Origin of the sequence: Ancylobacter terrae, assembly GCF_045108345.1 — a bacterium.
Classification (GTDB): domain Bacteria; phylum Pseudomonadota; class Alphaproteobacteria; order Rhizobiales; family Xanthobacteraceae; genus Ancylobacter.
Map to the genome: position 1 here is coordinate 337,212 of NZ_JBJGXH010000002.1, position 54,992 is coordinate 392,203.

Here is a 54,992-nt window from a genome sequence, read left to right on the forward strand (position 1 = left end):
GCCGCGATCGCCGTCTTCAGCCGTGTCCGCTGGAACTCCTCGCAGCCGAGCGAGACCAGCAGCACGGCGCCGACATTGGGATGGATGGCGATGGCCGTCATCACCCGTTCGGCGTAGTCGCTCGGATAGCAGCCGGGAAAGCCGATGAGTTGCACGCCGTCCGTCTGGTGGGGCGCCGCGATCATGCGGGCGACGTGGTGGGCACACTCCACCAGATAGGCGACCAGCACATAGTTGCGGATGCCCTTGCGCCCGTCCGGGCGGAGAAAGCCACGCATGCCCCCGGCCAACGGGGGCGCGGACGGTGCGGCATGGCTATTCATAGTGGTCCTCGTCATTGTTCAGGTAGCGGCTCGCGACATTGTGGACGTGAACGAGGTGCCCCCGCGCGATCGGCCTCCGCGTGATCGCCACGGGCATGCCGAAGCGCACGATGTCCTGCCCCTCGGCGATGTCGTCGAGAGCGACCTTGTGGCCCTGCGGAACGTCCTCCTGCGCCCGCAGCGATACCCCCGACAGCGTCGCGGCGATCTCGCCGGCGCGGATGTCGCGCAGCGCGACGCCGACATTGTCGCCGGACGCCAGGACGATGAGGTTCGCCGACACGGCCATCCGCGTTCCTCACTCCGCCACGAGATTGGGCGTGCCGATGCGGCGCATCATCTCCAGCGTTGCCGCCCGGTAGCGCGGGCGCGCATCGCGCGTCGGCGGACGGCAGCGGCTGGACGGCAGCCCGACCAGTTCCATGCAGAGCTTGTCGAGATAGCCGTCGCCGCTGGTGAAATCGCGCTCGATCTCGACCCAGAGCTTGTAGAAGGGCATGGCTTCCTCGACCAGCATGCGGGCGACTTCCGCGTAGTTTCCGGCTCCGATCTCGCGCACCAGCTTGAGCCCCCATTCGGGCCAGAAATTGCACAGATGGACCTCGAAGGCCTTCGCGCCCAGCGCCGGCATGGCGCTGAAGGCGAAGAAGAGATTGTTGTCGATGATGGTGAAGCGCTTGGAGAAATGCGCCGCCACGCTCTCGAATTCCATCGCGTCGGTGCGCGGTGTCGCCCATTTGAGGCCGACCACGTTCGGGATCTCCGCCAGCCGCTCGACCATCCGGAACGAAATGTTCGTCGTATTCCAGAACGTATTGTAGATGATGATTCCGATTTCGGGCGCCGCCGCGGCCGCCGCACGCACGAATTCCTCGAAGTCGGCCTCAGTGTGGCTGAAATAGAACGGGCACGACACCTGGATGAAATCGGCGCCGATGCGCTGCGCCGCCTGGGCTAGACGTACGAGTTCCAGCGTCGAGGTGGTCTGGGCGCCCATCGCCACGGGGACGCGGCCCGCTACTTCATCGATGACGATTTCGGCGACGCGCACCCGCTCGTCGAAGGTCATGGTGGAGAAGTCGCCGGCCGCTCCGCCCGCGAGGAACACGGCCGTCTCGGCCGTCAAACCGCCATCGATGAGGAAGCGCACATAGGTGCGCAGCACGCCCTCGTCGACGGGAAAGCCGTCCTCGTCGCGAAACGGCGTCGGCACCGTCACATAGCAACCTTCGAGTTTCTTTTTCAGTAGTTCCGTTTGCACGTCGTTACCCCGCCGCTCGCGGCAGCAACGCCTCACCCGCGCCACCGGCCAGGCGACCGGAAGCGTTCACGGGCGGGAGCGCCGCGCGTCCACTGCTGTTTCATGTCGGCAAGTCTCGGCGCCGCCCCCTTGGTCAGCGGCTCCCCGAAACATTTCGTCGCTCAATAGTGACGGCAAAACATCCAATGAATTGACATATCCGGTCAGGTTGTTGATTTTTCTGGCCACACGAATGGCGATGAGGTTTGCCGTGCCGACCGCTCCGTCCGCCGACGCCACCGCGGCTCTGCCGGCAGGCAGCGTGCCGGCCTTCAATTTCATCCTGCAGCCGGAGTTTCCGCTGAACGCGCTGGTGCTGGCGAGCGAGGCTCTGCGCATCGCCAACCAGAACAGCGGCCGCGAAATCTTCCGCTGGCGCTTCGTGTCGGAGGACGGCAACCCGGTGCGTGCCAGCAACGGGCTGTGGATGTCCGCCGACGACAGCCTGCAATCCATGCCCGCGGCCGATTTCTACCTCGTGTTCGAGGGAAACCTGCCCATGCAGCGCAATTCCTCGAAGCTTCTCAATCAATTGCGCACCGCCGCCCGGTTCGGCGCCAGCATCGGCGCGGTGGACACCGGCACGTTCGCGCTCGCCCAGGCCGGACTGATCGACCGGCGCGACGTTGTCCTGCACTGGGAGGCTGTGCCGACGTTCCGCGAACGCTTTCCCGAGATCGGCGTCAAGGGCCAGATCTATCTGATCGACGGGCAACGCCTGACCTGTGCCGGCGGCATCGCCACGCTGGACATGATGCTCGACATCATTGGCCGGCTCAAGACACCGACGCTCGCCAGCGAGGTGGCCAATGCCCTCGTCTACGCCCCGCGTCCGGCCGCCGCGCCGCAAAGGCTCGATGATCTACCCGGCGCGACGGCGAGGCCCACCCTCGCCGACCGCATGGTGGCGCTGATGGAACGCCATCTCGACTTCCCGCTTCCGCTGGACGAACTTGCGGAGCGGCTGGAGGTCTCGCCCAAGACGGTCCTGCGCGAATGCCGGCGCAGTTTCGACGAGACGCCGATGCGGCTCTACCTGCGCATCCGCCTGCAGGCCGCGCGCAACATGCTCTTCTACGAGGAGTTCGGCATCAAGGATGTCGCCACCGCCTGCGGCTTCTCCTATCCGAGCGTGCTGTCGCGGGCCTTTCACGCGCAGTTCGGCATGACCCCGCGCGACTTCCGCGCCTCGCTGCGCCGCCAGCAGAACCAGACCTACCGCCCGGAGGTCCGGCGCCTGTCCATCGCCCCGCCTTTCGACCCGGCGGGCGCGGCCGACGACGCCGCTCCGCCACCCGATGACCCGCACGGCTAAATTTGCGTCTATTTTAATCAAGTTGACCGACAAAACTCGGTCACTATGGAACAAACAAGACATCGCAACATCCCGCGCCGGATGTACTCGGCGTAAGCCGTCCGTAGGCACACATAAAAACCGAAAATGACCGCACACGCCCGGAGAACTATTCTCCGGGTCGGGAAGACTTGTTTTGTCGATTAACAGTATCGGCTGCATTTCACCGGAGTTGGCCGCTCGACGACCTTGGCGGGCAAAGACACAACAAGCCAAAGGTGGGGAATTATGAAGACGACCACAGATCACGCACACGCGTCTCGCCGCGGCCCCAGCCGCCGCACGTTCATGGCGGGGGCCGGCGCGCTCGCCGTCGGCATGCCGTTCATCGCCCGCCCGGCCTTGGCCGCGCCGATCGAGATCGTCCACTGGAGCTGGCTCGCCGCCTCCGATGGCGAGGTGTGGGCCAAGATGATCGACGCCTTCAACGCCGCCCACAAGGACAAGAACGTCCAGATCCGTATGGAACTGGTGCCGGAGGAGCAATACGTCACCAAGGTGCTCGCGGCCACCGCGACCGGCAAGGCGCCGGATTTCGGCTGGGGCACCGCCGGCAAGGCGGCAGCCCTCGCCCGCGACGAGGTGACGGTGCCGCTGGACGATGTCGCCAAGAAGGTAGGCCTCGACCTCGGCGACTTCAGCAAGGCCTCGCTGACCGCCTCGCGCTACCCGAAATACGACGACAAGCTCTACATGATCCCGATGGATCTGATGAGCCTGCAGCCGCTGATCAATCTCGACATCGCCAAGGAGGTCGGGCTCGACGGCTCGAAGCCGCCGACCGACGCCGCGAGCCTGATGGAATGGGCGAAGGCGATGACCAAGACCGAGGGCGGCAAGGTCACCCGCTCGGGCATCATGATGACCGGCGCCGGCGTGCAGCCCACCGTCACCTGGGGCATCGTCTCCGCGCAGATGGGCTTCCGTCGCGCCAGCGACGATCTCAAGACCGCCTGCGTGAACCCGGAAGCCGGCATGAAGGCCATGCAATGGGTGCTCGACCTGTTCGACAAGCAGAAGGTCGCCACCCGCGACGTCACCGACCGCTACAAGGCGTTCGGCACGGGCCAGGGCGGCATCTTCTGGACCGGCCCCTGGACGCTGAACGGCTATCTCGGCCAGAAGCTGAACTTCGAGGCGGCGCTGTTCCCGAATATCGGCGGCACGCTGCGCACCTATAGCGAGATCGGCGGCCTCGAACTCTACACGCAGGCCGACAAGGGTCGCTACGAGGCGACGATGGCCGCGGTCAAGTGGCTGTCCGACAACAGCTTCCTCTGGACCACGGCCGGCCGCGGCGCCTCGCCGCGCAAGTCGATCCTCGACCGGCCCGATTACAAGACCGCCGGTGCGCCCTGGAAGGTCCGCGGCCCCTTCGTCGAAGGCATGTCCTTCGCCACCGAAGGCGAGATCCCGGTCGTGGCCGGTCCCGACTTCACCATCTACTCCGGCGGCAATTTCCTCGCCAAGACGCTGGATGGCGTCTGGGCCGGCAGGACCCCCATCGACGCGGCCATGGCCCAGTTGAAGGAAACCTGGCAGCGCGGCCTCGACGAAGGCTGACGGAATCGACCGGCGGCGCTGTTCCGTACAGGCGCCAGCGCCGCCGCCATCTTGCTCCCGGATGATGCCGATGAACGCCGTGACCTCGCGCGCCGCGCGCACACCACCGCAGGCGGGCGCGCCCGAGCCGGCCATGGACCGGCGGGTCGATCGCATCGGATATCTGTTCGTGGCGTTCTTCGCCGTGCCGTTCTTCGTCTTCAACATCCTGCCGGTGTTCTTCGGCGTCTACGTCGCCTTCACCCGCTGGAGCATCGTCGGCACCCCGCGCTGGATCGGGTTCGAGAACTTCACCCGGGCCTTTTCCGATGCCTGGGTGATGCTCGCCTTCCAGAATGCGCTTCTGTACGGATTGCTGATCGTACCCGGCGTGACGGGGCTCGGGCTCGCCTTCGCGCTCTTCGTCAGTCGCGGCTACCCGCTCTCGGGGCTGGCGCGCACGCTGTTCTTCGCCCCCAATGTCGTCTCCGCCTCGGTGATCGGCCTCGTCTGGGTGTGGCTGCTCGATACCCAGTACGGGCTGGTGAACCATTATCTCGGCATGGTCGGCGTCGGCCCGATCCCGTGGCTCACCTCGAGCGACTGGGCACTGGTCGGGGTGAGCATCGCCTCGGTGTGGTGGGATCTCGGGCTCGCCTTCGTGCTGTTCCTCGCCGCGCTGCAGGACATTCCCGGCGACCTCAAGGAAGCCGCGCTGGTCGACGGGGCCGGCCCGTGGGCACGGCTGCGCTTCATCGTGCTGCCGCATCTGCGCCCGGTGCTGTCGATGGTGGTGACGCTGCAGCTGATCTCCACCTTCCGCATCTTCAGCCAGGTCTATGTGATGACCAATGGGGGACCGGGGGGCGCCTCCGCCTCGCCGATCTACTACGTCTACATGATGGCGATCGTCCGGAACCTCTTCGGCTACGCCTCCGCCATCGCCATGCTGCTCTTCATCGTGATCCTCGCGGTCACGCTGGTTCAGCGCCTCCTGCTGGCGGAGCGCGCATGATGGCCCGGCTCCGCGAACGCTTCCGCCATATGCTGGAAGAGCGTCACATGACGCTCCTCGACATCCCGCTGTGGCTGGTCGGCATGGCCGTGGCGCTGGCGTGGTTCGCGCCCTTCGTCTGGATGGTGTCGACCTCGCTGAAATTCCCCTCCGACGTGATGACGCTGGAGATCGAGTGGCTGCCGCGGCGCGTCACCTTCGACAATTACGTCAAGGTGTTCGAGTATCCGATCCTGCGCTGGGCCTTCAACAGCCTGGTGCAGGCCGTCACCTCGACCACCCTGTCGGTGCTGTTCGGCGCCATGGCCGGCTATGCGCTGGCGCGGATGCGCTTTCCGGGCCGAGACGGGCTGTTCGCGCTCTTCCTCGCCTCGCTGATGATCCCGACCGAAGTCTCGATCATCCCGATGCTGCTCGGCTTCATCAAGCTCGGCTGGGCGTCGAGCTACCAGGCGCTGATCCTGCCGACCATCGGCAACGTCTTCAGCGTCTACATCTTCCGGCAGTTCTTCCTCAGCTTTCCGAGCGAGATCGAGGATGCCGCACGGGTCGATGGCGCGGGTCCCTTCCGGCTGTTCTTCCTCATCGCCCTGCCGCTGGCGCGCGCCCCGGCGATCGCCGCGGCGGTGATCCTGTTCACGCTCAACTGGAACAACTTCCTCTGGCCGCTGCTGGTGACCTTCGACGAGCAGATGAAAACGCTGCCGGTCGGCATCGCCGCCTTCACCCCGGTGGTCGGCACCCGCACCCAGCTGGAAGGCTTCAGCGTCGCCATGGCGGCGGTCACCATCCTCAGCCTGCCGAGCCTGCTGCTGTTCTTCGCTCTGCAGCGCTACTTCATCCAGGGCATCTCTCAGGGAAGCATAAAGCAGTGACGACGACGCAAGAGGCGGATGCCCTCGGCATCGAGACGCCCCAGACCCTCTTCATCGACGATCGGTTCGAGACGGCGGCATCGGGCGCCACCTTCGAGACGATCGATCCCAGCACCGAATCCGTGCTCGCCATCGCCGCCCGCGGCGAGGCTGCCGATGTCGACCGTGCCGTCGCCGCCGCGCGCCGCGCCACCCGCGGCCCCTGGCGCGAGATGACACCGGCCGAGCGCGGGCGGATGATCTTCCGCCTCGCCGAGGTGATCCTCGCCCACAAGGAAGAGATCGCCCGCGTCGAGACGCTCGACGTCGGCAAGCCCTTGAGGGAGTCGCGCGGCGATGTTGACGGCGTGGTCGCGACGCTGCGCTACAACGGCGGCGCCGCCGACAAGCTCGAAGGAGCCACCATCCCGCTCGGGCGCGACGTGATCGACTTCACCTTGCTCCAGCCGGCCGGCGTCACCGCCCATATCGTGCCGTGGAACTACCCGCTCGGTATGCTGGCGCGCTCGGTCGCCCCCGCGCTCGCCGCCGGCTGCACCGCCGTGATCAAGCCCGCCGAACAATCCCCGCTCAGCGCGCTCTGGTTCGCCCGCTGCTGCCGCGAGGCCGGCATCCCGCCCGGCGTCGTGAACGTCGTCACCGGTTTCGGCGAGGAAGCGGGCGCCGCGCTGGTCGCCCACCCCGATGTGCGCGGCATCACCTTCACCGGCTCCGTGGAGACGGGACGTGTGGTCTACGCCACAGCCGCGCGCGGGCTGAAGCCGGCGGTGCTGGAGCTCGGCGGCAAGAACCCGGTCATCATCTTCCCCGACGCCGATCTCGATCGCGCCGTGACCGACCTGCTGGACGGCGCCTTCGGCAATTCCGGCCAGGTGTGCTCCTCCTCCTCGCGGCTGATCCTGCATCGCTCCATCCACGACGCCTTCCTCGACAGGCTCGCCGCGGCGGCTTCCCGCCTCACCGTGGGTCCCGGGCTGGACGATCGCGACCTCGGCCCCGTCGTCTCGGCCGAGCAATATGAGCGCGTCACCGGATACATCGCCGCCGGCGCCCGCAATGGGGGTCGGGTGCGCCACGGCGGCGGCCGTCCCAGCGGTCTAGGACGGGGGTACTTCATCGAACCGACCATCATCGACCGGGTGGATCCCGCGCATGTCACCGCGCGGGAGGAGATATTCGGCCCGGTGGCGGTGGCGCTCACCTTCGACACCGTGGCCGAGGCCACCGCGCTCGCCAACGGGCTCGGCTATGGCCTCGTCGCGGGTGTCTACACCGCCGATATCGGCACCGCCCTGACCCTGGCCCGCGACATCGAGGCGGGGTCGGTGTGGATCAATGGCTGGTTCATCGGCGGCCAGCAGGCCCCGACCGGCGGCATCAAGGACAGCGGTGTCGGGCGCGAACGCGGCCTGCCCGGCATCATGAACTACCTCGAAATCAAGAATGTCGGCATCCGGCTCTGACCGCACGCCGCCGCGACTTCCCCGTTCTCACGTTGACGCAAGTGAAAGACACCGTAATGCCCATGATCAAGGACGCCGAAACCTTCGACATCTTCCGCCATCCCGCGCACTGCGTGAACCAGATCGCGATGCGCACGCTGAAGAACGGTGATATCCTCGCCGTCTTCAACGAGGAACGCTTCCCGTTCCACCACGATTCCGGCCAGACGCTGATGACGCGCTCGACCGACGGCGGCAAAAGCTGGAGCGCGCCGCAGGTCGTGCTGCCCTGGAGTCAGACCGAAGGCAACTGGGACTGCGGCATCTGCGAACTCGATGACGGCTCGCTGCTGATCAACCTGACCATCACCGGCTTCTTCAAGCGCGGCGTGCGTCCCGAGCAGCCCTCGTGGTCCTCGCATCCGCGCACGCCGGAATGGGGCGACTGGACCTGGACCTACAAGCTGCAGGGCTGGCTCGGCACCTTCGTCATCAAGTCGACCGACGGCGGCGCCAGCTGGACCCGGCCCATCCCGGTGAATGTCCGCCCGCTCAAGCACGGCGGCTGCCGTCTCGGCGCCTGGCAGTTGCCCAGCGGGTCGCTGCTGATGGGCCTGTACGGCCGCATCCGCGGCTATGAGGAAGAGGGCGAGGGCGAAACCACCCGCTCGGCGCTGATGCGCTCCGACGACGGCGGCGAGAACTGGGAGTACTTCTCCACCCTCGCCTACGACCCGGCCTCCATCATCGACTATGAGGAACCCGCGCTGCTGCGCCTGCGCGACGGCCGTCTCGTCTGCTTCATGCGCACCCATACGCAGCCCTCCAGCGACGCCAAGAACATGGTCATGACGATTTCGGAAGATGACGGCTTCTCCTGGACGCCGCCGAAATGGACCAATATCTGGGGCTACCCGGCCGAGCTGATCGAGCTGCAGGACGGGCGCTACCTCATGGTCTACGGCTATCGGCGCCCGCCTTACGGCGTACGCGGCATCATCTCCGAGGATGGCGTCACCTGGGATGTGAAGAACGAGTTCGTCATCCGCGAGGGCGGCGTACCGGGCCGCACCGAGAGCGACACGCCCGGCTCCAGCCGCATGACGCCGGAGTCCGGCAAGTTGGCCGGCGGCGGCATCGACTGGCACCATCCGGGCATCTACCAGCACATCGGCTACCCGAGTGTCGCCCAGGTCGCGGACGGCACCATCGTCTGCGCCTACCATGAGTGGAGCGACGATCCCAAGCCGCTGCAGTTCGTGAAGTGCACGCGCTTCCGGGTATGAGGTCCGGCGTGTCGAGGGCCGCGCCGGTGACACGGGTCGAGACGGTGGAGCGGACCACGATCCAGCGGGATCCGTTCGCCTATTGCGCCCACCCGCACCTAGCGGTCGCAGCCGACGGCGCGTGGCTGCTGGTGTTCAACCGGGTACCGCGGCGGGGGGTGATCCTGCATCCCCCGCAGGACCCGGACTACCGCAACGTGCTGATGCGCTCGCAAGACGAGGGCCGCAGCTGGAGCGCGCCAAGCGTCGTGCCGGATTATGGCTGGGCCGGCGTCGAATGCGCCGGCCTCACCGCGCTGCGCTCGGGGCGCATCTTGCTCAACCAGTGGCGCTTCGAGTGGCTGCCGCTGGCGGTTGCGGACGCACGAGGGCGCACCGACGTCGTGCGCCCCGAGGAGTTGATGGCCGGCCTTGCTGCCTCGCCGGAACTCGACGTGTTCGTGCCGAACGGGAGCCTCGCGACACCCGAGCGGAATTTCCCCTGGGTGCGCGGGGGCGGCGACACCGTGGTGCACCTGTCCGACGACGGCGGCCGCAGTTTCGTGGCCACCTCGATCATCGATACCGGCGGGTTAAGCGGCGGCTACGGCATGCGCGGCGCGGTGGAACTGCCGGACGGCGACATCCTGCTGCCGCTGTCCGACGTACCCCACTACAAGCGCCTCTTCGTCGTCCGCTCCCGTGATGGCGGGACGAGCTGGTCGGCGCCGCTTCGGGTGGCCGACGCGCCGGGCCAGGAATTCGAGGAACCGGCGCCGCTGCTGCTGGCGAGCGGCCGGGTGCTGATGCTGCTGCGCGACAATGGCAGCCGCATTCTCCATGCCGTCTGGTCGGACGATGGCGGGCGGAGCTGGACCCCGCCGCGGCCGACCGGCATCGAAGCCTATCCGGCGCATCTCCTCGCGCTCCCCGACGGCCGCATCGCCTGCATTGCCGGCCGGCGTCAGCCACCCTTCGGCATCGTCGCGCATTTTTCGGAGGATGGGGGCGAGACATGGGACGATGATCCCCTCGCCCTGGTCGACGACCTGCCGACCAAGGATCTCGGCTATCCCACCGCCGCCCTGCGCCGGAACGGCGACCTGCACGTCGTCTATTATGCGCAGGATACCGCAGGGATCACCGGCATCCACGCCGTCACGGCCCGCCTGCGTTGAGCACGGGTCGCGTTAGAATGGGTTCGGAGTAAATCGATGTCGCAGGTCACGCTGACGGGAGTCACCAAGCGCTTCGGGTCCTACGAGGCGCTGCGCGGGATCGACCTCGGCATCGCCGATGGCGAGTTCATGGTGTTCGTCGGACCCTCGGGATGCGGCAAGTCGACCCTGCTGCGGCTGATCTGCGGGCTGGAGGCGCCGACCAGCGGCACCATCGCCTTCGATGGGCGCGACATGCGCGGCGTGCCGCCGGCCCAGCGCCATCTCGCCATGGTGTTCCAGTCCTATGCGCTCTACCCGCACATGAGCGTCGCCGACAATATGGGGTTCGCGCTGCGCATGGCCGGGGTGCCGAAGGCCGAGCGGGCCGAGCGGGTCGCCCGGGCCGCCGATATCCTGCAGATCACCCGGCTGCTCGACCGACGTCCCAAGGAGCTCTCGGGCGGCCAGCGCCAGCGCGTGGCGATCGGCCGGGCCATCGTGCGCGAGCCGTCCCTCTTCCTGTTCGACGAGCCGCTTTCGAATCTCGACGCCGAACTGCGCGTCGACATGCGCTACGAACTCGCCGAACTGCACCGGCGGCTGGGCACGACGATGATCTACGTCACCCACGATCAGGTCGAGGCCATGACCATGGCCGACCGCATCGCGGTGCTGCGCGACGGGCGCGTCGAGCAGGTCGGAACGCCGGCCGAGCTCTATGAGCGCCCGACAAACCGGTTCGTCGCCGGCTTCATCGGATCCCCCCGCATGAACATGCTGGCGGCGAGCGTGGTGGAGGTGCAGTCCCGCGCGATCGGCATACGCGTGCCCGGCGCCGAGGATCTCCTGCGCGTTCACGTCGGCGATGGACACGGCCTGAGCCCGGGCGATGGCGTGCATGTCGGCATACGCCCCGAGCATCTCGAGCTGACCGGCGGCGGCTTTCGGCTGCCCGTCCGGGTCAGCTTCAGCGAATATGTCGGCGGCAGCACGGTGTTGCACGCCAGCGACCACCCCGCCGGCCACATCGTGATCCGCGCCGCCGGCAAGCCGGCCCCGACGGCCGGGGAGAGCGTCGACATCCACCTCCCGGAGGCCGCCTGCCACCTGTTTTCGTCCGCCGGCATCCGCCTCGCCTGAGCCGCCGCCGGACGCCCGACACGCGACAGACGGCACGGGACGATCGGTGTGGCGAGGTGGACAGTCGGGCCGACACCCTCCACGGTCGGACGGCGATTCGCCCCTGCGCGGGGCGCCTCAGCGGCGGGCGGCGGGGCTGGCGAGCCAGCCATGCACGGCATGCACCACCGCCGCCCCCTCCCCGACCCCCGCGGCGACCCGCTTGACCGAACCGGCGCGCACGTCCCCCACCGCGAAGATGCCGGGGAGGCTGGTCGCGTATGGCGACAGCCCCGGCGCGGCGGCGTCGGCATGGCCGGTCTCGACGAAGCCGTTGGCATCGAGCGCGAGGCAGCCCTCGAGCCAGTCGGAATTCGGGATCGCGCCGATCATCTGGAACAGGTTCGAGGCCGGCTGCTCGGCCTCGCTCCCGTCCTTCAGCCGCCAGCGCACCGCCTCCAGCGCCTCGCCGCCGAGGAGCGCGACGATCTCGCACTGCGTGTGCAGGGTGATGCGCTCGGAATCGAGGATCCGCTGCACCAGATAGTCCGACATGGTCGCGGCCAGCCCCTCGCCGCGCACCACCACATGGACATGGCGCGCCTTGCCGGAAAGGAACACCGCGGCCTGGCCGGCGGAGTTACCCCCGCCCACCACCACCGCCTCGCCCTCGGCACAGAGCCGGCCTTCGAGCGCCGTCGCCGCGTAATGCACCCCCCGCCCCTCGAATTTTTCGAGGTCGGCCACGTCGAGCCGGCGGTAGCGCGCACCGGTGGCGACGACGATCGCGCGGGCAGCGATGCTCTCCCCGCCCCCCAGCAGCACGCGGTAGGGGAAGCGGCTGCAATCGAGGCCGACCGCCGCGCGGGCGACCGCGAGCCGCGCGCCGAATTTCTGCGCCTGCACCTGCGCCCGCCCCGCCAGCGCCTGCCCGGAAATCCCGGTGGGGAAGCCGAGATAATTCTCGATGCGCGAACTGGTGCCGGCCTGCCCGCCCGGGCCGAGCGCCTCCAGAACGAGGGTGTCGAGCCCCTCGGAGGCGGCGTAGACCGCCGCGGCGAGACCTGATGGCCCCGCCCCCACGACGGCGAGGTCGAAGACGTGGTCCGGATCGATCGCCTCGCTGATGCCCAGCGCGTCGGCAAGATCGCGGTCGGTGGGGTGCTCCAGCACCTTCTCGCCACTCAGGATCACGACCGGCACCGCCGCGGGGCCGAGATGGAAGAAGGCGAGCGCCTCCTGCGCCGCGGCGTCGTGGTCGATATCGATCAGGCGGTGGGGATAGCCGTTGCGGGTGAGGAAGCTCTGGATGCGCAGCACGCTGCCGGCATGGGCGCTGCCGACGATGACGGTGCTGCCTTCCGCATGCTGGATGAGGCCGACGCGGCGCAGGATGAAGGCGCGCAGGATGATCTCGCCGATATCCGGCTCGGCGCTGACCAGCCGCCGGAAATTGTCCCGCCGCACCCGCAGCGCGGTGGTGGGCGCCGCGGCACGCGCGCACAGCAGCACCGGCCGCCCGCTCATATGGGTGAGCTCGCCGGTGAACTGGCCCGCCTCATGGGTGGTGATCAGCACATGGCCGCCGCGCCCGTCGCTCTCCAGCACGTCGACGGCGCCGTCGAGGATGACGAAGAAATCGGTGGCGCGGTCGCCGAAGGCATAAAGATAGTCGCCGCCGTCGAAGTGGCAGGTTTCGCCATAGCGGGCGATCTTGTCGAGCATCGCCTGGGGCAGCCGGGGGAAGGTCTGCGCCGGCCGGTCATAGGGGTCGGTCGGCATGCCGCCATCGCCGGTGGAGCCGCGCCGGAGGGTGGGAGCGTCGGAGGTCACGGTCATCGGCGTGGTTTCCGTCCGGGTGAGCCGCGCGCCGGCGCGGCGAAAGGATGATAGCCGTCATCCGGCGCGGCGGCATCCCCCGCGCCGCGACGGGACGTCAGGCGCTCGCCGGCACCGCCAGCGCCGGATAGTCCGTGTAGCCCTCGGCGCCGCCGCCATAGAAGGTCGCCTTGTCGGGCTCGGCCAGCGGTGCGTCGCGGCGCAGCCGCGCGACGAGATCGGGATTGCTGATGAAGGGGCGGCCGAACGCGACCATGTCGGCATAGCCGGACGCCACCGCGTCGATCGCCAGCCGCCGGTCATAGCCGTTATTGGCGATGTACCTGCCGCCGAACGCGGCGTGCAGCGCCTTGAAGTCGAACTCCGCCGCCCCGTTGGGGCCGCGCGTCTGGCCCTCGACGCAGTGGAGATAGGCGAGCCCGAGCGTGCCCAGCTCGCGCGCCAGCCGGCCGTAGGTCCCCTGCGGATCGCTGTCGAGCGGAATGTCGCCGACCGAGCGCGTCGTCGGCGAGAGCCGCACCCCGACCCGGTCGCTGCCCCACACCTGCGCCACCGCGCCCGCCACCTCGATCGGCAGCCGGATGCGGTTGGCGACGGAGCCGCCATAGGCGTCGGTGCGCCTGTTGGTGCTGTCGCGGATGAACTGGTCGAGCAGATAGCCATTGGCCGCGTGGATCTCCACGCCGTCGAAGCCCGCCTCCTTCGCCCGCCGCGCGGCGTTGCGGTAATCGGCGACGATGCCGGGAATCTCGTCGGTCTCCAGCGCCCGGGGCATGGAGGGGCGCGCCTGCGTCCGCGTCTCGAGGAAGACGAGCTCGCCCGCCTGGATCGCCGAGGGCGCCACCGGCGCCGCGCCGTTCTCTTGCAGGTCGACATGGGAGATGCGCCCGACATGCCAGAGCTGGCAGACGATCCGCCCGCCGGCCGCGTGCACCGCCTCGACCACCGGGCGCCAGGCGACGACATGGGCATCGGTATAGATGCCGGGCGTGAAGGCATAGCCGCGCCCCTGCCGCGAGATATTGGTCGCCTCGGTGATGATCAGCCCCGCCGCCGCCCGCTGCCGGTAATAGTCGATGGCGAGCGGCGTGTGCACGCCGTCGGTGCCGGCGCGCGAGCGCGTCAGCGGCGCCATCGCGATGCGGTTGACCACCGGAATGGCGCCGATGGTGGTGGGCGAGAACAGGGCGGCAGCGTCGGACATGGCGGATAGCCTCGGGTTGAGCCGTTCAGGGGCGTCGCGCGGACCCGTTCGCACGCGATGGACCCCGCCGATCAGGTTAGCGCTCGACCGGGAGCCTGCCGGTAAAATCACGGAAAATCAGGTTAAAACGCACGGCTCTGGCGGGATCGCCCCGGCCTGTTTGGCATGGCGGTGCGCTCCTGCGTGACCCCAGTCGAGAGCGTGGGCGGCTCGGATATTGTGACCATCGAGGCGTGGGGGCGACTCCCATGGGCGCACCTGCAGCAGGCCTGTCTGGATCAGGAGGTGGTGCAGTGGGGCTGCCGCTCGTCCGGCCAGAACATGTCGGCGGTGGCCCTGATCGGCGCGAATCCGAGCCTGACCGACGAGGACATCGACGCCGTCATGGCCGGCAACATCGGCCGCCGCGGCACCTATCCGCGCATCGGCGCCGCCATCAAGCAGGCGGTCGCGGCCACGCCCGCCACCGGCAATGGAGGCTGGGATGAGACCGGCCAGACCCGCTATGCGATCCCCAGCAAGCAGGTCGAATTCGTCCGTCACGAGGCGCCGAATGCATCGGCTGAGCGGCCCCTGAGGGCGTGTGCCGATCCCGGCCGGCGTGACGAATACCCCCGCGCCGCGGCGAGGCGACGCGGGGCGCGGCGCGGCCCGCCCGCCCGCCGGACATCCCAAACCGGCCGCCGCGCGCGTCGATGAGCGATCGGTTGATTTGCGCCCGCGATTGATGTCGTTTGTGGATCGATGTTCGAACTCAGCCATCTGCGCTGCTTCGTCGCCGTCGCGGAGGAACTCCACTTCGGCCGGGCCGCCGCACGCCTCAACCTTACCCAGCCCCCGCTCAGCCGGCAGATCCAGCTGCTGGAGCACGCGCTCGACGTCCGCCTGCTCGATCGCACCAGCCGTTCGGTGCGCCTCACCCGCGCCGGCGAGACCTTCCTGCCGGAAGCGCGCCGCCTGCTGCGGCTGGCGGAAGCGGCCGCGCTCGCCGCCCGGCGCACCGCCAGCGGCGATGTCGGCGCCCTCACCCTCGGCTTCACCGCCGCCTCGGGCTACGATTTCCTGCCGCGCCTCATCACCCGTTTCCGCGCCGCCGCGCCCGGCATCGACCTGGTGCTGAAGGAGATGGTGTCGACCGACCAGTTCGACTCGCTGGCCGCCGGCCTGATCGATGTCGGCCTGGTGCGGCCGACCTTCAACCGGCGCGCGACCGCCTCGCTCTGCGTGGTGCGCGAACCGCTGCTGGTCGCCGCGCCGGAGGGTCATGCGCTGACCCGCGCCGCCGAGCTCGGGCTGGCGGACCTCGACGGCCAGCCCATGGTGACCTACTCGCCCTATGAGGCGCGCTATTTCTACGACCTGCTGGCGACGCTGTTCGCGCAGGCCGGCATCACCCCGCGCTACCTGCAGCACATCAGCCAGGTCCATTCCATATTGGGGCTGGTCAAGGCGGGGCTCGGGCTGGCGCTGGTGCCCCAGGCCGCCCGCAATCTCCGCTTCGAGGGCGTGGTGCTGATACCGCTGGCGCCGGGCACCTCCCCGACCGTCGAGCTTCACGCGATCTGGCGGCCGGAGAACGCCAACCCGGCCATCGCCACCCTGCTGCTCACGCTCGAGGAGCTGATCGCCGAGGGCCGCGACGGCTGACGCCGCGCCCCCGCCACCGCGCCCGCGCTCAGTCCATCTCCCGCAGCCGCGCCACGTCGGCGGCGGTCAGGGCGGAGGGCCTGGACCCGAACCGCGCGGTGACGTAGTTGGCGACCGCCGCCACCTCGTCGTCGGAATAGGCATGTCCGAAGCCGGGCATGGTCGGATGCCCGCCCAGCGGTTCGCCCGGCCCCGATCCGTTCAGGATCATCAGCGCCACGTTCGCCCCGCTCGGGTCGTTGACGGCGCGCACGCCGGTGAGCTGGGCCTCGCCGCGTACGGCGCCCGCGCCGGTCCAGGCGTGGCAGCCCGCGCAATTGCCCTGGAACATGCGCTGCCCCACCGGGTTGTCGAGCCCCGCGAGACGGGGCGCCGCCGGCGCCGGCCCGGCCAGCCCGGGCAGATCGCCCGCCACCGGCGGCACGCTCCGGAGATAGGTGACGATGGCGGCGATGTCGGAGGGGGTGAGATGCGACAGGCTCAGCTCGACCGCCTCGCCCATCGGCCCCGAGGCGACGCCGCGGCCCGCCGCATGCCCCTCGGCGAGATAGGCCGCCAGCTCTTCCGCGCTCCAGTCGCCGACGCCGCTGACCCTGTCGGTCGAGATGTTGTAGGCGTTCCAGCCCTCGGCGACACCGCCGCCGAACTTCCTGCGCTGGTCGAGCGCCTGCATCAGGTTGCGCGGGGTATGGCACTCGCCGCAATGGCCGGTCGCCTCGACGAGATAGGCGCCGCGGTTCCATTCCGGGCTCTGCTCGGGCACCGGCCGGAACCGCTCGTCCGGGTTGAACAGCGTCGCCCAGATCGCCATCAGCCAGCGCTGGTTGAACGGAAAGGCGAACGTGTTCGGGCGGTTCGCCTGCTTCACCGGCTGGAGCGCGAAAAGATACGCCTTGATCGCCAGCGCGTCCGCGTCGGTCATCAACGTGTAGGACGGATAGGGGAAGGCGGGGTAGTAGCGCGAGCCGTCCGGCGCGATGCCGCGGTGCACGGCGTCGAGGAACTGCGCGTCGGTCCATTTGCCAATGCCGGTTTCCGGATCGGGCGTGATGTTGGGCGTGTAGATCGTGCCGAACGGCAGCACGAAGGGCCGCCCGCCGGCGAAAGGTGCGCCGCCGCGGGCGGTGTGGCACGCCTCGCAATCGCCCATCCGCGCGACATAGGCGCCGCGCGTCGCCGCATCGGCGCTGGCGAGTTCCACCGGCGGACCGGCGGGCGAGGCGCCCTTGTAGGCGGTGAGCGGCACCGGCGTGCCCGTGGCGAAGCCATAGGCGCCGGGCTGGAACACCATCCAGCCGACCACGACGAGCGCCGCGACACCTCCGGCCACGACGAGGCCGGCGAGCGAGAGAAGCAGGGTTTTGCGCCGCATGGTCACCCCGCCTTGGCAATGAGGGTACGATCGACCGGCATGCGGGTGAGCTGCACCCCGGTCGCCGCGAAGAGGGCGTTGGCGACCGCCGGCTGCACGATCACCGTGCCCGGCTCGCCGATGCCCCCCGGCTTCTCGCGGCTCGCGATCAGCTCCACCTCGATCGCGGGCATCTCGTCGATGCGGATCAGCCGGTAGTCGTGGAAATTGCTCTGCTGGATGCTGCCGCCCTCGACGGTGATGGCGTCGTGCAGCACGGTGGTGATGCCGAAGGTCGCCCCGCCCTGGATCTGCGCCGTGACCGTGTCGGGATTGATGACGCTGCCGACATCGGCGGCGATGACGACGCGGGTCACCCGCACGTCGCCGCCATCCCCGACCGCCACATCGGCGACGCAGGCGAGGAAGCTGCCGAAGGCGTGCATCAGCGCGACCCCGCGCCCGGTGCGAGCGCCGAAGGGCGAGGCCGTCGCCGGCGTGCCCCAGCCCGCTTTGGCGGTCGCCGCGTTCAGCACGGCGAGCGCGCGGGGCGTCTTGCCGAGCAGGGAGCGGCGGAAGGCCACCCGGTCGGCGCCGGTCTTGCGCGCGATCAGGTCGATGAAGCTCTCCACCGAGAACACGCTGCTGTTCGGCCCGACGCCGCGCCAGAAGCCGACCGGCACCACGCTCTCGTGGCGGATATATTCGACCAGGATGTCGCCGACCGCGTAGGGCGGCTCGACCGCCCCGTCCACCGCGTCGCCGTCGATGCCGTCCTTGAAGGCGGGCGGCAGCCAGCGGGCGAGGATCGAGGCGCCGGTGACGCGGTGGTGCCAGGCGGTGACCTTGCCGTTCTCCACCCGCGCCTTCAGCCGGTCGTGATAGAGCGGGCGCAATATGTCCTGCTTGATGTCCTCCTCGCGCGACCAGATCACCTTGACCGGCCCATCCACCTTCTGCGCGATGCGGGTGGCGGTGACGGCGTAGTCGGCCTCCAGCCGCCGGCCGAAGCCGCCGCCGATGATGTGGTTGTGGATCGTCACCCTGGAGGGATCGATGCCCAGCACCTTGGCCGCGCCCATCTGGCAGAAGCCGGGCACCTGCGTGCCGACCCAGATGTCGCAGGCGCCGTCATGCACGTGCACCGTGCAGTTCAGCGGCTCCATCGGCGTGTGGGCAAGGAAGGGCAGTTCGTAGGTCGCCTCGAACAGCGTGCCCTTGTCGGCCGACCCGGCCGCCAGCGTCGCGAGCGCGTCGCCCTCCTTCCGGGCGGTGACGCCGGGGCCCTGCGATGCCGTCTCGATGTCGGCCCAGAGTCGGGCCTGGTCCAGCCCGGCATTCGGACCGGGCACCCATGTGACATCGAGCGCGGCGAGCCCCTGCTGCGCCGCCCAGGTATTGTCGCCCACCACCGCGACGAGATCGTCGAGCACCACCACCTGCCGCACCCCCGGCTGCGCCAGGGCGGGCTTCTCATCCACCTTCCCGACCGTGCCGCCGATCACCGGCGAGGCCATCAGCGCCGCGAACCTCATGCCCGGGCGGATGACGTCGATGCCGTAGACCGTCTTTCCCACCGCCTTGTCGGGCGTGTCGATGCGGTGCGCCGGGGTGCCGATCAGGCGGAACTGCTCGGGATCCTTCAGCTTGACCTCGTCCGGCGGCGCCAGCGTCGCGGCCCGGTCGGCGAGTGCGCCATAGGCGAGCGTGCGCCCGCCGGCGGCATCGGCGACGACGCCCTTCGCGGTGGTGAGCCCGCCCGCCTCGACGCCCCATTCGGCGGCCGCGGCGGCAACCAGCAGGGCGCGCGCGGTGGCACCGGCTTTGCGCAGCGGTTCGGTCCACGCCATCGTCGTGGTCGAGCCGCCGGTCGCCTGCACGACGAAGAGCGGGTTGCCGTATTTCGCCTGGTCGGCCGGGGCGTGGACGGCGACGATCTGGTCGAGCCCGATGTCGAGTTCCTCGGCGAGGCACATGGCCTGCGAGGTGTAGACGCCCTGCCCCATCTCCACCGCCGGCATGATCAGCCGCACCGGCCCCTCGGGCGGGACATGCACAAAGGCGTTGAGCGCCGCACCCACGGCCGCGGGCTCGTCCGCGCCGGCGCGGCGGGCGGGCAGCGCGATGCCGATGACGAGGCCGCCGACCAGCGCGGCGCCGCCGCGCAGCAGGGAACGGCGGGAGAGGGCGGCGGTGCCGCCGTCGAGTTTAGGATCGCGCAGCATGCTTGATCCCCTCGCGGATGCGCACATAGGTGCCGCAACGGCACAGGTTGCCGGCCATGGCGGCGTCGATGTCGGCGTCGTCCGGGTTCGGATTGGCCGCCAGCAATGCTGCCGCCGACATGATCTGGCCCGGCTGGCAATAGCCGCACTGGATCACCTCGAGATCGAGCCACGCCTTCTGGACCCGGGCGCCCTCGGGCGTGGCGCCGACCCCCTCGATGGTGGTGATCGCCTTTGTGCCGACATCGCCGACGGCGAGCTGGCACGAGCGCACCGCCTCCCCGTCGAGATGGACCGTGCAGGCACCGCACTGGGCGATGCCGCAGCCGAACTTGGTGCCGGTCATGCCCAGCACGTCGCGCAGCACCCAGAGCAGCGGGGTTTCGTCCGGGACCTCGACACGATGGGGAGAGCGGTTGATGATCAGATCGGTCATGGGCCCCTGTCCACACGATGGAAATGCTCCGAAGGCACCCGTCGCGGTCCCCTGGGGGACGCCGCGACGCCCGGCCGATCGGACATGGTCGGAAACAGACGCTCAGGCTAGACCCCCGCGGCCCGGCCCGGCAACGTCGCGGATGCCCGGTTTTCGGTCATGAACCATGCCGGACGCACGGAATTTGCCAATACGCACGCCGGGCCTGCCGCGGCAGGCCACGCGGGGAGGAGCGCCCGGGACATAGATGCCATCATTCCCGCCAGAGGGGGTGGCGAAGACGCGGGAGGCAAACCACCTGCGGGCGGCGGATCGGGCGAGGAGGAAACATGAAGATCGGTCTGGTCGTCGCTCCGGATTTCCAGGTCATCGGGCTCGCCGCGATGGCCGCCTTCGAGGTCGCCAACCGGCGCGCCGGCCGGACCCTCTACGAACCGGCGGTCCTGTCCGAGGAGGGCGGCCCGATCCGCTCCTCCGCCGGCATGGACGTGCTGACCGGGCGCCTCGACGGCGATGCCTACGACACGCTGATCGTCGGCGCCGGCATGGAGATCCCCATTTCCCCGCCCGGACTGGTCCGGCTGCTGCGGGCGTCGGCGGACAATGCCCGGCGCATCGCCTCGATCTGCCTCGGCGCGTTCATCCTGGGGGACGCCGGCCTGCTCGGCGGCCGGCGCGCGACCACCCACTGGCGGTACGCCCCGGCCCTGCAGGAGCGTTTCCCGAGCTGCCGCGTGGAGGCCGACCGCATCTTCGTGCAGGACGGACCGATCTGGACCTCGGCGGGCATGACGGCGGGCATCGACCTCACCGTCGGCATGATCGAGCGCGACCACGGCGCCGCGCTGGCGCAGGAAGTGGCCAAGGGCCTCGTCATGTACCAGCGCCGCTCCGGCGGCCAGTCGCAGCACTCGGTGCTGCTCGATCTCAATGCCCGCGAGGACCGGGTGCAGCGGGCCATGAACCACGCCCGCGCGCATCTCAGGGCCCGGCTCAGCATCGAGGATCTGGCGGAGGCGGCGAGCCTCAGTCCCCGCCAGTTCACCCGGCTGTTCCGCGCCGAAACCGGCATCACCCCCGCCAAGGCGGTGGAGATGCTGCGGGTGGAGGCGGCCCAGCTCCTGCTCGAGCAGTCCCGCCTGCCGATCGAGGAGATCGCCCGCGAGGTCGGCTTCGAGAACCGCGAGCGCATGCGGCTCGCCTTCGCCCGCGTGCGCGGCGAGGTGCCCCGCGCGATCCGCGCCGGCGCGGGGCCCGTTTCCAACCTCTAGCCGCGGCTAGGACAGCGTGATGTTGGCGAGGTCGATCGACACCACCAGCGGTTCTGAGCTGAAGCCGCCGTCCGGCAGGCGCGGGAAGATGCGCCGGCGGGTGGGAAAGCGGATGCCGGAGACCTCGACATAGTCGGAGACGAAATGCGCGCCGGGGGTCGTGCCGGCAATGTCGACATTGTAGTCGTGGCGCTTCAGCAGGCCGTCGGCATCGAAATAGAGCGTCTGCAGGGCGCTGTGGGTGGCAATGGCCGGCGGAAAGCGCACGGCGAGACGGCGCCAGTCGCCCTCATCCGTCGACCACGGCTCCAGCTCCTCCGATTCCATCCCCGGCCAGGCCAGCAGGAACGGCATGTTGAGATAGGTCCACATCGCGCAGCCGGCGAAATAGGCGAGCTGCAGCTCGCTCCACGGCGTCTCCAGCCGGTGCCCGGCGAAGCTCTGCCTCGGCTCGAGCAGCTCCTCCAGCACCGTGCCGTCGGGCGCCTCGAGGGCGACCCGGCCCGGCTCGTAGCGGGAGCGGCGCCCGCCCGCGCCGAACGGCGCATGCGAGGCCCGCTGGCTGGTGAGATCGACGCTGACGCGCGTGCTCTCGAGCGTATGCGGCTGCCCCTTCAGCGCCCACAGGGCGCCCCCCTGCCGAAGATCCGCCGACAGCCGGCTGAACTGGCGCCAGCGCGGCAGGCCGCCATGGGCATCAATGACGAATTCGGCGAGGCGGCTCATCGGGGCAACTCCGGGACGGCGGGGCGTGTCGGGCGGTTCGGGCCCGACCTTAGGCGATCGCCCGCGCCGGCCTCATGCCGTAGATGCCTTGTTTCACGCCATGGCCACGCCGCGCCCCGGACCGTGCGGCGCGCGCCGCGCCCCGCGACGGGGCCGGCCCTGTCGTCACCAGGCCAGCACGCGCCGGCCGATCAGCGCCCCGGCGCCGGTGACGGCGGTGATGGCGATGCCGTACCAGACCAGCAGGAACAGCGGGGAATCGTCGCCGCAATGGAGGGCGTACAGCGCCGCGCCGATCCCCCCGGCCAGCAGCCCGGCGGCGGCGCCGGCCAGCGCGGGGCTGGACGGCGCTCCCCGCCGCAGCGCCAGCAGTGCCGCCCCCAGCAGCGGCGCCGATATCAGCGGCACCAGCACCGTGCAGTAGAACGCGCTGTGACCGACGAGATCGGGCATCCAGTCCGACGACGGCCGTGCGAGAAGCTCCCCGGCGACGCCCGCCGCCAGCAGCAGGGCCGGAACCGCCAGCAGCCGCGCCGCCCGCCCGGCCGCGGCGCCGGGCCGGACGAGGCGCAGCGCGGTCAGGCTCGCCGCCGCGGCCAGCGACAGCGACACCGCGAATTTGAGCAGGACGCGCGGGTCCGCCAGCAGGCCCGGCATGCCGGCGCGCGGCGTCAGGATCAGCGCGAACAGCACCAGCGCCCCGGCAAGGCCGGCGGCCAGGGCGCCGGCGAGCCCCGCCCCCAGCCCCCGGGTCGGGCGCACATCGGCGGCGAGGCCGCGTATGAGATCGTCTGTCCTCACGTCCGCTCGACCTTCATCATTCGCTCCTCAGCCGCGCCGACAGGCTGGCAAAGGCCCGATGCAGCGCCACCCGCACCGCGCCCGGCGTCATCTTCAGGCGCTGCGCCGTCTCGCCGATCGAGGCGCCCTCGATCGCCACCGCCTTGAGCACGGCCCCCTGTTTCGCCGGCAGCAGGGCGAGGTGGCGCTCGACATCGGCCGCATCGGTGCCGGGGCGCTCCTCGGGCGCGGCGAGCACCTCGGCGAAATCCTCCACCGGCACTTCGGCCCGCCGCCCGCGCCGCCGCAGATGGTCGACCATCTTGTTGCGCGCGATGGTCCACAACCACGGGCCGAGCGGATCGCCGGACCGCCAGCTCTGGCGCTTCAGGTGAACGGCCAGCAATGTCTCCTGCACGATGTCCTCGCATTCCGCCGCCGGCGCGCCGAGGGTCGACAGCCGGCGCTGCACCACCAGACGGATGGCCGGCGCGAGCTCGCGCAGCAGCCGCTCATAGGCGGCGCCGTCGCCGGCGAGCGCGGCCTGCATCCACTGCGCCCAGCGCCGCTCGCGGTCGTCCATCCGTCACACATTCCCGAGGGTAAGTTCGCAGGCGGGCAGCCAGATGTTACGCCGCGGCGGGGCCGCCGGCGACGAATTGTTCGGCTGCATATTTCGTCGCCGGCGGCTGTAACGCAATGGTGGCCGCCCTCGAAGAAGGAGATGTGGCCGGCCCGCTCGCACGGCGCCGCCACAGGTCAGAACCCTTCACAGAGGACGATCCCATGACAGCCAGGACCACTCTCGCCGCCGCGACCCTCGCCGGTTCGCTCGCCGCCGCCCTCGGCATGGTCGCCGCCGCCGCGGCCGGCCCGGTGGCGCCGCAGCCGACCATGGACAAGTGCTACGGCGTGTCGATGGCCGGCAAGAACGACTGCGCCGCCGGCGCCGGCACCACCTGCGCCGGCACTTCCAAGGTGAACTACGATGCCAAGGCGTGGAAATACGTCGCCAAGGGCACCTGCGAGACCATCAAGACGCCCAAGGGCATGGGCCACCTCCAGCCGATGTGAGACGGCGGCTCCGAACGGAGGGCGCCGCCCGGCGCCCTCCTCCTGCCCAGGAGGTTCCCATGACTGCCACGGATCGGCCGCCCCTGCTGCCCGCCGGCCCCGGCGTCGGCGTCAAGCCCGAGCATGTCGACGCCATCCTCGCAGATGAGCCGTCGCCCCTCGCCTTCATCGAGGTCCACGCCGAGAACTACATGGGCGAGGGCGGCCGCCCTCATGTCGACCTCGCCGCGCTGCGCGAGCGGTTCGCGCTGTCCATACACGGCGTCGGCCTGTCCATCGGCGGAGAGGAGCCGCTCGACGCGGCCCACCTCGCGCGGCTGCGCCGGCTGATCGACTGCTACCGGCCGGAAAGCTTCTCCGAGCATCTCGCCTGGTCGACGCATGGCGGCGCCTTCTTCAACGACCTGCTGCCGCTGCCCTACACCCCGGCGACGCTGGCGCGGGTCGGCGACCATATCCTGCAGGTGCAGGACACGCTCGGCCGCCGGATGCTGCTGGAGAACCCCTCCACCTATCTGCGGTTCGCGCAGAGCACGATCGACGAGGTCGACTTCCTCGCCGCCCTCGCCTCCCGCACCGGCTGCGGCCTGCTGCTCGACGTCAACAACGTGTTCGTCTCCGCCGTGAACCACGGCATCGATGCGCGTGCCTATCTCGCCCGTTTCCCGATGGAGGCGGTGGGCGAGATCCATCTCGGCGGCCATGACGAGGACGCGGACGAGACCGGCGCGCCCCTGCTGATCGATGCCCATGGCAGCCCGGTCGCCGATCCGGTGTGGACGCTGTTCGCCGAGGTGATCGCGCGCACCGGCCCGCTGCCGAGCCTGATCGAATGGGACAACGACGTGCCGGACTGGCCGGTCCTGCGGGCCGAGGCGGCGCGGGCCGGCGCCATCCTCGCCCGTCACGCCCGCAGCCGGGCGGCCTGAGCGATGACCGGTCTCGCCGATTTCGCCGCCGGCCTTGCCGCGACCGGCCGGCGCCCGCCGCCCGGCCTCGTCGGACCGGCCGAGCGCCGCTTCGCGGTCTACCGCAACAATGTCGCGGTCGGCCTGATCCGGGCGCTGGAGACCCGCTTTCCCGCCATCCGCGCGCTGGTCGGCGAGGAATTCTTCGGCGCCATGGCGCGGGATTTCATCCAGCATCATCCGCCGGCCTCGCCGCTGCTGGCGCGGTTCGGCGACGAGCTCCCCGGTTTCCTCGCCGGCTTCGGGCCGGCGGCCGAACTGCCCTACCTCGCCGACATCGCGCGGATCGAGGCGGCGCGCACCCGGGCCTATCACGCGGCCGATGCGCCGCGCCTCGACGGCCCGGCCTTTGCGGCACTGCCACCGGACGTGCTGGCGCAGCTGCGCATCCACCTGCATCCGGCGGTCGCCCTCGTGCTCTCGCCCCATCCGGTGTGGGACATCCTCGCCGCGGCCGCGGCCACGGGCGCGGGCGAGCCGGTGACCGAGTGGAGGCCGCAGGCGGTGCTGATCGACCGCCCCCGGCTCGACGTGGTGCTCCGTCCGGTCACGACCGGCACCGCCGCGTTCCTCGTCGCCCTCGCCGGCGGCGCCCCTCTCGAGGAGGCGGCGGAGACGGCGCGCGCCGGGCACCCCGCCTTCGATCTTTCCGCCGCGCTCGCCGAACTCATCGGCGGGGGACTGGCCACCCGGCTGCGGTTGCCGGCAGGAGACACGCCATGAACACCGACCTCGCAGGCCGCTCGGTCCCGCAGCCCGCCGGCCCCGGCATACGCCTCGTCGACGCGGCGCGGACCCTGCGCCACCGGCTCGATGCCATCCCCATGTCCCTGCTGACGCTCTGCGCGCGCCTGTTCCCCGCGGCGGTGTTCTGGCAATCCGGCGAGACCAAGGTGGAGGGCTGGCAGGTCACCGACAGCGCCGTCGCGCTGTTCCGGGAGGAATACCGCCTGCCGCTGCTCGACCCGTGGCTGGCCGCCCATCTCGCCGCCCTCGCCGAGCACCTCTTCCCGGTGCTGCTGGTGCTGGGCCTCGCCACCCGGCTCTCGGCCGCCGCGCTGCTGGGGATGACGCTGGTCATCCAGACCTTCGTCTATCCCGACGCCTGGCCGACCCATGGCGTCTGGGCGACCTGCTTCCTGCTGCTGGTCGCGCGGGGCGCCGGCACGCTTTCGCTCGACGCGGTGATCGGCCGGATCTGGCCGCCGCTGGCGGATCGGCCCGGGCGCCGGTGACGCCGCCGGTCGCGCCCCCCGACTGAGCGGCGGCTCCCGCTGGTCCACCACGGAAGCCGCCGCCCCGCTGGGCGACCCGCCCCCACGCCGACCAGCACCGGCACAATGGCGCGCCGGCGCCGGCCCGGCTGTGACGGGCATCACGAAATGGACGGAAGCTGCCGATGTTCCGCCGCCGCGACGGAGCCCGCGGGCGCGCCCCGGCCGCGCGCGATCAGTCGCTGCGCGGGCGCAGGCTGCGGCGCAGGAAGTCGATGAAGATGCGGATTTTCGGCGGCACCAGCGCGCCGGCCTTGTAGGCGGCATAGATCGGCATCGCCTCCTCCGGCGCGTAGGCCTGCAGGATCGGCCGCAGCCGGCCGGTGCGGATATCCTCGAGCACGCGCAGATCCGTCATGCGGCCGATGCCGAGCCCGGCGATCACCGCCTCGTAATTGCCATGGCCGCCATTGACCACGTAATTGCCCTGCACCTTGATCCGGGTGGGCCTGCCGTCGATCACGAAGGCCCATTCGTTGCTGCTGAGGCCGAGCCGGCTCATCAGCAGGCAGTTGTGCCGGACCAGCTCCGCCGGCGTCTCCGGCACGCCGTGCGCCGCGATGTAGCTCGGCGCGGCGCAGATGATCTGCCGGCTGGAGGCCACCCGGGTGATGATCGTCGCCGAGCCCTGCTGCTCGCCCCAGCGCAGGCCGATATCGTGGTCGCTCAGCGCCGGATCGGTCAGGTCGTCCGACAGGTCGAGCTGCACCTTGATCTGCGGATAGCGGGCGAGGAACGCGGGAAGCAGCGGGATCAGCTTGTGCAGCCCGATCATGATCGGGCTGGTGATGCGCAGCGTGCCGCGCGGCTCGGCGCCATAGTCGCTCACCAGCAGCTCCGCCTCGGCGATGCGGGTGAGGATGTCCACGGCGCGGGCGTGCAGCGTCTCGCCCGCTTCGGTGAGTGAAAGGCGACGTGTGGTCCGGTCGAGCAGCCGGACGCCCAGCCGCCGCTCGAGCTGGTCCACGCGGCGGCACACCGCCGAGCGGGTCACCCCCAACGTCTTCGCGGCTGCAGCAAAACTGCCATTGTCCACGACGCAGGTGAAAACCTGCATGTCGCTGTCGACGCTCATCGCGCTCCTCATCCGCTTGAGGCATTGTTGAGACAGTTTCAACAGTATGTGTCGCTCGGCTGGAGTTCCAGCCCTCGCTCCGGCTGCGTAGCCTTCATCGTCGAGACCGGCGCACATCGACCACAAGAAAGCCGGCTGGGAGGAAACATGGCAGTGCGCGTCGACGCACCTCGGACCGCTCGCGGTCGGGGGGCGGCGGAATGATCAAGCTCGTCACGTTCCAGAAGCGGGTGCCGAGCCTCACGCGCCCCGGATTCGAGGAGCGCTGGCGCACGGTCCACGGGCCGATCGCCGCCACCTTCCCGGGCCTGCGCGGCTACATGCTCGGCTTCTCGCTGGACGCGGGCGAGCCGGCGGCCGATGGCATCGCCCAGCTCTGGTTCGACAGCCGGGAGGCCTGCCAAGCGTCCTACGCGTCCGACATCGGCCGCAACGGCTCGGCTGACGCCTCGAAATGGCTGGCGCGGCGCGAGCATCTGCTCGCTACGGAGGAATGGCTGGAGCATGGCGGCGACGGCGCCGCGCCGTTCAAGCTCGTGCTGTGCGTGAAGCGCCCGGGCATCGAGGCGCGGGCCGCGTTCCTCGACCGCCTGCGCGCGGCGGCAAAGGACCTCGTCGGCAATACCGGCGCCGTGCGCGGCCGCCTCAGCCTCGACGATGCCGGGCTGCTGCTCAACTCACGGACCGAAGGGTCCCTGCAACTGCGGGAGGGCGAGGCTCCCTATGACGCGCTGGTCGAGCTGTGGTTCGCCGATCGCCCCACCGCCGAGGCCGGCCGCGCCGGGCTGCGCGGCTGGATGGATGTCGCCCTGAAGGGCCGGATTTCACGCTGGGAGGACGCCCTCCTCTCCGAGCATGTCGTCGTGCCGCCGCCGCTCGCCGGCGGTGCCGGGAAAGAAGGACTATCGTGATGCAGAAGACCGCCCTGGTCATAGGGGCAACCGGCGTCTCGGGCCGGGCCCTAATCGATCACCTCGACCGCCAGCCGGACTGGAACGTCATCGGCGTCTCGCGCAAGCCGCCCTATTTCGCGACGCACAAGACCCGCTTCGTCCATGCCGACCTGATGGACCCGCAGAGCTGCCGCGACAATCTCGGCAGCCTGTCGGAGGTGACCCACGTCTTCTACACCGCCTATCTCGACAACAAGGTGATCGCCGAGACGCGGGCGCCCAACGCGGCGATGTTCGCCAATGTGCTGCCGGTGATCGAGCGGGCGGCGCCGAACCTGCAGCACGTCTGCCTGCTGCAGGGCACCAAGTATTACGGCCAGTATCTCGGCCCCTTTAAGACGCCGGCGAAGGAGACCGACCCGCGCATCGACGTGCCGCATTTCTACTACGACCAGCAGGACCTCGTGATGGCCGCCAGCGCGGGCAAGAACTGGTCGTGGTCGGCGGCGCGCCCGCATGTGATCTGCGGCTTCGCGCTCGGCAACCCGCTCAACATCATCACCACCATCGCCACCTATGCGACGCTGCTGAAGGAGATGGGCGAGCCCTTCACCTTCCCGGGCAAGCCCGGCGCCTTCACCTCGGTCTACCAGGCGACCGATGCCGGCCTGCTCGCCCGCGCCATGGTGTGGATGGCGACGACGCCGGCCTGCGCCGGCGAGGCGTTCAACATCACCAATGGCGACTTCTTCCGCTACCAGAACCTCTGGCCGGTCTTCGCCCGCCATTTCGGGCTGGAGCCGGGCGGGGTCGAGACCGTCGACATGACGGTGAAGATGGCCGGCAAGGAGAAGCTCTGGGACGCCATCGTCGCCCGCCACGGCCTCGAGCCGCACCCGCTGTCGATGCTGGTGAACTGGAACTTCGCCAACTACGCCTTCTCCAACGACTGGGACGTGATGTCGGACACCACCAAGTGCCGCCGCTACGGCTTCCTCGAGTTCATCGACAGCGAGGAGATGTTCCTCGACCTGTTCCGCGCCTTGCAGCGCGACCGCATCGTCCCCTGAGCGAGCAGGAACACCCCATGCCCTACATGGTCATAGCCGAGGACGCCGCCGACACCGCGGATCTGCGCGCGAAGGTGCGTCCGGCGCATGTCGCCTATCTCGAGGCCCATCTCGACACGCTCATCGGCGCCGGCGCCAAGCTCGCCGATGACGGGGTGACCGCGCTCGGCAGCCTCTACCTCATCGACACCGACGATCGCGCGGTGGCCGAGAGCTTCGTGGCGAACGATCCCTTCATGAAGGAGGGGGTGTTCGCCGGCTTCACCGCCACGCGCTGGCGCAAGGCCATCCTCGATGGCCGCAGCTTCATCCCGAAGGGCTGAGCGATGACGCAGACCGATTTCGTCCTCGACGCGGCGCTCGCCGCCGAACTGCAGCGCAACGCGTTCAACCCCTGCGTCGGCACGATCCTGCTCTCCCAGAGCGAGCGGGCGCGGGTCTGGTTCATCCGGCTGGAACCGGGCGAGCGCATCGGCTTCCACCGCCACGTGCTCGACTATTTCTGGACCGCGCTGACCGCCGGCAAGGCCGTCTCGCACATCAATGGCGGCCCGCCCAGGGCGTCGGAGTATTTCGCCGGCGAGACCCGTCACCTGACCTTCGCCGCCGGCGAATTCATGCTCCACGACCTGCACAATGTCGGCGACGCGCCGCTCCTCTTCGTCACCGTCGAACACCTCGACAGCGCCAACCCGCCGCTGCCGCTGCCCGATGGGGTGACGGCGCGCGGCCTCGCGCCCGGAATGCTCGCATCATGAAACCGATCGACACCAGGACGGCCCGCGAGGCCTTCGCGCCCGGCATCTTCGCCGGCCAGGTCTTCATGGTCACCGGCGCCGGCCGCGGCATCGGCCGCCTGCTGGCGATCCGGCTCGCCGAGCTCGGCGCCCATGTCGCGGTGAGCGACATCGTCGGCGAGCGGGCGGAGAAGACCGCGCGGGACATCGCCGGCGCGCAGGGCAGCGCCCTCGCCCTGACCGCCGACGTGTCGGCCGAGGCCGAGGTGCAGCGCTCGGTGGACGCGACGCTGGCCCGCTGGGGCCGCATCGACGTGCTGGTCAACACCGCCGGCAGCTATGGCGAGGCCTATCGCGTCACCCACGAGACGCCGGTGGAGGAATGGGACGCGGTGTTCGCGTCGAATGTGCGCGGCAGCTTCCTGTGCGCCAAGGCGGTGCTGCCGCACATGATCGCCGCCGGCGGCGGGCGCATCATCAACTTCGCCTCCAATGCCGGGCGCTCGGTGAGCCCGCTGCTCGGCTGCTCCTACACCGCCGCCAAGACCGCGGTGATCGGCATGACGCGGCACCTGTCCCGCGAATATGCCCGCCACGGCATCCTGGTGAACACCATCGCGCCCGGCCCGGTCGCCGGCGAGCGGGTCGCCGGCCTGCTCCGCAGCGACGACGAGGGCACGGCGCTGAACGGGCAGATCCCGATCGGCCGCCTCGCCGAGCCGGCCGATATCGTCGACGTCGTCCTCTTCATGGCATCGGATGCCTCCCGCTACATGACGGGCGCCATCCTCGATGTCTCCGGAGGGCTCATCCTCGCCTGAACCCGGGCGCCCGAACGAAGGCGCCCGAACCCGTAGATCTGAAGCCAGGCATCTGCCGCACAAGCGCCCGCCAGTGGCGCCGCAACGACGCTCCGGAGGAAACCATGAAACTGTCACGCCGCACCTTCGTCGCTTCCACCGCCTTCGCCGCCGGCACCTTCGCCATCGTGCGCCCGGCGCTGGCAGCGACCTACAAGCTCGCCACCAACCTGCCCGCCGGCCACCCGATGCTGATGCGGCTGGAGGAAGCCGCCCGCAACATCAAGGCCGACACCAACGGCGAGTTCGACATCCGCATCTTCCCGAACAGCCAGCTCGGCGGCGACCTCGAAGTGCTCTCCCAGCTCCGGCAGGGCGCGATCCAGTTCTACCCGCTCGCCGGCGCGCAGCTCTCCAACCTGGCCGCCGTCGCCTCGCTGAACGGCGTCGGCTTCGCCTTCAACAACATGGACGAGGTGTGGAAGGCGATGGACGGCGAGGTCGGCGCCCTCATCCGCGCCGCGCTGATGGATACCGGGCTGTTCGTCTTCGAGCGCATGTTCGACAACGGCTTCCGCCAGATCACCACCAGCTCGAAGCCGATCGAGAAGCCCGGCGATCTCGCCGGCCTGCACATCCGCGTCCCGCCGAGCCCGCTCTCGACCTCGCTCTTCAAGGCCTTCGGCGCCGCGCCGCAGTCGATCAGCTTCGGCGAGGTCTACACCGCTCTGCAGACCAAGCTGGTCGACGGCCAGGAGAACCCGCTGCCCCTCGTCGACAGCGGAAAATTCTACGAGGTGCAGAAATATGTGAGCATGACCAACCACATGTGGGATGGATTCTGGGTGCTCGCAAACGGCCCGTTCTGGAAGAAGCAGCCCAAGGAGGTGCAGGACATCGTCTCCAAGCACTTCGGCGCGGCCGCGCTCGCCGAACGCACCGACCTCGTGGCGCTCAACGAGAGCCTCAAGGGCAAGCTCTCCGGCCTCGGCATGACTTTCGTCGATCCCGACCGCCAGGCCTTCCGGCAGGCGCTGGCCGCCACCACCTTCTACAAGGACTGGAAGGAGAAGTTCGGCGCCAAGGCGTGGAACACGCTCGAGCTCTACACCGGCCCGCTCGGGTGAGCGCGATGAACGCATCGCACCCGACGGCCCGCGCGCCGCACGCCACCGCCACCGCCGACAGAGCCCCGGCCGGCGTCCTCGACCGTATCGAGACCGCTCTCGGCACGGTGGTGGACGTGGTGGCCGCGACCCTGCTGCTGGTGGACATCCTGCTGCTGGCATGGGCGGTCACGGCGCGCTACGTCCTCCACATCCCCGTGACATGGGTCGAGGAGCTGGCGACGCTGGTCTTCCTGTGGTTCGGCATGCTGGGCGTGGCGAGCGCGCTCCGGCGCCGGATCCACCTGCGCCTCACCTTCGTGCTGGCGCAGTTCACGCCCGCCACGCGGCGCGCGGTCGAGGCGTTCGCCAACGTCGTGCTGCTGGTGTTCCTGCTCAAGCTGGTGACGCCGACGCTGGAGCTGATCGAGCTCAACCATGTCGTCACCTCGCCCAATCTCGGCGTGCCGGGCTCGGTGCCGGCGCTCGCGACGCTCGTCAGCGTCGCGGCGATGATCGCGTTCCTGCTGATCCAGATGTGGCGCGCCGCCACCCCCGCGCTGTTCGCGGGGATGATCGCGGTCGCCGCCGCGCTCGTCGTCGCCCTCGAGAAGACGCCGCCGCTGCTGATGGACCTCGGCAACATCAACCTGCTGCTCTTCTTCGGCGTGGCGGTGATGGCGCTGATCGTCATCGGCGTGCCGATCGCCTTCTCCTTCGGCACGGCGACGCTGGCCTATTTCGTCTTCACCAGCGACCTGCCGCTGACGGTGATCGTCGGGCGCATCAACGAGGGCATGTCGCACTTCATCCTGCTGACCATCCCGCTGTTCGTCTTCCTCGGCATCCAGATCCAGTACACCGGCATGGCGCGGTCGATGATCAACTTCGTCATCGCGCTGATCGGCTCGGCCCGCGGCGGGCTGAGCTATGTCATGCTCTGCGCCATGTACCTGGTCTCCGGCATCTCCGGCGCCAAGGCCGCCGACATGGCGGCGATCGGGCCGATCCTGGCGCCGGCGATGAAGGAACGCGGCATGCGCGAGGGCGACAGCGCGGCGTTGCTCGCGGTCTCCGCGGCGGCGGCGGAGACCATTCCCCCGAGCCTCGTGCTGATCATCATCGGCTCGGTCACCGGCATCTCGATCGCGGCACTGTTCGTCGGCGGGCTGATGCCGGCCTTCATCTGCATGATCGCGCTCTCCGGCGCGGTCTACTGGCGCTCCCGCGGCGAAAAGCGCGGCGAAAACAAGCGCGACATCCGGCTGATCGGCCGCACCTTCGTCGTGGCCATCCCCGCGCTGGCCCTGCCGCTGATCATCCGCGCCGCGGTGCTGGAGGGCGTGGCCACCGCGACCGAGGTGGCAGTGATCGGCATCGCCTACGCGCTGGTGGTGGGCATCGTCACCATGCGGGGGATCTCCTTCACCCGCATGGGCGAGATCCTGGTCGAGACCATCGCCATCTCCGGCACCATCATGATCATCATCGCCCTGGCCGGCGCGATGTCGTGGGCGCTGACCCAGTCGGGCTTCGCCGAGACGCTGGTCGCCTTCATGAAGGACCTGCCGGGCGGGCGCATCTCCTTCCTGCTGGTCTCGATCCTCGCCTTCATCGTGTTCGGCAGCATCCTGGAAGGCATTCCCGCCATCGTGCTGTTCGGCCCGCTGCTGGTGCCGGTGGCGCAGTCGCTCGGCGTGCATCCGGTGCAGTACGCGATGGTCGTGCTGCTCTCGATGGGGCTCGGGCTGTTCTCGCCGCCGTTCGGCTACGGCTATTACACCGCCTGCGCCATCACCAAGGTGTCCCCCGATCAGGCGATGTGGAACATGCTTCCCTATCTGGGCGCGCTGCTGCTGGCGATCATCGCCGTCGCCGCCGTTCCCTGGCTGAGCATCGGCTTCCTCTAGACAGCGGTCCGGCGGCACGCGCCGCCGGCACGCTCACCGGTCCGCGCGCCAGCTGCCCGGCGAGGACGACACATAGGTGATGGCGAGCCGCACCAGCTCGGGCAGCGTGCTGGCGCCGAGCTTGGCCTTGAGCTGCGAGCAGGTGTTCGCCACCGTCTTGTAGCTGATGCCGAGCTCGACCGCGATCTGGCTGTAGTCCTTGCCGTCGGCGAGCAGCGACAGCGCCTGCAACTCGCGCGGGGTGATGTCGGCCAGCGCCGCCGAGCGGCCGCGGCTGCCGAGCAGCGCGATCTGCATGGCGAGGTCGTGGCTCATATAGGGCTGGCCGCGCCGCACCCGCTCGAACGCCTCGAGCAGCACGCCGGAGGCGGTATCCTTCAGCACATAGCCGTTGGCGCCCGCCTCCAGCGCCCGCCGGGCGATGACCGGATCGCCGTGCATGCTGAAGACGAGGATCGGGATCTGCGCGTTCTGCGCCCTTAGACGCCGCACCAGCACGAGGCCGCTGAGCCCGTTGCCCTGCAAGGCGAGGTCGACGATCACCAGATCCGGCCGCTCGCGGCGGAACAGGCGATAGCCGCCGAGCAGCGTGCCGGCCTCCAGCACCCGCTCGACGCCGGCATCCTGCAGCACGCGGCGGCAGCCCTGCAGCACGATCGGGTGGTCGTCGATCACCAGCACGGTCGTCATTCCGCGGCCCGTCTTTCGCTGTCCCCGCCCCGGCCGGCGGCGGCGCTGCGCGCGGGGATCGACATCTCGAGGCGGGTGCCGCGCGGGCGCGCCGGCAGGATGCGCCAGCTGCCGCCGAGCGCGGCGAGGCGCTCCTCGATGCCGATCATGCCGAAGCCGGGCGCGGCGGCGGGCGCCATGCCCACGCCGTCATCCTCGACGACGAGGTCGAGACGCCCCGCGGCGGCGTCCGCGCTCAGGCCGACGCGGATGGCGCTCGCCTCGCCATGGCGGAGCGCATTGGTCACCGCCTCCTGCACGCAGCGATAGACGGTGAGGTCGACGCTGTCGCCATAGCGCTCGGCGAGGCCCTCGCAGCGCAGATGGAAGGTCCGCTCCGGCGCATGGCTGCGGAAATCGGCCATGAGGTCGGCGATCACGTCCGCCAGCGGCACGTGGTCGAGCGCCATCGGGCGGATCCGGCGCAGCAGCTGCCGGTTCAGCCCCTGGATGCGGTCGAGGATCTCGGCGAGGCTCGCCATGCGCTCGGCGATCTGGCCGGCGCGGACGGCATCGCCGCCGGCCACGAGCCGTTCCACCGATTCGAGATTGGCCCGCAGCCCGAACAGGCAGGGCCCGAGCTCGTCGTGCAGGTCCGAGGCGATCTGCCGGCGCTCGTCGTCCTGCACCCGGACCAGCCGCTCGGCGAGGCGCGCATTGTCCTGCCGCGCGGCGTTCAGCGCGGCGCCGAGCGCGTTGAAGCGGTCGGCGATGGCCGCCAGCTCGCGGGCGGGCGGCAGGGGAAGGCGGTGCCCGAAACGCCCGGCCTCGAGCGCGGACAGCCCCTCCGAGAGCGTCCGCAGCGGCCGCAGCAGGCGGCCCAGCGCTACGTAGAGGGCGGCGAGGATGGCGATGTTGACGATCACTGCCAGCAGGGCGAGGTCGGTGGTGTCCTCCCACACCTCGGCGATCTCGTCGGCGGCCTCGCCGGCCACCCGCACCCGGCCGATCGCGCGCCCGCCGTCCATCACCGGAATGTCGCGCTCGGCCCGATCGACGGTGACGAGGTCGGCGAACCAGTCGGGCACCTCCTCGTGCTCGCCCGCCTCCGCCCCGCCCTCGCCGCCGGCCGCCGGCGCGAGCCCGACGAGGCGCCCCTGCGCGTCCTCGATGCGGATGCGCACATGGCGCAGGCCGCCGACATGCAGCGGCAGCTGGGTGAGCGAGACGCTGCCGTCGCCCGTCTGCGCCAGCCGCTCGATGGTCTCGGCGACATAGCGCTCGGCCATCGCCAGCGAGGCGCCGATCTCGACGCCGGTGGCGCGCCGGGCGTTGGCGATGGTGACCACGAAGGCGACCAGCGCCGCGCAGAGATTGATGACGACGACCGACGCCATCACCTGCCAGCGCAGCGAGCGGCGGCGCCAGAAGGTGCCGGGGCGGCCGGGGCGCGCCGCGCTCATCGGCCCGGCTCCGCCGCGGGCGCGCGCAGCGTCGCCAGCGCCGCCTCCGGCGTCGCCCCCTGCCGGCGCAGGTTGAAATAATGCTGGCAGAGGTCGCTGAAGCCGCGGCGCGACCCGGGCGCGGCCAGCGGCAGGAAGCGCACGACGATGTCGTGCGCGCTCTCGCGGGCGCCGATCTCCGCCAGCATGCCCTCCAGCTGGGCGGCGCGGTTGGCGATCATCCGGTCGCTCTCGCCGAAGCGCGAATCGGCGTCGGCGAGCAGCGCCTTCCATCGGATCGCGCCGGCGCTGTCAGCGGCGACGTCGTGGCCGGCCTCCCGGCTCGCCAGCCACACCTCGGGATCGACCGCGTCGGCCGGGTCGAGCCACACCTTGCGCGCGATCCCGTCGCCGGGGGGCGCGACGCGCTCGGAGGCGGTGCCGCCGCGCGACGGCGGCTGGCTCTCGCTGGGACAGCCGGCCAGCGCCAGGGCGGCGAGGCCGGCCAGCAGCGGGCGGAGGAAGGCGGTCGGGCGGTGGCGCATATTACTTATGATGTTCTTATGAGCTCAAGTTGTCGTCGCGCGAATACACGTCGGAGCCGAAATGTCGCACGTGCCGCCGGCGCGGAACGGGCGGCGACCGCGACCACCGACGAACCATCAGGAAGCGGAAAGAAGACCAGTTTTTCGCCGTTTGAACAAGCCGCGCGTGGCGAGGAAGGCGATTTCTCCCGCGAATCGGGAACTAGTTCCCGCCATATTTTCCATCCTGCCTAAAGACAGTCGTTTCGACCCGCGCTCATCATGTCGACGTCCACAAGATAACTCTAAGAACTTTATAAGCAACACTTCGATTTTCGGACTAGACCGCGCGGTCATCGCCATACCCCGCGCGGGAGGATCGGAGACAGCAAGAAGAGCCGTGCCGGACCGGGCCCACCGGGCCGGATCCGGACTGTCCGGGATGCAGGAAACGCGAGGAAGTTCCCATGAGCCGACTTTATTCTTCGGTGTCCGCGCTTACCATGGCCGCGGCACTGGCGGCGGCCTGCGGCGGCATCGCCCCCGCGCTCGCCAATGACAAGCTCGTCGAGCTGTCGAAGAGCACCGACAACTGGCCGATGACCGGCCAGAACTACAACGCCAACAATTACAGCCCGGCCAACCAGATCACCAAGCAGAACGTCAAGCAGCTGCGCCCCGCCTGGTCGTTCTCGACCGGCGTGCTCAGCGGCCATGAGGGCACGCCCCTCGTCGTGGACAACGTGATGTATGTCCACTCGCCCTTCCCCAACACCACCTTCGCGCTCGGGCTCGACGATCCGGGCCACATCCTGTGGCAGCACAAGCCGAAGCAGAACCCCACCGCCCGCGCGGTCGCCTGCTGCGACGTGGTCAATCGCGGCCTCGCCTACTGGCCGGGCAACGGCACGGTCGGCCCGCTGATCATCAAGACCCAGCTCGACGGCAACGTCGTCGCGCTCAAGGCCGACACCGGCGAGGAGTTCTGGAAGCTCGAGAATTCCGACATCAAGGTCGGCTCGACGCTGACCATCGCCCCCTATGTGGTGAAGGACACGGTGCTGATCGGCTCCTCGGGCGCCGAGCTCGGCGTGCGCGGCTACGTCACCGCCTACGACATCGCGACCGGCGCCCAGAAGTGGCGCGCCTACGCCACCGGGCCGGACAACGAGGTGAAGCTCGCCGACGACTTCAACAGCGCCAATCCCCATTACGGCCAGAAGGGCCTCGGCACCGGCACCTGGGAAGGCGACGCCTGGAAGATCGGCGGCGGCACCAACTGGGGCTGGTATGCCTTCGATCCCGGCACCAACCTCGTCTATTACGGCTCGGGCAACCCGGCGCCGTGGAACGAGACCATGCGTCCGGGCGACAACAAGTGGACCATGACCATCTGGGGCCGCGACATCGACACCGGCGAGGCCAAGTTCGGCTACCAGAAGACGCCGCACGACGAATGGGACTATGCCGGCGTCAACGTGATGATGCTGTCCGACCAGAAGGACAAGACCGGCAAGGAGCGCAAGCTCCTCACCCACCCGGACCGCAACGGCATCGTCTACACGCTCGACCGCACCAATGGCGACCTGATCTCGGCGGACAAGATCGACGACACCGTCAACTGGGTGAAGCAGGTCGACCTCAAGACCGGCCTGCCGCAGCGCGATCCCGAATACGCCACCCGCATGGACCACAAGGGCCGCGACATCTGTCCCTCGGCGATGGGCTACCACAACCAGGGCCACGACAGCTACGACCCGCAGCGCGCCTCCTTCTTCATGGGCATCAACCACATCTGCATGGACTGGGAACCGTTCATGCTGCCCTACCGCGCGGGCCAGTTCTTCGTCGGCGCCACGCTGTGGATGTATCCCGGCCCGAAGGGCGACCGGCAGAAGTATGAGGGCCTGGGCCAGGTGAAGGCCTATGACGCCATCAACAACAAGTACAAGTGGGAAGTGATGGAGCGGTTCGCGGCCTGGGGCGGCACGCTCGCCACCGCCGGCGGCGTGGTGTTCTACGGAACGCTGGACGGCTTCATCAAGGCCCGCGACAGCGACACCGGCGAGCTGCTCTGGAAGTTCAAGCTGCCCTCCGGCGTGATCGGCCACCCGATGACCTACACCCACAAGGGCGAGCAGTACGTCGCCATCTACTACGGCGTCGGCGGCTGGCCGGGCGTCGGCCTGGTGTTCGACCTGAACGACCCGACCGCCGGTCTCGGCTCGGTGGGCGCGTTCAAGCAGCTCCAGCACTACACCCAGATGGGTGGCGGCGTGATGGTGTTCTCGCTCGACGGCAAGGGTCCCTATGACGACCCGAACGTCGGCGAATACTCCACCACCGTGATCCGCAACGGCGGCTGATCGTCCGGCCGCTCCACGGCGGCTGCCCGGCGCGCTCCCCCGCGACGGGCAGCCGTTCCGCCATCCCCCGCCCCATGCAGCCCGGAGCGCGCGCCCTGCGCCGGCCGGACCGCGGGGAGAACGCCGCAAGGAGGAACCCTCATGTCGACGGCTTCATCCGTCAGCCGGATCGCCCTCGCCGCCGCCGGCCTCGCCGCCGCGGGCCTCGCCTTCGCCGGGCTCGCCGGCGCCGCCACCGGCACGGCCACCGAACTGCGCATCTGCGCCTCCAATGTCGAGGCGCCGTTCTCGGCCAAGGATTCGAGCGGCTTCGAGGATCGCATCGCCATCGCGCTGGCGCAGGCGATGGACCGCAAGCCGGTGTTCGTGCGCAACGACAAGCCTGGCGTCTATCTCGTGCGCGACCAGCTCGAGACCAACAATTGCGACGTCGTCATGGGCGTCGACGCCGGCGACCCGCGCCTCGCCACCTCGAAGCCCTACTACCGCACCGGCTACGTGCTGCTCACCAAGGCGGACCGAAACATCACCGCCGACAAGTGGGACGACCCGCAGGTCAAGGACCAGTCCCGCTTCGCGGTGCGCTTCTACTCGCCGGCCGAGACCCTGCTGAAGCGCATCGGCCGCTTCGAGGACAACGCCGCCTACATGTACTCGCTGGTCAACTTCGTCTCCCGCCGCAACCAGTGGACCCAGGTGCCCGGCGACCGCATCGTCAGCGAGGTGGCCGGCGGGGAGGCCGATGTCGGCATCGCCTTCGCCCCCGAGATCGCCCGCTACGTCAAGTCGTCCTCGACGCCGCTGCGCATGACGGTGATCGCCAACGGCATCGACAAGCCGGACGGCAGCGAGATCCCGCTGCACTACGACCAGGCGGTCGGCGTGCGCAAGGACGACGCCGCCCTGCTCGCCGACATCAATGCCGGCATCGACAAGGCGCGCCCGCAGATCGAGCGGATCCTCGGCGAGGAAGGCATCCCGCTGCTCAAGCCGAACAGCTGACGGCTCCCGCGCCCCGGCCTCGCCGCCGGGGCCGCCTTCCGCCTCTCCCAGCGAAAAGGTCCCATGCGACAGAGCTTCATCCTCAAGACGGCCGCGGCGCTCCTCACCGTCGGCACCCTCGCCTGGGGTGCCCATGCCGCGATCATGCTGACCCACACGGTGACCGGCCAGCCGCTCGACCTGTCGGAGGCGCCGGAGGAGGGCCGCGACACCAAGGCGGTGAGGACGTTCCTCGAAACCGGCGTCAACATCTACAACGAGGACAAGATCTGCCTGCCCAAGGCGCACGAGATCTTCCTGTCCATGTGCTCGGGCTGCCATGGCCATTACGGCGAGGGCAAGATCGGGCCGGGGCTGAACGATTCCTACTGGACCTACCCCAAGAACGAGACCGACCAGGGCCTCTTCGAGACCATATTCGGCGGCGCCAACGGCCAGATGGGCCCGATGTACGGCGCGCTGAACCTCAACGAGATGCTGCTGGCCATGGCCTGGGTCCGCCACCTCTACAAGGACGACCCCAAGGGCGCGACCTGGCTCACCGAAGCCCAGCGGAAGGCGTTCACGCCTTTCGACGCCAACGCCAAGCACATCGAGCCATCCGACGTGATGCCGCCCGAGTGCGGCGGGCCGGCGGGCTGAGCACGCCGGACAACAAAGACGACAACAGGAGGAAACGCATCATGAGCCTGATCGATCGCAGCCTGAAGCTCGCCCTCGCCACCACCGGCGCCGGCATCCTCGCCCTCGCCATGGCCGGCGGCGCCAGCGCCTATGACGGCACCAACTGCAAGGCGCCCGGCAATTGCTGGGAGCCCAAGCCCGGCTATCCCGCGCAGGTCGCCGGTTCGAAATACGATCCCAAGCACGACCCGAAGGAGCTCAACAAGCAGTCGGAATCGATCAAGGGCATGGAAGCGCGCAACGCCCAGCGGGTCGACTACTTCAAGAAGACCGGCCAGTGGGTCTACGACGTCAGCAAGATTCCCAACTGACGCGTCGCCTTCGCACAGCTTTCACGAACCCACTTGTGGGCGGGCCTTCTCCGGCCCGTCCCGCGATCCTCCGGGGTTTCCCGGCGTGGGTTGACTGGCGCGGCCGCACGATGACGGGCCTGCCCGGCACGTCGGCCGCGCCGTTTTTATCGTTTCCGGCGCATCCCGCCTCCAGCGCGGGGGCGCCGCATGCGAGGCGGCGGGGGATTCCATCATGCGGGCTGTTCGCGAGACGGACGCCGCCCTGTCGGACTGGCGCGAGCGCGCGCTCAGGTTCGAGCGCGAGATCGGCAAGGTGGTGCTGGGGCAGGCGCGCGTGCTGCGGCTCCTCACCATCGCCACCTTCGCGCGCGGCCACGTGCTGCTGGAAGGCGATGTCGGCGTCGGCAAGACCACGCTGCTGCGGGCCATGGCGCGCGCCACCGGCGGTGCCTTCGAGCGCATCGAGGGCACCATCGACCTGATGCCCGCCGACCTCGTCTACCACGCCCATCTCGGCGAGGACGGCAAGCCGCGCATCGATCCGGGGCCCCTGCTGCGGCAGGGCGAAGCGCTCTCGGTGTTCTTCTTCAACGAGATCAACCGCGCCCGCCCGCAGGTGCATTCGCTGCTGCTGCGGCTGATGGCGGAGCGCTCGGTCTCGGCCTTCAACCGCGACTACCGCTTCCCGCACGTGCAGGTCTTCGCCGACCGCAACCGGGTGGAGCGCGAGGAGACCTTCGAGCTTCCCGCCGCCGCCCGCGACCGCTTCCTGATGGAGGTCGAGGTCGCCATCCCCGACGACGCGGACGCCCGGCGCCAACTCGTCTTCGATCCGCGCTTCCACGACGTCGACACGCTGCTCGACGAGGTCGAGCCCGCCGTGCTCGATCCCGAGGCGCTGGAGCCGCTCGCCCGCGCCATCCAGCGCGGCGTCCGCACCAGCGCGACGCTGGAAACCTATGTCGCCGCGCTCTGGGATGCCATCCGCGCGCCCGCCGCGGCCGGCATCGCGATCGAGGGCGCCGACATGGCGCGGCTGGTGCAGGGCGGCGCCAGCCCGCGCGGCATGTCGTACCTCGTCCGCGCCGCCCGCGTGCGCGCCTGGCTCGACGGGCGCGACATGGTGGTGCCGGAGGACGTGCGCGCGGTTTTCCCCGAGGTCATGGCGCACCGCATCTTCCTCGATCCGGTCTATGAGCCGCGCCGCGAGCGCCTCGTCGGCGCGCTCATCGCCGCCGTGTTCGACCGGGTGCCGGCGCCGTGAGCGCGGCGACGATCGCCCGATCCGAGACCCGCCAGCCGCTGCCCTACCGGCTGCGCTGGCGCCCCGAAGGCGTGCTGCCCGGCGCCCATCCCGGCCATGGCGAAGGTGCCGAGGGCGAGTTCCGCCGCCATGTCGGCCTGCTGCGCCATCCCGACCCGCGCCGCATCGACCTGCGCGCCTCGCTGCGCGACCCGTTCGGCGAACTGCAGGTGCGCCAGTTCGCGCCGCGCCGCGCCATTCCGGTCGCCGCCATCGTCGACCTCTCGGGTTCCATGCGGTTCGGCGCGGCCGTGGCCGGGCGGGTGGCCGAGCTCTGCGCCGTCCTCGCGCTGTCGGCGGTGCGCAGCGGCGACAGCTTCGCGCTGGTCGGCTGCGACGACGCCGTGCGCGACGACGTCAGCCTGCCGCCCGGCCGCCGTCGCGGGCTGGAGGAGGAGGTGTTCGAGCGCCTCGCCGCGGCCGCGCCGCGCGGCGGCTCCGCCGGGCTGGAGGCGGCGGCCGAGCGGCTCGCGCTGCGCCGCGGCCTCGTCTTCCTGATCTCCGATTTCCTGCTGCCGCCGGCGCGGATCGCGGCGGTGCTCGACAGTCTGTGGCGGCACGACGTCGTGCCCGTGGTGATCCGCGACAGCGCGTTCGACGACGGGCTGCCCGCGTGGGGGCTGATCGAGGTCGCCGACCTCGAGGACGGCGCGACCCGGCTGGTGTTCATGCGCCCGGCGCTGCGGGCGCGCTGGCGGGCGCAGGCACGCGAGCGGCAGGGCGCGCTGGCGGCGGCGTTCGCCGCGCGGGGCCTGCGGCCTTTCGAACTGGCCGACACGCTCGACACCGATGCCCTCGCCCGGCGCCTGATGGAGGGATGAGTGGGCGCGCGCGGAGGGATGCTGGCGCTTTGCCTTCTCGCCGGGCTCGGGGCGGCCCCACCGGCGCTCGCGCAGGTGCGCTCCGTCGAGCTCTATGCCCCCCGCCCCTTCGGCCACGTGCTCGGCGATGCGCTGCCGCTTGCCGTCGAGATCGAGCTGGACGAGGCCTTCCGGCTGGATCCCGCCAGCCTGCCGCGGCCGCGCGCGGTGGATTACTGGCTGGACCTGCGCGATGTCCGGCTGGAGGAACGCGGCACCGGCGGCGGCATCCGCCGTTACGTGCTCCGCCTCGACTACCAGACCTTCTACGCCCCGCTCGAGCCCAAGCGGATGGACATCCCGCCGCTGGCGCTCGCCGCGCTCGACGGCGAGCGCCGGGTGGAGATCCGCGTGCCCGGCTGGTCCTTCGTGATGTCGCCGCTGCGCGAGATCGTCGCCTCCGCCGGCTCCTCGCCGATGACGCTGCGCCCGGACATCGAGCCCGGCCCGATCCCGACCGCCGGGGCCTGGCGCGGGCTCGCCGCCGGGATCGGAACCGCGACCCTCGCGCTGCTGGTGCTTGCCTGGCAGATGGGGTGGGGTCCGTTCGGCCGGCGCCGCGCGCGGCCCTTCGCCCGGGCGGACCGCACGGTGCGCGCCGCGCTGCACGCATCGGTCGGATCGGTCTCATCGTCCACCGCATCGCACCCATCATCCACCTCACTGGACTCATCATCCACCTACGGCAAGGGGCTGATCGCCCTCCACCGTGCCTTCGACGCGACCGCCGGAAAGGGCCTCTTCGCGGAGGATTTGCCGGCCTTTTTCGGGGCCCATCCGGAGTTCCGGGCGGCCGAAGCGGAGATCGGGCGGCTCTTCGCCGCCTCCCGCCGCGCGTTCTTCGCCAGCGACCTCGCGGGCGCGCTCGGCGAGATGCCGCCGGCCGCCCTCGCGGCCCTGTCGGGGCGCCTGCGGGCGATCGAGAGAGGCACGGCATGAGTCTGGAAAACCTCGCTTTTTTCGATATTGGCGTGGATCGGCCGGCCGTGCTGGCACTGCTCGTGCTGGCGCTGCTGCCCTGGCTCGCCGGGCCGTTCGTCCGCCGCGGCGTCCCCTCCGCGACCATCGTGCCGGCGGACCTGCCCTCGCGCCTCGTCGCCCTGGCGATCCCCCTTTCCGGCACCCTCGCCATCGCCGCGCTGGTGCTCGGCCTCGCCGGCCTCAACCGGCGCGAGCAGAGCGTCGAGCGGCAGGGAACGGGCGCGCATCTGGTGCTGCTGCTCGACAGATCCTCAAGCATGGACAATACCTTCGCCGACCGCGCCCCCACCGGCGAGGAGGAATCGAAGTCGCGCGCGGCCAAGCGCCTGCTGGCCGATTTCGTCGCCCGCCGGCCGCATGACCGCATCGGCGTGGCCGCCTTTTCCACCTCGCCCATGCCGGTACTGCCGCTCACCGACCATCACGATGTCGTCGGCGCGGCGATCGCCGCCATCGACCGCCCCGGCCTCGCCTTCACCGATGTCGGGCGCGGCCTGGCGCTGGCGCTCTCGACCTTCGCCGACGATACCGCCGAAGCCTCCCGCGCCGTGCTCCTCGTCTCCGACGGCGCCGGCCTGATCGACCGGCGGGTGCAGGAAGCCCTGCGCAGCGCCACCGCCCGCACCCCCGTCCATCTCTACTGGCTGTTCCTGCGCTCACGCGGATCGCGCGGAATCTTTGATGCGCCCCCGCCCGGGGAGGACACGCCGCAGGCCAATCCCGAGCGGCATCTTCATCTGTTCCTTCAAAGCCTTGGCGTCCCCTACCGGGCCTTCGAGGCGACCAGTCCGCAGGCGATCGAGCAGGCGATCACCGAGATCGACCGGCAGGAAACCCGGCCGATCAGCTACCTCGAACGGGTGCCGCGGCGGGACCTGCATCGCGAGGCCTTCGCCCTGGCCGCCCTGGCCGTCGGGCTCCTCCTGGCCGCCAAGCTCGCCGAACGCCCGCTTGTCCGTCGCGCTCCCCGCGCCGCGTCGGAACCGGTGCGTGACGTGCAACCGCTGCGGAGGGCGGCATGACGCGGGCGCGGCTTTTCATAACGCTCGCCTGCCTCGCCCTGATCGGCAGCCTCGGCGCGAGCGCGTGGTACGGCGCGCGACTGCTGGCGGACCGCCGGGACAACGCCCTGATCGGCGACCTCGCCCGTGGCCGCGACCTCGCCGTCGACCCGCAGGCGCGGCCGCCGGTGCTTTATGCCCGCGTCGCCTTCCTCACCGCCCGCGACCGTCTCGATGAAGCCCAACCGTTGGTGAACCGGATCGCCGCGTCGGACGATGCCGGCGTCGCCATCGCCGCCCAGTACGAACTGGCCAATGCCCGCCTGCGCACCGCGATCGAGCATCTCCAGTCGAACGACATCGATCCCGCTGTTCCGCTGGTCCGCCTCGCGAAGGAGGGCTACCGCCGCGCGCTGGCGCTCGACCCGGACTTCTGGGACGCCAAGTACAATCTCGACGTCGCCATGCGGCTGGTGCGCGATTTCCCGCAGATCGAAGTCGATGGGGAGGAAATCCCGCCGGAGGCGGCCAAGCGGCTGTGGACCGACCTGCCCGGCCTGCCGAAGGGGTTGCCATGAGCCCGGCCCCGGCAGCCGCGTTCCGCCCGGGCGGCGACGGCCGGCTCTGGCTGCTCGTCGTCGCGTTCGTGGCCCTCGTCGCGGCGCTTCTCGCCCCCCGCATAACGCTGCCGCGCGAGGCCCGCGACGTGCTGTTGGTCATCGACGTGACCGGCAGCATGAACGTGCGCGACGCGTCACCATCGGGCGCGCCCCTCAGCCGCCTCGCCGCGGCCCGGCAGGCCGGGCGCGCGCTGCTGGCCAATCTGCCCTGCCAGTCACGCCTCGGGCTCGGCATCTTCACCGAGCGCCGCACCTTCCTGCTGTTCGAGCCGGCCGAGGTCTGCGAGAACTTCGCCGCCATCGACGGCGCCATCGACGCCCTCGACTGGCGCATGGCATGGGAAGGCGACAGCTACGTCGCGCGCGGCATCCATTCCGGGATCGCCATCGCCGCCAGCCTCCACAGCGATCTCGTCTTCCTTACCGACGGCCACGAGGCGCCCCCCCTGGCCGGCGGCACCCTCCCCTCCTTCGACGGCAAGGCGGACGAGGTGGCGGGCCTCCTCCTCGGCGTCGGCTCGGTCGATCCCTCGCCGATCCCGAAATTCGACGACGATGGGCGGGAGGTCGGCTTCTACGCCGAGAACGACGTTCCGCAGGAGAACCGCTCCGGGCCACCGCCGGCCGATGCCCCCTCGCGCGCCGGCTGGAACCCCCGCAACGCCCCCTGGGGCGGGGAGGCCGCGAGCGGTACCGAGCACCTGAGCGCCCTCCGCGAGGCTCATCTGCGCGCGCTCGCGGGCCAGACCGGGCTCCACTATGCGCGGCTCGCCGATCCTCGAACCGTTGGCGGCCTCGTCGCACAGGCAACCCGACCGCGCCCCGTTTCCGCCCGCGTCGACACCGCCTTCATCCCCGCGACGCTCGCCCTGTGTGCGCTGGCCACACTCTACGCCACCGGCGTCGCCACCCGCCGGCGCTCTCCTATTCTCGACTGAAGGAAAGACCGCATGCCCGGAAGGATCGCCATCGCCCTCCTCTTCATGCTCGCCGGCCTCGCCACGGCAGCGGCGCATGGGCCGACGCCGCAGAAGGCCGATGAGAGCATCACCATCGCCGCCCCGCCCGAGCAGGTGTGGGCGATCGTCGCCGATTTCGGCGGCATCGGGCAATGGCATCCGCTGGTGCGCGAGGTGCAAGCCACCGGCGGCAATGCCGCCGGCGCCGAGCGCGCGCTGACACTGCAGAAGGGCACGATCACCGAGGGTCTCGACGATGTCGACACCGCCGGCAAGCGCATCTCCTACCGCCTGTCGAAGGAGAATACCGAGGCGATCCCGGTGAGCTTCTACACCGCCAGCATCGAGGTGCTGCCGGCCGCCGGCGGCAGCGAGGTGAAATGGGGCGCGCGCTTCTACCGCGCCGACACCACCAACGAGCCGCCGGAGGACCTCAACGACGAAACCGCCATCGCCGCGATGACCGATTTCATCAGGCGCGGCCTCGAGGGGCTGAAGGCGAAAGCCGGCGGGCAATGAGGACAGCGCGACGGGCCGCCCGCGGGAGCGCGGCTACCGTGGCTACGTGGTTCGCCCTCTTCGCGATCGGGCCGGCATGGGGCTCGACCGTTCTGGCCGTCGTATCGCAGCAGGCCGGAACCGTTACGCTCGTCGATACCGATCAGGCCATCGCGGTAGCAACCATCGCCGTGCCGCGTGTGCCGGCCGGCATTGCCGCGGCCCCGGATGGAAGCCGGATGTACGTGACCCATCCCGATCTCGGCCTCGTCTCACGGATCGACGTCACGCGGCGCCGCGTCGACGCGCAGTTCCGGGTGGGGCGGGAGCCTTTCGGCATCGCCGTCATCGACGGCGGGCGCGCGCTTGTCGTCAGCGACTGGGATGGGGACGCGCTCATCCGCGTCGACGCCGAAACCGGCGTGGAGACCGGGCGCGCCGCGGTCGGCCGTTCGCCGGCGGGCATCGCCGTCGACGAAACGACCGGGCGGGTCTATGTCGCCGACCGCGAAGGCGCCACGCTGAGCGTGGTCGACCTGAGCGCCATGACGCGGATCGCCGCCGTGCCCACCGGCCGCGCACCGTTCGCGCTGGCGCTCTCGCCCGACCGGGCCCGCATCTTCGTCGCCAATGTGCAGAGCGGAGATGTGTCGGTGATCGTGGCCGATGGCCTGCGGGAGATGGCGCGCCCAAGGGTCGGCTTGATGCCCTACGGGGTCGCTGTCGCGTCGGATGGCTCGCGCGTCCTCGTCAGCAACCAGCAAAGCGGCAAGCTCGCCATGCTCGATCCGGATACGCTGGCGGTGACCACGACGATGCGGATCGGGGCCTATCCCGAGGGAATCGTGTCGCTCTCGCCGGCGCGGGCTGCGGCGGTCGACTGGGCCGGCGATGAGCTCGTCCTGATCGACCTCGCCGAGCTCCGGATTGCCGTACGAATCCGGGTCGCCGCTGGCCCGCGAAGCCTGACGATCCTGCCGGAAAATGGCAGCATGGACGAAGCCCGCAAAGACCGGGCGAGCCCTTGAGGGAGGGAACGATGGAAGTGATACGGAGCATCGTGCTCGCAGCGGCGCTGCTCGCGCCTGCGGCCGCCGGTGCGGAAGATGCCGCGGCGGAGCAGCGTGGCGCCTATCTCGTCAACACCGTCATGATCTGCGGTCGCTGCCACACGGCACCCGGCCCCGCGGGGAAGCCCTTCGCCGGCGGACGCGTCGTCGAAACGGACATGTACAAGGTGCAGGGCTCCAACATTACTCCGGATCCGACGACCGGAATCGGGCGATGGAGCGATGCCGAGATCGCCCGCGCCATCACGCACGGGGTGCGGCCGGACGGCAGCCGGATGGCCACGGCGATGCCCTATGAGTTCTACGCGGTGCTCACCCCCGCCGACCTCGACGCGGTCGTTGCCTATCTGCGCTCACGGACCCCGGTGGCGAATGCCCTGTCGCCGCCGCATTACGCGCTCCCGCCGGCACCCGTGGCCGGCGTTCCCGGCCCGCCGGCGGCCGCGGCTTCCGACGCGACGCTCCAGCGTGGATGGTACATCGGCACGCTGGCCCGCTGCCTTGGCTGCCATTCGACTCCCGACGCGACAGGCGAGGCCGATCTCGCGGGCGGCGCCGGCCGCGGCGGGATGGTGTTCGAGGGGCCGTGGGGCACCGTGACGGCGCCGGCGATCACTCCCGCGGCGCTCACCGGCTGGAGCGATGACGACATCCGCCACGCGCTGGTGGAAGGGGTCGCCCCGGGCGGACGCAAGCTTGCCGCGCCGATGCAGAGTAAGGCCTATGCGCAGCTGCAGCCGGAGGATCTGACGGCACTCATCGCCTGGATCCGATCCCTGCCGCGGTCGGATTGACTCCAGCACGCGTGAACCGGCGAAGGCGGTGGCAGAGCCCGATCCTAATCCAGCGAATGCGTCGCCGACCGCCAGCACGGCTCGTCCTCGTTGGGCCCGCGCGGGCATGGGATAGCGCCAGACAATGCGGACGCGCCGCCTATGACAGCAAATCGCGCGAAAGGACCAGAGCCGTTATTCTCACCTTTTCCGCGTGAACGCGAGTCGGAGCGCCATGGATACGTCCTTCACGACCCGGCCGGAGATCAAGGGCACCTTCGGCGTTGTCGCCAGCACGCACTGGATCGCCTCGGCCGTCGGCATGTCGATCCTCGAGCGCGGCGGCAACGCCTTCGACGCCGCCGTCGCCACCGGCTTCACCCTGCAGATCGTCGAGCCGCACCTGAACGGCCCGGGCGGCGAGGTGCCGATCATCCTGTGGCCGGCGGGAGCGGCGGCCCCCACCGTGCTGTGCGGCCAGGGCACCGCGCCCGCGAGCGCGACGGTCGGCGCCTATGAGGCGCTCGGGCTCAAGCTGGTGCCGGGGACGGGGCTGCTGCCGGCCGTGGTGCCGGGCGCCTTCGACGCCTGGATGCTGCTGCTGCGCGATCACGGCACGATGGACCTCGCGACCGTGCTGGAACCGGCGATCGTCTATGCCGAACAGGGCTTCCCGCTGGTGCGGCGTGCCGTGCAGGCGATCCACGCGGTGGAGGATTTCTTCCCGCGGGAATGGCCGACCTCGGCCGCCGTCTGGCTGCCGCAGGGCCGGCGCCCGAAGCCCGACGCGCTGTTCACCACGCCGCAGATCGGCGCGACCTACCGGCGCCTGTGCGAGGAGGCGAAGGCCGCCGGCGGCGACCGGGTCGCGCAGATCGAGGCCGCGCGGCGGGCCTTCTACCAGGGCTTCGTCGCCGAGGCGGTCGACGCCTTCTACCGCGACAACGAACTGATGGACACCAGCGGGCGCAGGCATCGCGGCCTGCTGACCGGCGAAGACATGGCGGGCTGGAGCGCCAGCTACGAGCCGACCGTGTCCTACGACTATCACGGCACCCGCGTTCACAAGACCGGGCCGTGGGGGCAAGGGCCGGTGCTGCTGCAGGTGCTGGCGCTGCTCAGGGATCATGACCTCGCCGCGCTGGATCCGCTGGGCGACGATTACGTCCACCTGATCACCGAGTGCACCAAGCTCGCCATGGCGGACCGCGACGCCTTCTACGGCGATCCCGACTTCGTCGACGTCCCGCTCGGCCACCTGCTCTCCGACGGCTACAACCGCGAGCGCCGCAAGCTGGTCGGCGCCACGGCCTCACTCGACCTGCGTCCCGGCGATCTCCCGGGTTCGCAGGCGGCACTGGCGGCGCTGGTCGAGCGGGCGGGCTGCGAGGTGCCGGTCGGTCCCGGCATGGGCGAGCCGACCTTCATCGACCTGCCCGAGGTCGAAGGCGACACGGTGCATTTCGACATCATCGACCGCTGGGGCAACGTCGTCTCCGCCACGCCGAGCGGCGGCTGGCTGCAGAGCTCGCCGGTGGTTCCCGAGCTGGGCTTTCCGCTATCGACCCGGGCGCAGATGTTCTGGCTCGACCCCCGGTTGCCCTCCTGCCTCGCGCCGCGCAAGCGCCCGCGCACCACGCTCTCGCCCACCCTGGTCGAGCGGGACGGCAGGGCCTGGCTGGCACTGGGAACACCGGGCGGCGACCAGCAGGACCAGTGGAGCGGCACGGTGTTGCTGCGCCACCTGCACCACGGGCTCAATCTCCAGGCCGCGATCGACGCGCCGCTGTTCAACACCCGGCACGGGCCCGCCTCGTTCTATCCGCGCGTGCAGGCGCCCGGCGAGCTGCTGATCGAGAGCCGCTTCCCGGCGCAGACGCTGGAGCGTCTCGCCGAACGCGGCCATCGCCTGAAGGTCGAAGGTGACTGGGCGCTGGGTCGCGTCTGCGCCGCGCAACGCTCCGACGGCCTTCTGCGCGCGGGCGCCACCCCCCGCTTCATGCAAGGCTACGCGGTGGGACGCTGATCGCATGCTCACCGCAAACGACTTCACCAGTCCGCCATAACCCTTTCGTGCGGCGCACACCCCTGACCGACACCGGGCCGTCAGGCCACGCCGAGCCCTGCGGTGTAGGCTGCCAGCGCCTCCATATGGCGCTCGTCGGCACGCAGGCCGAGATAGCCGTCAGGTCGAACAACAAACAGGGTCACACCGTCGACGCCGAGCCGGTCCGCCACCTCGGGATCGATGCCGCTATGGCCATCGGTGATCGGCCCGCCAGCAGCGAGGGCGAGATGCGCCTCCAGGATCGGGGTGCCCACCTGTGCCGCGATGGCGTGCTGAACTGCGCCGTACTCGTCCGGCGAGGCCGCCGTTCCGGCGATGACAATAGCGGTATGGCCCGTTCGGTTGGCGAGCACGTTGAGCATGAACGATGCGCCACCGGCCGGTCGGACCTCGATGTGATCAGGCCAGAGCTGACCGGGTGCCAGGGCGGCACTCCGGGCGCCCATGACGATCGGCGAGGCACCGTAGTCGATATCGAGCTCCGCCTCGGCCACCGCTTCCTGATGGCGGACAGCGGGATCCGCGAAGGCCGCGCGGATCGATGCATCGCGCGTGCGCCGCTCGGATGGGTCTTCGAGCAACTGGGCGCGGTCGACCTCGTCGCCGGAACTCACGATCTTCTCGGCCACCGGCCGCCGCTCCGCTTCGTAGCTGTCAAGAAGCGTCTCGGCGCACTGACCGGAACGGACCAAGGCGAGTTTCCAAGCCAGGTTGAAGGCATCCTGAAGGCCGGTGTTCATGCCGTGGCCCTGGAGAGGGCTGCAGGCGTGAGCCGCATCGCCGGCGAGCAGAATGCGACCCGCACGGTACTGGCGCGCCACCTTGCTGTGACAATGGAAACGGACGGGATTGGCCACGTCCGTAAAAGAGGCTTCCGGCAGATAGCGGTGCAGGGTGAGGGTGGCATCCGCCACCAGGTCACTCGCCTCGCCGCTGGGTCGCACATAGGCGCGCCAGCGATCCTCCGGCAACGCCGTGAGGATAATCGGCGGAATGTCGAAATAGGCAAAATTGCCCTCGTGGGAATAGGGCCAGCCGTCAATCGCGGCATCGAACACAGCCCACGCCTCCTCGATAGGGTGGCCGTCCTGCTCGATGGCTGTTAGATCGCGCACGGTGCTTCGATGACCGTCGCAGCCCACGACCCAGCTGGCCATGACCTTGGCCTCGTCGCCCTTGCAGGTCATGGTGGCCAGAACGCCGCCGTCTTGCTGCTCGAGACCCACCAACGCCGTGGCGCGCGTCACCACGCCGCCGAAGCTTTCGAGATAGCGGGTGAGGATCGCTTCCGTGACCTCCTCGGACACGCCGACATTGAAGGGAAAGCGGCTGCCGCAGGCGGCAAGGTCGATCTCGGCCAGCGCCACGCCGTTGGAGTAGATGCGGGCGAGTCGCTGCCGGGCACCTATCTTCAACAGCGGATCGGCAATGCCGAGAGCGTCGAAGATCTCGACGGAGCGCGGGTGGATCACGGTGGCCCGGTCCCAGGTCACGGGCTTCTCGTGGGCATCGATGATCAGGCAATCCACGCCCCGGCGCTCGAGTTCGGCCGCCAACAGAAGCCCCGTGGGACCCGCGCCCACCACGAGAACACCAACATCCCTGACCACGGCGCGACTCCCAAAGAACGTCTAGATATCACGAATGACAGGACGCGGCTGCATGGCCTCCTTGTATCGAGCCGCCATCCGGTTCGACTGGGTCTTTGGTGCTGCGGGCGTTCCGACGGCGGGAACCGGCATATCTTTCCCGGCGGAGCAGGTCATGTGACCGATCTTTCCGCCGCGCCTTCGATACCGGTTGGATGGCCCCGATGGTACAAGGCCGAAGCGGCCGCTGGCACCGCCGTTTAACGATTCGACATGATGGACACACCGGCGTGGCGGAAGTCCCGCTCGACCAGGAATTCGGTGTTCGAGCCGTCCGGTGTCGGCAGCGCGATGGCGCGCGTGAGATCCTTGATGATGCCGGCCTGAAAGCCTTCGCGCACCGCATCGAGCGCCGACTACGCCGCACAGAAGTCATACGCCAGCCCGACGAACACGCAGCGCCTGACGCCTTTATCGCGGAGATAGCCGGTGAGCCCCCGGGTGAGTTCCGGGCGCTGGGCGCGCGCTCAGCGATCTTCTCCAGGATCAGCTGGAGAATACGGCGATCATCGTGAAGCAGTGACGCCAGAAGCGGCTGCGTCGGCGATTTCCTCACCCGTCATTCGATGCGTTGAGATCCTTGGAGGGCGTGCAATTGAGTCTCGCCCTTCGCCCAGCGCTCACCAAGTCGGTCGATAGCCAGCCTCGGCGGCCTCGCGAGGCAGTGGCCGGCGCTCACTTCACCAGCAGCCCGGACGATTCAAGGACCGCCGCGACAGCCTCGGCGATCGCCGCGTTGCCGGCATCGCTGGCGTGGAGGTGGTCGCCGGAATCGAAGGCGGGGCGCAGCCGGGCCGAATCCGCCGGATCGCGCAGCGCGGCATCGAGGTCGACCACGGCATCGAAGGCGCCACCGGTGCGGATCCAGGCGTTGACCGCCTGTCGCAGCCTGTCCTTCGCCGGCGTGTAATAGCCGCGAAAGGGGGTGTCGCCCAGCGCTCCCTCGAACGGCGTCAGCGTCGCGCCGATGATCGGGATGTTACGAGCGTGCGCCTTGGCAGCGAGCTGCCGGTAGCCGTCGATGAGCTCATCGGCGGTCGGCATTTCGAGTTCCGGCGCAAACAGATGGCCCGGCCAGCTTATATCGTTGATGCCGATCAGCACGACCACGGCCTTGACGCCCGGCACGGCGGCGACGTCGCGGTCGAAGCGGGCCAGCGCACTCTCGCCCATCTTCGCGCGCAGCAGCCGGTTGCCGGAAATGCCGGCATTAACGACGGATATACCCTGCGGCGCCAGTCTTGTCGCGAGATGGTCCGGCCAGCGCTGGTTGGCGTCGAGGGTCGAGGCGGCGCCGTCGGTGATGGAATCGCCCAGCGCCACCACGGTTCCGGTGCCCGCCGGCGTCTCGGCCAGGATGGCGCTCAACACGAGGCGGGTGGTGGTGGTGCCCTCGACATCGAGGGTGGCATTCGACGTCGCATCGCCCGTGGTGAGGAAGGTGGTCTCGCCGCCGTCCCAGTGGAAGGTCGAGACCGCCGTCGGGCGCGGGAAATAAAGGCTCACGGCAAGCGCTTCGCGCGCCGCGGCGGTGAGGTCGACAGGGTCGCTGACGATGTCCGCGCCGGGCAGGATGGTGGCCGCCGGCTTGCCGCCGAAGGTCACCGGCCGCAGCGTCTCAGGCTGGAGGGCGTCCTTCTCCGCCGCCCTTGCCAGCGTGGCAGCGCCGATGGTCACCGGCGTGTCGCCGTAGCGGTTGGAAAGCACGAGGCGTAGGCGCGCACCGCCGAGGGAAAGCTTCACCCGCTGGCGCACGGTCTGGTTCCACAGCGCGGGCGGCGCCAGCACCGACAGCGGGAAATCCCCCTCCCAGCGCGGTTGCGGGCTGGCGGCCCAGACGGTCGTCCACACTCGCGCGAGGCGAGGCGCGGTGTCCGCCCGCCCGGGAGGCGGGCACAGCACGGTAAGCAGAAGGGCGAGGGTCATAGCGATGCGCATGTGCGGCTCCGGTGGCGGATGGGTGCTTCAGGCGCCGTCGAAGCGGGGGGCGCCGTTGTGGCAGGTGAGGCCGCCATCGACGGGGAGGTTCACGCCAGTGACGAATGAGGCGTCGTCCGAGGCGAGGAAGGCGACCGCCGCGGCGATCTCCTCGGGCCGGGCGATGCGACCCATCGGGTAGGTGCGCGCGAAGGTCGCCTCGACCTCGCCGGGATCCAGCCGTGCGATCGCCGCCGCGAACATGGGCGTGTGCACCGAACCCGGGCACACCGCGTTGACCCGGATCGCCTCGCGCGCGAGGTCGAGCGCCATGGAGCGGGTGAGATGGGTCACCGCGCCCTTGCTGGTGGCGTAAGCCGCCTGGCCGAAATCCCCGCCGAGGCCGGAGATCGAGGAGAGATTGACGATATTGCCACGCGGGTTCGCCCGCCGCAGCAGCGCGAGCATGGCGAGCGAGAGGTCCATCACCGCCTCGACATTGACCGCGAAGAGCCGACGCCACGTAGACTGC

Annotated in this window: 55 protein-coding genes (2 of these 55 cut by a window edge); 36 read left to right on the top strand and 19 right to left on the bottom strand. The window is 70.0% G+C overall.

All coding sequences use genetic code 11. From position 1 onward, the window contains the following. The 3 genes in view from ACEUEL_RS15870 to ACEUEL_RS15880 are tightly spaced (at most 37 nt apart) and all read right to left on the bottom strand, a layout consistent with a single transcriptional unit that may run on beyond the window. Positions 1-278, bottom strand: partial view of a UxaA family hydrolase gene (locus ACEUEL_RS15870; RefSeq protein WP_405707329.1) — the start only. It extends 910 nt beyond the left edge of the window; only the first 278 of its 1,188 coding nucleotides appear in the window; the start codon lies at positions 276-278; its stop codon lies off the left edge, out of view. Between the two features lie 37 nt (positions 279-315). Beyond that, the gene (locus ACEUEL_RS15875; protein ID WP_405707330.1) at positions 316-612 is read right to left on the bottom strand and encodes a UxaA family hydrolase; all 297 of its coding nucleotides are present in this window, start codon (positions 610-612) and stop codon (positions 316-318) included. 9 nt (positions 613-621) lie between these two features. Next, positions 622-1,584: a dihydrodipicolinate synthase family protein gene (locus ACEUEL_RS15880; protein ID WP_405707331.1), complete on the bottom strand. Its 963-nt coding sequence runs from the start codon at positions 1,582-1,584 to the stop codon at positions 622-624. A 250-nt stretch (positions 1,585-1,834) separates the two neighbouring features. Between ACEUEL_RS15880 and ACEUEL_RS15885 the strand changes: the two genes are divergently transcribed. From ACEUEL_RS15885 to ACEUEL_RS15920, 8 genes are all read left to right on the top strand, one after another. Further along, positions 1,835-2,938, top strand: coding sequence for a GlxA family transcriptional regulator (locus ACEUEL_RS15885; RefSeq protein WP_405707333.1), 1,104 nt, complete (start codon positions 1,835-1,837; stop codon positions 2,936-2,938). A gap of 327 nt (positions 2,939-3,265) precedes the next feature. Continuing rightward, entirely contained in the window at positions 3,266-4,540 is a 1,275-nt protein-coding gene (locus ACEUEL_RS15890) for an extracellular solute-binding protein (RefSeq protein ID WP_405707335.1), read from the top strand. Positions 4,541-4,610: 70 nt separating this feature from the next. After that, positions 4,611-5,534: a carbohydrate ABC transporter permease gene (locus ACEUEL_RS15895; protein WP_405707337.1), complete on the top strand. Its 924-nt coding sequence runs from the start codon at positions 4,611-4,613 to the stop codon at positions 5,532-5,534. Then, positions 5,531-6,409, top strand: a complete 879-nt coding sequence (locus ACEUEL_RS15900; protein ID WP_405707339.1) for a carbohydrate ABC transporter permease — start codon at positions 5,531-5,533, stop codon at positions 6,407-6,409. Before ACEUEL_RS15895 ends, ACEUEL_RS15900 begins: the two co-directional genes overlap by 4 nt. Beyond that, positions 6,406-7,872: an aldehyde dehydrogenase family protein gene (locus tag ACEUEL_RS15905; RefSeq protein ID WP_405707341.1), complete on the top strand. Its 1,467-nt coding sequence runs from the start codon at positions 6,406-6,408 to the stop codon at positions 7,870-7,872. The genes ACEUEL_RS15900 and ACEUEL_RS15905 overlap by 4 nt, the downstream gene beginning before the upstream one ends. Positions 7,873-7,928: 56 nt before the next feature. Then, complete coding sequence (locus ACEUEL_RS15910) at positions 7,929-9,137, top strand: sialidase family protein (RefSeq protein WP_405707343.1); 1,209 nt, start codon at positions 7,929-7,931, stop codon at positions 9,135-9,137. Positions 9,138-9,145: 8 nt separating this feature from the next. Next, entirely contained in the window at positions 9,146-10,294 is a 1,149-nt protein-coding gene (locus ACEUEL_RS15915; RefSeq protein WP_405707345.1) for an exo-alpha-sialidase, read from the top strand. Between the two features lie 36 nt (positions 10,295-10,330). Continuing rightward, positions 10,331-11,416, top strand: coding sequence for an ABC transporter ATP-binding protein (locus ACEUEL_RS15920; protein WP_405707347.1), 1,086 nt, complete (start codon positions 10,331-10,333; stop codon positions 11,414-11,416). 117 nt (positions 11,417-11,533) lie between these two features. On the opposite strand, the gene ACEUEL_RS15925 is transcribed toward ACEUEL_RS15920, so the two are convergent. Then, entirely contained in the window at positions 11,534-13,234 is a 1,701-nt protein-coding gene (locus ACEUEL_RS15925) for an FAD-dependent oxidoreductase (protein WP_405707349.1), read from the bottom strand. Positions 13,235-13,331: 97 nt separating this feature from the next. Next, on the bottom strand, positions 13,332-14,438 hold the full coding sequence (locus ACEUEL_RS15930; protein WP_405707351.1) for an alkene reductase: 1,107 nt from the start codon (positions 14,436-14,438) through the stop codon (positions 13,332-13,334). Between the two features lie 165 nt (positions 14,439-14,603). Between ACEUEL_RS15930 and ACEUEL_RS15935 the strand changes: the two genes are divergently transcribed. Both ACEUEL_RS15935 and ACEUEL_RS15940 read left to right on the top strand, forming a co-directional pair. Then, complete coding sequence (locus ACEUEL_RS15935; protein WP_405707352.1) at positions 14,604-15,137, top strand: (2Fe-2S)-binding protein; 534 nt, start codon at positions 14,604-14,606, stop codon at positions 15,135-15,137. A 45-nt stretch (positions 15,138-15,182) separates the two neighbouring features. Then, complete coding sequence (locus tag ACEUEL_RS15940) at positions 15,183-16,085, top strand: LysR family transcriptional regulator (protein ID WP_405707354.1); 903 nt, start codon at positions 15,183-15,185, stop codon at positions 16,083-16,085. A 28-nt stretch (positions 16,086-16,113) separates the two neighbouring features. On the opposite strand, the gene ACEUEL_RS15945 is transcribed toward ACEUEL_RS15940, so the two are convergent. The 3 genes from ACEUEL_RS15945 to ACEUEL_RS15955 are packed head-to-tail and all read right to left on the bottom strand — an operon-like array spanning position 16,114 to position 20,097. Next, entirely contained in the window at positions 16,114-17,457 is a 1,344-nt protein-coding gene (locus ACEUEL_RS15945) for a c-type cytochrome (RefSeq protein ID WP_405707356.1), read from the bottom strand. Positions 17,458-17,459: 2 nt separating this feature from the next. Further along, positions 17,460-19,661, bottom strand: coding sequence for a xanthine dehydrogenase family protein molybdopterin-binding subunit (locus ACEUEL_RS15950; RefSeq protein ID WP_405707358.1), 2,202 nt, complete (start codon positions 19,659-19,661; stop codon positions 17,460-17,462). Beyond that, positions 19,645-20,097: a (2Fe-2S)-binding protein gene (locus tag ACEUEL_RS15955; protein WP_405707360.1), complete on the bottom strand. Its 453-nt coding sequence runs from the start codon at positions 20,095-20,097 to the stop codon at positions 19,645-19,647. Before ACEUEL_RS15955 ends, ACEUEL_RS15950 begins: the two co-directional genes overlap by 17 nt. A 329-nt stretch (positions 20,098-20,426) precedes the next feature. On the opposite strand from ACEUEL_RS15955, the gene ACEUEL_RS15960 reads away from it, so the two are divergent. Further along, entirely contained in the window at positions 20,427-21,368 is a 942-nt protein-coding gene (locus tag ACEUEL_RS15960) for a GlxA family transcriptional regulator (protein WP_405707362.1), read from the top strand. A gap of 6 nt (positions 21,369-21,374) precedes the next feature. Here the strand turns inward: ACEUEL_RS15960 and ACEUEL_RS15965 are convergent, their stop codons facing one another. The 3 genes from ACEUEL_RS15965 to ACEUEL_RS15975 form a co-directional block, all read right to left on the bottom strand. Next, a complete protein-coding gene (locus tag ACEUEL_RS15965; protein WP_405707364.1) occupies positions 21,375-22,094 on the bottom strand; it encodes a hypothetical protein in 720 nt (239 codons plus the stop codon). A gap of 165 nt (positions 22,095-22,259) precedes the next feature. Beyond that, on the bottom strand, positions 22,260-22,895 hold the full coding sequence (locus ACEUEL_RS15970; protein ID WP_405707366.1) for an NrsF family protein: 636 nt from the start codon (positions 22,893-22,895) through the stop codon (positions 22,260-22,262). 16 nt (positions 22,896-22,911) lie between these two features. Continuing rightward, positions 22,912-23,457 carry a sigma-70 family RNA polymerase sigma factor gene (locus tag ACEUEL_RS15975; RefSeq protein ID WP_405707368.1) on the bottom strand — a complete coding sequence of 182 codons (546 nt, stop codon included), beginning with the start codon at positions 23,455-23,457 and terminating at the stop codon, positions 22,912-22,914. 203 nt (positions 23,458-23,660) lie between these two features. Here ACEUEL_RS15975 and ACEUEL_RS15980 point away from each other — a divergent pair, with 203 nt between their 5' ends. The 4 genes from ACEUEL_RS15980 to ACEUEL_RS15995 are packed head-to-tail and all read left to right on the top strand — an operon-like array spanning position 23,661 to position 26,151. Then, positions 23,661-23,948 (top strand): BufA1 family periplasmic bufferin-type metallophore, encoded by a 288-nt coding sequence (locus ACEUEL_RS15980; protein WP_405707370.1) that lies wholly within the window; start codon positions 23,661-23,663, stop codon positions 23,946-23,948. A 59-nt stretch (positions 23,949-24,007) separates the two neighbouring features. Continuing rightward, positions 24,008-24,877, top strand: a complete 870-nt coding sequence (gene bufB / locus ACEUEL_RS15985; RefSeq protein WP_405707372.1) for an MNIO family bufferin maturase — start codon at positions 24,008-24,010, stop codon at positions 24,875-24,877. 3 nt (positions 24,878-24,880) lie between these two features. Then, on the top strand, positions 24,881-25,639 hold the full coding sequence (locus ACEUEL_RS15990; RefSeq protein ID WP_405707374.1) for an HvfC/BufC family peptide modification chaperone: 759 nt from the start codon (positions 24,881-24,883) through the stop codon (positions 25,637-25,639). After that, entirely contained in the window at positions 25,636-26,151 is a 516-nt protein-coding gene (locus ACEUEL_RS15995; RefSeq protein ID WP_405707376.1) for a DoxX family protein, read from the top strand. The genes ACEUEL_RS15990 and ACEUEL_RS15995 overlap by 4 nt, the downstream gene beginning before the upstream one ends. A 214-nt stretch (positions 26,152-26,365) precedes the next feature. Here ACEUEL_RS15995 and ACEUEL_RS16000 read toward each other — a convergent pair whose 3' ends face one another. Further along, entirely contained in the window at positions 26,366-27,265 is a 900-nt protein-coding gene (locus tag ACEUEL_RS16000) for a LysR family transcriptional regulator (RefSeq protein ID WP_405707378.1), read from the bottom strand. Between the two features lie 200 nt (positions 27,266-27,465). On the opposite strand from ACEUEL_RS16000, the gene ACEUEL_RS16005 reads away from it, so the two are divergent. From ACEUEL_RS16005 to ACEUEL_RS16035, 7 genes are all read left to right on the top strand, one after another. Then, positions 27,466-28,176 (top strand): EthD family reductase, encoded by a 711-nt coding sequence (locus ACEUEL_RS16005; RefSeq protein WP_405707380.1) that lies wholly within the window; start codon positions 27,466-27,468, stop codon positions 28,174-28,176. After that, the gene (locus ACEUEL_RS16010) at positions 28,176-29,228 is read left to right on the top strand and encodes an SDR family oxidoreductase (protein WP_405707382.1); all 1,053 of its coding nucleotides are present in this window, start codon (positions 28,176-28,178) and stop codon (positions 29,226-29,228) included. The genes ACEUEL_RS16005 and ACEUEL_RS16010 overlap by 1 nt, the downstream gene beginning before the upstream one ends. Positions 29,229-29,245: 17 nt before the next feature. Then, positions 29,246-29,551, top strand: a complete 306-nt coding sequence (locus tag ACEUEL_RS16015; protein ID WP_405707384.1) for a YciI family protein — start codon at positions 29,246-29,248, stop codon at positions 29,549-29,551. Between the two features lie 3 nt (positions 29,552-29,554). Then, positions 29,555-29,986 (top strand): cupin domain-containing protein, encoded by a 432-nt coding sequence (locus tag ACEUEL_RS16020; RefSeq protein ID WP_405707386.1) that lies wholly within the window; start codon positions 29,555-29,557, stop codon positions 29,984-29,986. Continuing rightward, positions 29,983-30,786, top strand: coding sequence for an SDR family NAD(P)-dependent oxidoreductase (locus tag ACEUEL_RS16025; RefSeq protein WP_405707388.1), 804 nt, complete (start codon positions 29,983-29,985; stop codon positions 30,784-30,786). Before ACEUEL_RS16020 ends, ACEUEL_RS16025 begins: the two co-directional genes overlap by 4 nt. A gap of 104 nt (positions 30,787-30,890) precedes the next feature. After that, positions 30,891-31,892, top strand: a complete 1,002-nt coding sequence (locus tag ACEUEL_RS16030; RefSeq protein ID WP_405707390.1) for a TRAP transporter substrate-binding protein — start codon at positions 30,891-30,893, stop codon at positions 31,890-31,892. A gap of 5 nt (positions 31,893-31,897) precedes the next feature. Then, positions 31,898-33,781, top strand: a complete 1,884-nt coding sequence (locus tag ACEUEL_RS16035) for a TRAP transporter large permease (RefSeq protein WP_405707392.1) — start codon at positions 31,898-31,900, stop codon at positions 33,779-33,781. A 33-nt stretch (positions 33,782-33,814) separates the two neighbouring features. On the opposite strand, the gene ACEUEL_RS16040 is transcribed toward ACEUEL_RS16035, so the two are convergent. Genes ACEUEL_RS16040 through ACEUEL_RS16050 form a run of 3 tightly spaced genes read right to left on the bottom strand, consistent with a single transcriptional unit; the run spans position 33,815 to position 36,437 of the window. Continuing rightward, entirely contained in the window at positions 33,815-34,471 is a 657-nt protein-coding gene (locus ACEUEL_RS16040; protein WP_405707393.1) for a response regulator transcription factor, read from the bottom strand. Further along, a complete protein-coding gene (locus ACEUEL_RS16045; protein WP_405707395.1) occupies positions 34,468-35,913 on the bottom strand; it encodes an ATP-binding protein in 1,446 nt (481 codons plus the stop codon). Before ACEUEL_RS16045 ends, ACEUEL_RS16040 begins: the two co-directional genes overlap by 4 nt. Then, complete coding sequence (locus ACEUEL_RS16050; RefSeq protein ID WP_405707397.1) at positions 35,910-36,437, bottom strand: hypothetical protein; 528 nt, start codon at positions 36,435-36,437, stop codon at positions 35,910-35,912. The genes ACEUEL_RS16045 and ACEUEL_RS16050 overlap by 4 nt, the downstream gene beginning before the upstream one ends. A gap of 446 nt (positions 36,438-36,883) precedes the next feature. Between ACEUEL_RS16050 and ACEUEL_RS16055 the strand changes: the two genes are divergently transcribed. The 14 genes from ACEUEL_RS16055 to ACEUEL_RS16120 all read left to right on the top strand — a co-directional run bounded on the left by ACEUEL_RS16055 (position 36,884) and on the right by ACEUEL_RS16120 (position 50,852). Beyond that, a complete protein-coding gene (locus ACEUEL_RS16055; RefSeq protein WP_405707399.1) occupies positions 36,884-38,782 on the top strand; it encodes a methanol/ethanol family PQQ-dependent dehydrogenase in 1,899 nt (632 codons plus the stop codon). Positions 38,783-38,923: 141 nt separating this feature from the next. Continuing rightward, positions 38,924-39,784 carry a methanol oxidation system protein MoxJ gene (gene moxJ / locus ACEUEL_RS16060; RefSeq protein WP_405707400.1) on the top strand — a complete coding sequence of 287 codons (861 nt, stop codon included), beginning with the start codon at positions 38,924-38,926 and terminating at the stop codon, positions 39,782-39,784. Between the two features lie 63 nt (positions 39,785-39,847). Continuing rightward, a complete protein-coding gene (gene moxG, locus ACEUEL_RS16065; protein ID WP_405707402.1) occupies positions 39,848-40,426 on the top strand; it encodes a cytochrome c(L), periplasmic in 579 nt (192 codons plus the stop codon). Positions 40,427-40,467: 41 nt separating this feature from the next. Continuing rightward, complete coding sequence (locus tag ACEUEL_RS16070) at positions 40,468-40,779, top strand: methanol dehydrogenase [cytochrome c] subunit (RefSeq protein ID WP_405707404.1); 312 nt, start codon at positions 40,468-40,470, stop codon at positions 40,777-40,779. Positions 40,780-40,993: 214 nt separating this feature from the next. Next, positions 40,994-42,025: an AAA family ATPase gene (locus tag ACEUEL_RS16075; protein WP_405707405.1), complete on the top strand. Its 1,032-nt coding sequence runs from the start codon at positions 40,994-40,996 to the stop codon at positions 42,023-42,025. Beyond that, the gene (locus ACEUEL_RS16080) at positions 42,022-42,885 is read left to right on the top strand and encodes a DUF58 domain-containing protein (RefSeq protein ID WP_405707406.1); all 864 of its coding nucleotides are present in this window, start codon (positions 42,022-42,024) and stop codon (positions 42,883-42,885) included. The genes ACEUEL_RS16075 and ACEUEL_RS16080 overlap by 4 nt, the downstream gene beginning before the upstream one ends. Further along, positions 42,886-43,863: a nonribosomal peptide synthetase MxaA gene (locus ACEUEL_RS16085; protein ID WP_405707408.1), complete on the top strand. Its 978-nt coding sequence runs from the start codon at positions 42,886-42,888 to the stop codon at positions 43,861-43,863. It begins immediately after the preceding gene. After that, positions 43,860-44,927, top strand: a complete 1,068-nt coding sequence (locus tag ACEUEL_RS16090; RefSeq protein ID WP_405707410.1) for a vWA domain-containing protein — start codon at positions 43,860-43,862, stop codon at positions 44,925-44,927. The genes ACEUEL_RS16085 and ACEUEL_RS16090 overlap by 4 nt, the downstream gene beginning before the upstream one ends. Beyond that, complete coding sequence (locus ACEUEL_RS16095) at positions 44,924-45,484, top strand: hypothetical protein (protein ID WP_405707412.1); 561 nt, start codon at positions 44,924-44,926, stop codon at positions 45,482-45,484. Before ACEUEL_RS16090 ends, ACEUEL_RS16095 begins: the two co-directional genes overlap by 4 nt. After that, the gene (locus ACEUEL_RS16100; protein ID WP_405707414.1) at positions 45,481-46,464 is read left to right on the top strand and encodes a vWA domain-containing protein; all 984 of its coding nucleotides are present in this window, start codon (positions 45,481-45,483) and stop codon (positions 46,462-46,464) included. The genes ACEUEL_RS16095 and ACEUEL_RS16100 overlap by 4 nt, the downstream gene beginning before the upstream one ends. A gap of 12 nt (positions 46,465-46,476) precedes the next feature. Beyond that, the gene (locus ACEUEL_RS16105) at positions 46,477-47,004 is read left to right on the top strand and encodes an SRPBCC family protein (protein ID WP_405707416.1); all 528 of its coding nucleotides are present in this window, start codon (positions 46,477-46,479) and stop codon (positions 47,002-47,004) included. Positions 47,005-47,042: 38 nt separating this feature from the next. Next, positions 47,043-48,011, top strand: a complete 969-nt coding sequence (locus ACEUEL_RS16110) for a YncE family protein (RefSeq protein ID WP_405707417.1) — start codon at positions 47,043-47,045, stop codon at positions 48,009-48,011. Positions 48,012-48,022: 11 nt separating this feature from the next. Continuing rightward, a complete protein-coding gene (locus ACEUEL_RS16115) occupies positions 48,023-48,847 on the top strand; it encodes a c-type cytochrome (RefSeq protein ID WP_405707419.1) in 825 nt (274 codons plus the stop codon). A 214-nt stretch (positions 48,848-49,061) separates the two neighbouring features. Next, positions 49,062-50,852: a gamma-glutamyltransferase family protein gene (locus tag ACEUEL_RS16120; RefSeq protein WP_405707420.1), complete on the top strand. Its 1,791-nt coding sequence runs from the start codon at positions 49,062-49,064 to the stop codon at positions 50,850-50,852. 80 nt (positions 50,853-50,932) lie between these two features. Here the strand turns inward: ACEUEL_RS16120 and ACEUEL_RS16125 are convergent, their stop codons facing one another. From ACEUEL_RS16125 to ACEUEL_RS16140, 4 genes are all read right to left on the bottom strand, one after another. Then, on the bottom strand, positions 50,933-52,504 hold the full coding sequence (locus ACEUEL_RS16125; protein ID WP_405707422.1) for an FAD-dependent monooxygenase: 1,572 nt from the start codon (positions 52,502-52,504) through the stop codon (positions 50,933-50,935). A 239-nt stretch (positions 52,505-52,743) separates the two neighbouring features. Then, a complete protein-coding gene (locus tag ACEUEL_RS16130) occupies positions 52,744-52,884 on the bottom strand; it encodes a hypothetical protein (protein WP_405707424.1) in 141 nt (46 codons plus the stop codon). Positions 52,885-53,218: 334 nt separating this feature from the next. After that, positions 53,219-54,481, bottom strand: a complete 1,263-nt coding sequence (locus tag ACEUEL_RS16135; protein WP_405707426.1) for an SGNH/GDSL hydrolase family protein — start codon at positions 54,479-54,481, stop codon at positions 53,219-53,221. Between the two features lie 27 nt (positions 54,482-54,508). Further along, a protein-coding gene (locus ACEUEL_RS16140) for an SDR family NAD(P)-dependent oxidoreductase (RefSeq protein ID WP_405707428.1) crosses the window boundary here: on the bottom strand, positions 54,509-54,992 show its 3' portion. Its footprint extends 308 nt past the window's final position; only the last 484 of its 792 coding nucleotides appear in the window; its start codon lies off the right edge, out of view; its stop codon occupies positions 54,509-54,511.

Excerpts from the sequence above, each read along its gene's own strand:
- ACEUEL_RS15875 (WP_405707330.1), bottom strand. The coding sequence starts at position 612 with ATGGCCGTGTCGGCGAACCTCATCGTCCTGGCGTCCGGCGACAATGTC.
- ACEUEL_RS15890 (WP_405707335.1), top strand. The coding sequence starts at position 3,266 with ATGGCGGGGGCCGGCGCGCTCGCCGTCGGCATGCCGTTCATCGCCCGC.
- ACEUEL_RS15895 (WP_405707337.1), top strand. The coding sequence starts at position 4,611 with ATGAACGCCGTGACCTCGCGCGCCGCGCGCACACCACCGCAGGCGGGC.
- ACEUEL_RS15900 (WP_405707339.1), top strand. The coding sequence starts at position 5,531 with ATGATGGCCCGGCTCCGCGAACGCTTCCGCCATATGCTGGAAGAGCGT.
- ACEUEL_RS15910 (WP_405707343.1), top strand. The coding sequence starts at position 7,929 with ATGCCCATGATCAAGGACGCCGAAACCTTCGACATCTTCCGCCATCCC.
- ACEUEL_RS15920 (WP_405707347.1), top strand. The coding sequence starts at position 10,331 with ATGTCGCAGGTCACGCTGACGGGAGTCACCAAGCGCTTCGGGTCCTAC.
- ACEUEL_RS15925 (WP_405707349.1), bottom strand. The coding sequence starts at position 13,234 with ATGACCGTGACCTCCGACGCTCCCACCCTCCGGCGCGGCTCCACCGGC.
- ACEUEL_RS15930 (WP_405707351.1), bottom strand. The coding sequence starts at position 14,438 with ATGTCCGACGCTGCCGCCCTGTTCTCGCCCACCACCATCGGCGCCATT.
- ACEUEL_RS15935 (WP_405707352.1), top strand. The coding sequence starts at position 14,604 with ATGGCGGTGCGCTCCTGCGTGACCCCAGTCGAGAGCGTGGGCGGCTCG.
- ACEUEL_RS15940 (WP_405707354.1), top strand. The coding sequence starts at position 15,183 with ATGTTCGAACTCAGCCATCTGCGCTGCTTCGTCGCCGTCGCGGAGGAA.
- ACEUEL_RS15945 (WP_405707356.1), bottom strand. The coding sequence starts at position 17,457 with ATGCGGCGCAAAACCCTGCTTCTCTCGCTCGCCGGCCTCGTCGTGGCC.
- ACEUEL_RS15950 (WP_405707358.1), bottom strand. The coding sequence starts at position 19,661 with ATGCTGCGCGATCCTAAACTCGACGGCGGCACCGCCGCCCTCTCCCGC.
- ACEUEL_RS15955 (WP_405707360.1), bottom strand. The coding sequence starts at position 20,097 with ATGACCGATCTGATCATCAACCGCTCTCCCCATCGTGTCGAGGTCCCG.
- ACEUEL_RS15960 (WP_405707362.1), top strand. The coding sequence starts at position 20,427 with ATGAAGATCGGTCTGGTCGTCGCTCCGGATTTCCAGGTCATCGGGCTC.
- ACEUEL_RS15965 (WP_405707364.1), bottom strand. The coding sequence starts at position 22,094 with ATGAGCCGCCTCGCCGAATTCGTCATTGATGCCCATGGCGGCCTGCCG.
- ACEUEL_RS15975 (WP_405707368.1), bottom strand. The coding sequence starts at position 23,457 with ATGGACGACCGCGAGCGGCGCTGGGCGCAGTGGATGCAGGCCGCGCTC.
- ACEUEL_RS15980 (WP_405707370.1), top strand. The coding sequence starts at position 23,661 with ATGACAGCCAGGACCACTCTCGCCGCCGCGACCCTCGCCGGTTCGCTC.
- bufB (WP_405707372.1), top strand. The coding sequence starts at position 24,008 with ATGACTGCCACGGATCGGCCGCCCCTGCTGCCCGCCGGCCCCGGCGTC.
- ACEUEL_RS15990 (WP_405707374.1), top strand. The coding sequence starts at position 24,881 with ATGACCGGTCTCGCCGATTTCGCCGCCGGCCTTGCCGCGACCGGCCGG.
- ACEUEL_RS15995 (WP_405707376.1), top strand. The coding sequence starts at position 25,636 with ATGAACACCGACCTCGCAGGCCGCTCGGTCCCGCAGCCCGCCGGCCCC.
- ACEUEL_RS16000 (WP_405707378.1), bottom strand. The coding sequence starts at position 27,265 with ATGAGCGTCGACAGCGACATGCAGGTTTTCACCTGCGTCGTGGACAAT.
- ACEUEL_RS16005 (WP_405707380.1), top strand. The coding sequence starts at position 27,466 with ATGATCAAGCTCGTCACGTTCCAGAAGCGGGTGCCGAGCCTCACGCGC.
- ACEUEL_RS16010 (WP_405707382.1), top strand. The coding sequence starts at position 28,176 with ATGCAGAAGACCGCCCTGGTCATAGGGGCAACCGGCGTCTCGGGCCGG.
- ACEUEL_RS16015 (WP_405707384.1), top strand. The coding sequence starts at position 29,246 with ATGCCCTACATGGTCATAGCCGAGGACGCCGCCGACACCGCGGATCTG.
- ACEUEL_RS16020 (WP_405707386.1), top strand. The coding sequence starts at position 29,555 with ATGACGCAGACCGATTTCGTCCTCGACGCGGCGCTCGCCGCCGAACTG.
- ACEUEL_RS16025 (WP_405707388.1), top strand. The coding sequence starts at position 29,983 with ATGAAACCGATCGACACCAGGACGGCCCGCGAGGCCTTCGCGCCCGGC.
- ACEUEL_RS16030 (WP_405707390.1), top strand. The coding sequence starts at position 30,891 with ATGAAACTGTCACGCCGCACCTTCGTCGCTTCCACCGCCTTCGCCGCC.
- ACEUEL_RS16035 (WP_405707392.1), top strand. The coding sequence starts at position 31,898 with ATGAACGCATCGCACCCGACGGCCCGCGCGCCGCACGCCACCGCCACC.
- ACEUEL_RS16040 (WP_405707393.1), bottom strand. The coding sequence starts at position 34,471 with ATGACGACCGTGCTGGTGATCGACGACCACCCGATCGTGCTGCAGGGC.
- ACEUEL_RS16045 (WP_405707395.1), bottom strand. The coding sequence starts at position 35,913 with ATGAGCGCGGCGCGCCCCGGCCGCCCCGGCACCTTCTGGCGCCGCCGC.
- ACEUEL_RS16050 (WP_405707397.1), bottom strand. The coding sequence starts at position 36,437 with ATGCGCCACCGCCCGACCGCCTTCCTCCGCCCGCTGCTGGCCGGCCTC.
- ACEUEL_RS16055 (WP_405707399.1), top strand. The coding sequence starts at position 36,884 with ATGAGCCGACTTTATTCTTCGGTGTCCGCGCTTACCATGGCCGCGGCA.
- moxJ (WP_405707400.1), top strand. The coding sequence starts at position 38,924 with ATGTCGACGGCTTCATCCGTCAGCCGGATCGCCCTCGCCGCCGCCGGC.
- moxG (WP_405707402.1), top strand. The coding sequence starts at position 39,848 with ATGCGACAGAGCTTCATCCTCAAGACGGCCGCGGCGCTCCTCACCGTC.
- ACEUEL_RS16070 (WP_405707404.1), top strand. The coding sequence starts at position 40,468 with ATGAGCCTGATCGATCGCAGCCTGAAGCTCGCCCTCGCCACCACCGGC.
- ACEUEL_RS16075 (WP_405707405.1), top strand. The coding sequence starts at position 40,994 with ATGCGGGCTGTTCGCGAGACGGACGCCGCCCTGTCGGACTGGCGCGAG.
- ACEUEL_RS16090 (WP_405707410.1), top strand. The coding sequence starts at position 43,860 with ATGAGTCTGGAAAACCTCGCTTTTTTCGATATTGGCGTGGATCGGCCG.
- ACEUEL_RS16095 (WP_405707412.1), top strand. The coding sequence starts at position 44,924 with ATGACGCGGGCGCGGCTTTTCATAACGCTCGCCTGCCTCGCCCTGATC.
- ACEUEL_RS16100 (WP_405707414.1), top strand. The coding sequence starts at position 45,481 with ATGAGCCCGGCCCCGGCAGCCGCGTTCCGCCCGGGCGGCGACGGCCGG.
- ACEUEL_RS16105 (WP_405707416.1), top strand. The coding sequence starts at position 46,477 with ATGCCCGGAAGGATCGCCATCGCCCTCCTCTTCATGCTCGCCGGCCTC.
- ACEUEL_RS16115 (WP_405707419.1), top strand. The coding sequence starts at position 48,023 with ATGGAAGTGATACGGAGCATCGTGCTCGCAGCGGCGCTGCTCGCGCCT.
- ACEUEL_RS16120 (WP_405707420.1), top strand. The coding sequence starts at position 49,062 with ATGGATACGTCCTTCACGACCCGGCCGGAGATCAAGGGCACCTTCGGC.
- ACEUEL_RS16135 (WP_405707426.1), bottom strand. The coding sequence starts at position 54,481 with ATGCGCATCGCTATGACCCTCGCCCTTCTGCTTACCGTGCTGTGCCCG.